Origin of the sequence: Echinicola pacifica DSM 19836 (assembly GCF_000373245.1) — a bacterium.
GTDB lineage: Bacteria > Bacteroidota > Bacteroidia > Cytophagales > Cyclobacteriaceae > Echinicola > Echinicola pacifica.
In genome coordinates, this window is sequence record NZ_KB890739.1 from 912171 (window position 1) to 969841 (window position 57671).

General features: G+C 47.1%; 33 protein-coding genes (2 of these 33 cut by a window edge). 23 read left to right on the forward strand and 10 right to left on the reverse strand.

Annotation, left to right across the window (positions count from 1 at the left end; translation table 11 throughout):
• Together B050_RS0108230 and B050_RS0108235 are read left to right on the forward strand one after the other, a co-directional pair.
• Positions 1 to 245, forward strand: the end of a protein-coding gene (locus B050_RS0108230) for a TylF/MycF/NovP-related O-methyltransferase (RefSeq protein WP_018473433.1). It extends 487 nt beyond the left edge of the window; the window shows 245 of its 732 coding nt (coding positions 488–732); its start codon lies beyond the left edge, outside the window; its stop codon occupies positions 243 to 245.
• Between the two features lie 134 nt (positions 246 to 379).
• Complete coding sequence (locus tag B050_RS0108235) at positions 380 to 1237, forward strand: SDR family oxidoreductase (protein ID WP_026235740.1); 858 nt, start codon at positions 380 to 382, stop codon at positions 1235 to 1237.
• Positions 1238 to 1367: 130 nt separating this feature from the next.
• On the opposite strand, the gene B050_RS0108240 is transcribed toward B050_RS0108235, so the two are convergent.
• Both B050_RS0108240 and B050_RS0108245 read right to left on the reverse strand, forming a co-directional pair.
• Entirely contained in the window at positions 1368 to 1775 is a 408-nt protein-coding gene (locus tag B050_RS0108240; RefSeq protein WP_018473435.1) for a DUF2541 family protein, read from the reverse strand.
• Positions 1776 to 2201: 426 nt separating this feature from the next.
• Entirely contained in the window at positions 2202 to 4361 is a 2160-nt protein-coding gene (locus B050_RS0108245; protein WP_018473436.1) for a catalase, read from the reverse strand.
• A gap of 641 nt (positions 4362 to 5002) precedes the next feature.
• Here B050_RS0108245 and gnd point away from each other — a divergent pair.
• A complete protein-coding gene (gene gnd / locus B050_RS0108250) occupies positions 5003 to 6457 on the forward strand; it encodes a decarboxylating NADP(+)-dependent phosphogluconate dehydrogenase (protein ID WP_018473437.1) in 1455 nt (484 codons plus the stop codon).
• 114 nt (positions 6458 to 6571) lie between these two features.
• Here the strand turns inward: gnd and B050_RS0108255 are convergent, their stop codons facing one another.
• The 4 genes from B050_RS0108255 to B050_RS0108270 form a co-directional block, all read right to left on the reverse strand.
• Positions 6572 to 7459, reverse strand: coding sequence for an alkaline phosphatase (locus tag B050_RS0108255; RefSeq protein ID WP_018473438.1), 888 nt, complete (start codon positions 7457 to 7459; stop codon positions 6572 to 6574).
• Between the two features lie 38 nt (positions 7460 to 7497).
• Positions 7498 to 8076 (reverse strand): helix-turn-helix domain-containing protein, encoded by a 579-nt coding sequence (locus tag B050_RS0108260; RefSeq protein WP_018473439.1) that lies wholly within the window; start codon positions 8074 to 8076, stop codon positions 7498 to 7500.
• A 208-nt stretch (positions 8077 to 8284) separates the two neighbouring features.
• Positions 8285 to 9772 (reverse strand): SusD/RagB family nutrient-binding outer membrane lipoprotein, encoded by a 1488-nt coding sequence (locus tag B050_RS0108265; protein WP_018473440.1) that lies wholly within the window; start codon positions 9770 to 9772, stop codon positions 8285 to 8287.
• 17 nt (positions 9773 to 9789) lie between these two features.
• Positions 9790 to 12930: a SusC/RagA family TonB-linked outer membrane protein gene (locus B050_RS0108270; RefSeq protein ID WP_018473441.1), complete on the reverse strand. Its 3141-nt coding sequence runs from the start codon at positions 12928 to 12930 to the stop codon at positions 9790 to 9792.
• 690 nt (positions 12931 to 13620) lie between these two features.
• Here B050_RS0108270 and B050_RS0108280 point away from each other — a divergent pair.
• The 5 genes from B050_RS0108280 to B050_RS0108300 all read left to right on the forward strand — a co-directional run bounded on the left by B050_RS0108280 (position 13621) and on the right by B050_RS0108300 (position 21532).
• A complete protein-coding gene (locus B050_RS0108280) occupies positions 13621 to 14511 on the forward strand; it encodes a metallophosphoesterase family protein (RefSeq protein ID WP_018473443.1) in 891 nt (296 codons plus the stop codon).
• Between the two features lie 12 nt (positions 14512 to 14523).
• Positions 14524 to 16143, forward strand: coding sequence for an endonuclease/exonuclease/phosphatase family protein (locus tag B050_RS22845; protein WP_083923253.1), 1620 nt, complete (start codon positions 14524 to 14526; stop codon positions 16141 to 16143).
• 121 nt (positions 16144 to 16264) lie between these two features.
• Entirely contained in the window at positions 16265 to 17233 is a 969-nt protein-coding gene (locus B050_RS0108290) for a metallophosphoesterase family protein (RefSeq protein ID WP_018473445.1), read from the forward strand.
• A gap of 140 nt (positions 17234 to 17373) precedes the next feature.
• The gene (locus tag B050_RS0108295) at positions 17374 to 19068 is read left to right on the forward strand and encodes a DUF4091 domain-containing protein (protein WP_018473446.1); all 1695 of its coding nucleotides are present in this window, start codon (positions 17374 to 17376) and stop codon (positions 19066 to 19068) included.
• A 205-nt stretch (positions 19069 to 19273) separates the two neighbouring features.
• Positions 19274 to 21532: an alpha-L-fucosidase gene (locus B050_RS0108300; RefSeq protein ID WP_018473447.1), complete on the forward strand. Its 2259-nt coding sequence runs from the start codon at positions 19274 to 19276 to the stop codon at positions 21530 to 21532.
• A 292-nt stretch (positions 21533 to 21824) separates the two neighbouring features.
• On the opposite strand, the gene B050_RS0108305 is transcribed toward B050_RS0108300, so the two are convergent.
• Positions 21825 to 23483: a beta-N-acetylhexosaminidase gene (locus B050_RS0108305; RefSeq protein ID WP_018473448.1), complete on the reverse strand. Its 1659-nt coding sequence runs from the start codon at positions 23481 to 23483 to the stop codon at positions 21825 to 21827.
• A 543-nt stretch (positions 23484 to 24026) separates the two neighbouring features.
• Between B050_RS0108305 and B050_RS0108310 the strand changes: the two genes are divergently transcribed.
• The 3 genes from B050_RS0108310 to B050_RS0108320 all read left to right on the forward strand — a co-directional run bounded on the left by B050_RS0108310 (position 24027) and on the right by B050_RS0108320 (position 29691).
• Entirely contained in the window at positions 24027 to 26885 is a 2859-nt protein-coding gene (locus B050_RS0108310) for a hypothetical protein (protein ID WP_018473449.1), read from the forward strand.
• A gap of 46 nt (positions 26886 to 26931) precedes the next feature.
• Positions 26932 to 28449: a sulfatase gene (locus B050_RS0108315; RefSeq protein WP_018473450.1), complete on the forward strand. Its 1518-nt coding sequence runs from the start codon at positions 26932 to 26934 to the stop codon at positions 28447 to 28449.
• A 174-nt stretch (positions 28450 to 28623) separates the two neighbouring features.
• Positions 28624 to 29691: an NAD-dependent epimerase/dehydratase family protein gene (locus B050_RS0108320; protein WP_018473451.1), complete on the forward strand. Its 1068-nt coding sequence runs from the start codon at positions 28624 to 28626 to the stop codon at positions 29689 to 29691.
• Between the two features lie 237 nt (positions 29692 to 29928).
• Here the strand turns inward: B050_RS0108320 and B050_RS0108325 are convergent, their stop codons facing one another.
• On the reverse strand, positions 29929 to 32394 hold the full coding sequence (locus B050_RS0108325) for a TonB-dependent receptor domain-containing protein (protein WP_018473452.1): 2466 nt from the start codon (positions 32392 to 32394) through the stop codon (positions 29929 to 29931).
• A gap of 228 nt (positions 32395 to 32622) precedes the next feature.
• Positions 32623 to 33435, reverse strand: coding sequence for a helix-turn-helix domain-containing protein (locus B050_RS0108330; RefSeq protein WP_018473453.1), 813 nt, complete (start codon positions 33433 to 33435; stop codon positions 32623 to 32625).
• Positions 33436 to 34088: 653 nt separating this feature from the next.
• Here B050_RS0108330 and B050_RS0108340 point away from each other — a divergent pair.
• On the forward strand, positions 34089 to 35048 hold the full coding sequence (locus B050_RS0108340; RefSeq protein WP_018473455.1) for a ThuA domain-containing protein: 960 nt from the start codon (positions 34089 to 34091) through the stop codon (positions 35046 to 35048).
• Here B050_RS0108340 and B050_RS0108345 read toward each other — a convergent pair.
• A complete protein-coding gene (locus tag B050_RS0108345) occupies positions 35038 to 36063 on the reverse strand; it encodes a LacI family DNA-binding transcriptional regulator (RefSeq protein ID WP_018473456.1) in 1026 nt (341 codons plus the stop codon). The two genes, B050_RS0108340 and B050_RS0108345, sit on opposite strands and share 11 nt — an antisense overlap.
• A 257-nt stretch (positions 36064 to 36320) precedes the next feature.
• Between B050_RS0108345 and B050_RS0108350 the strand changes: the two genes are divergently transcribed.
• The 11 genes from B050_RS0108350 to B050_RS0108400 form a co-directional block, all read left to right on the forward strand.
• Complete coding sequence (locus B050_RS0108350; protein ID WP_229802437.1) at positions 36321 to 37883, forward strand: sodium:solute symporter family protein; 1563 nt, start codon at positions 36321 to 36323, stop codon at positions 37881 to 37883.
• Positions 37884 to 37889: 6 nt separating this feature from the next.
• Positions 37890 to 40196: an FAD-dependent oxidoreductase gene (locus tag B050_RS0108355; RefSeq protein WP_018473458.1), complete on the forward strand. Its 2307-nt coding sequence runs from the start codon at positions 37890 to 37892 to the stop codon at positions 40194 to 40196.
• Positions 40197 to 40227: 31 nt separating this feature from the next.
• Positions 40228 to 43347 carry a SusC/RagA family TonB-linked outer membrane protein gene (locus B050_RS0108360; RefSeq protein WP_018473459.1) on the forward strand — a complete coding sequence of 1040 codons (3120 nt, stop codon included), beginning with the start codon at positions 40228 to 40230 and terminating at the stop codon, positions 43345 to 43347.
• Between the two features lie 17 nt (positions 43348 to 43364).
• Positions 43365 to 44822 carry a RagB/SusD family nutrient uptake outer membrane protein gene (locus tag B050_RS0108365; protein ID WP_018473460.1) on the forward strand — a complete coding sequence of 486 codons (1458 nt, stop codon included), beginning with the start codon at positions 43365 to 43367 and terminating at the stop codon, positions 44820 to 44822.
• Positions 44823 to 44889: 67 nt separating this feature from the next.
• Positions 44890 to 46662 carry a glycoside hydrolase family 2 protein gene (locus tag B050_RS0108370; protein ID WP_018473461.1) on the forward strand — a complete coding sequence of 591 codons (1773 nt, stop codon included), beginning with the start codon at positions 44890 to 44892 and terminating at the stop codon, positions 46660 to 46662.
• Positions 46663 to 48150 (forward strand): sulfatase family protein, encoded by a 1488-nt coding sequence (locus B050_RS0108375; protein ID WP_018473462.1) that lies wholly within the window; start codon positions 46663 to 46665, stop codon positions 48148 to 48150.
• 1 nt (position 48151) lies between these two features.
• Entirely contained in the window at positions 48152 to 49264 is a 1113-nt protein-coding gene (locus B050_RS0108380; RefSeq protein WP_044201987.1) for a glycoside hydrolase family protein, read from the forward strand.
• 71 nt (positions 49265 to 49335) lie between these two features.
• Positions 49336 to 52362: a glycoside hydrolase family 2 gene (locus tag B050_RS0108385; RefSeq protein WP_044201990.1), complete on the forward strand. Its 3027-nt coding sequence runs from the start codon at positions 49336 to 49338 to the stop codon at positions 52360 to 52362.
• A 328-nt stretch (positions 52363 to 52690) separates the two neighbouring features.
• Entirely contained in the window at positions 52691 to 53974 is a 1284-nt protein-coding gene (locus B050_RS0108390; protein WP_018473465.1) for a glycoside hydrolase family 117 protein, read from the forward strand.
• A 375-nt stretch (positions 53975 to 54349) separates the two neighbouring features.
• On the forward strand, positions 54350 to 56443 hold the full coding sequence (locus tag B050_RS0108395) for a T9SS type A sorting domain-containing protein (RefSeq protein ID WP_018473466.1): 2094 nt from the start codon (positions 54350 to 54352) through the stop codon (positions 56441 to 56443).
• A 193-nt stretch (positions 56444 to 56636) separates the two neighbouring features.
• Positions 56637 to 57671: the 5' end (the start) of a sialidase family protein gene (locus B050_RS0108400; protein WP_018473467.1), read on the forward strand. 1617 nt of this gene lie beyond the right edge of the window; 1035 of the gene's 2652 nt are visible here — the first part of the coding sequence; its start codon is at positions 56637 to 56639; the stop codon falls past the right edge of the window.

Consider the following 57671-nt stretch of genomic DNA (forward strand, 5'->3'; position numbering starts at 1 on the left):
TCCATGAGGAGCTAATCCTCTTTTGCATGAAGCATATTTATCCCCGTCTTTCCCCTGGAGCAGTGTGCGTTTTTATGGATTATTATGATCCAAAGATGAATCCCTTTGTGCCTAAATCATATCACTTGGACAAAATTAATATTGGCGTAAGGAAGGCAGTGAATGATTTCTTTAAGGATAAGATTGAAAAGCCCTTCTTACTCTACGGTGGCCAAGCCTCCCATGGATATATTATCAAACAGTAAGTGGAAGTTTATATATCGTCTGCTGGGTCTTTAATATAATTTTAACCATAATTTTATAGATTAAAATATGCTTTACCTCTGGGTTTTGGCTTTATTGTTGATGTGTCTTGGCTGAAACTAAAACCACTAAAACTATGGAAACTAAAAAAGGAAAACCAGGACAGCATCAGGAGGAACAACCCGGGAAAGAGCATGAGATGTATCCTAAGCCGGAATATATACGATCAGATTATCAGGGAAGCGGAAAGCTAAAAGGCCAGGTGGCCATTATCTCTGGCGGGGATAGTGGCATAGGGCGAGCGGTGGCTGTTCACTTTGCTGCGGAAGGCGCCAATATTGCGATCATTTATCTCAATGAAGATAAAGATGCGCAAGAAACGGTACGTTTGGTAGAAAAACATGGGCAAGAAGCTATCGCCATCAAGGCAGATCTCAGCAGGAAGCAGGAGTGTTTTGATGCGGTCGAGAAAACGATCTCTGCCTTTGGTCAGCTGGACGTTCTCGTGAATAATGCTGCTCAACAGTACGTGCAGGAGAGGCTGGAGGATATCAGCGAGGAGCAGTTGCGACACACTTTTGAGACGAATATATATTCCTATTTCTTCCTTACTCAAGCGGCCTTGCCGCATCTGAATAAAGGGGCGGCGATTGTGAATACGGCTTCTATAACCGCCTATCGTGGTAAGCCGACTTTAATAGATTATTCTTCCACCAAAGGGGCTATCGTGGCCTTTACCCGTTCTTTGGCAGGCAACTTGGCAGATCGTGGAATTAGGGTCAATGGGGTGGCACCCGGACCGATATGGACTCCACTTATTCCAGCTTCCTTCTCTGAAGAGAAAGTAGCGGAATTTGGGGTGGATACTCCACTGGGAAGACCTGGGGAGCCATCGGAGGTCGCCACCGCCTATGTGTATCTGGCCAGTAAGGATGCTAGCTATATGTCCGGCCAATTCCTCCATCCGAATGGAGGGGAAGTGGTCAATACCTAATGATTGCAAATGATTTACTGCAACCAAAAGGAGGAAGGCATCTATTGCCTTCCTCCTTTTTTAATTGACTTTCGCCAACTCCTTACTGAATATCGACATTCAGAGGGTGGATGCGGTGCTGGATTTGGCCTTATCGATCCTCCTTGCCCCAAATTTCTACTTTTGCTTTTTTGGTAAGTACGACCTTGCCCTTGGTATCATATTCCAATTCTATATAGTCGATTTTCCCTCCTTTGTCAGGAACTGCATAGGCCAGAGAGGACATTCCCTTCGTCAAAACGCCCAGACCTTTGGCGTCATAATCGGCTCGCTCTCCTCCCTTCATCACTATGCTGATTTGCTTGAGTTCGAGGGTCCCCTGGACACATTTGAGCTTGATTTTGTTCACGGTATTTTCTTTGCCCAGCAGATTTACCTTATCGGTTTCATTTTTGAAGGCCACCGTTTTTTCGGCGAGCTTGATCCAATTGTCATTCTGGCATTGACCGGAAAACGCCAGAGAGAAGAAAAAGAGTGTTAAAATTAAATACTTCATCATACAGTTTGGTTAGAAAAACATAGTGTAATTTAATAAATATTAATTGAATAGTTATATATTTTTCCCATAGATCAGTGATGGAAAGGTTTGCCCAGCCAGGTTTTATTAATAGGATATCACTCAGGGATTGGCTCCATGGGAGGAGATTCGGATCAATATATAACCTCTGTGCATTCAGTGATTTGCCTATTAAAAGCCTCGCCCAACTTTTTCTAATAACCCGGTGCTCAAGGAGAGGCTTTCTATTTTTCGGTTATGTCTGGAATGGTTAGTATTGCCAGCCATTATTCTCAAACCACCATGATAAATCAGAATATGAGAGGCCACATTGGAGGATCAGGGGGATAAAAAATAAAACCCCTTGGCCATACAGTAAGTGAATTACAGAAGACCAAGGGGTAGGAGAAACCGTGTGACACCTGCTAATTAGGCAGGGATATCACAGGAAGAAGATCGGTCCCACACTCTGTGTTTTGCAGCGGTTTTCAGGAAGCCATCTACATCTCCATTGGCTATAACCCCAATTTTCTCTAGCTCCGCACCGCTATCTGTGCTGATTTTATGTGCTTCTGTGGCTTCCCAGAGGGTCTTACCCTGACCATCCATTCCTATAGCTTTGCAATGCTTGAACATCTCATTGACGAAAAGGATGGCATCTGGATTTTTGGTGAGCATCTCTGCGCTGTCTTTGCCATCAGGGAGATAGACGGCATCGAAGATCACCGATGGGGAGGTGAGGAAAGTGGTGTCCACCTTGATATCATCTCCCTCGGCAGATTTTATCTTACCTAGCTTGGTGCTCACAATTTTCACATTCGCACCTTTTTCTGAAGCCATTTTCTTAAGAGCCTCTATGGATTTACTGCTGACTCCAGCCGCTGCCAATACCGCAAAATCCCTTCCTTGGACGGAATTGCCATTTCGGAAGCTCATACTTAGTGACTCAGATTTTTTTACTGAAGGTTTGGCAGGTCCTGATTGGTAATCCTCTGGATCCCCATCTGCAGGAATGCTCTGATTTAGGTCCATATCGAGTTCCACCGGTAAGTCCAAGCCTAGATTCTCGGCTATTTCCTCTGCCAAATCCTCATTCACCTCAGATAGCATGGCGACCACCCGCTTGTGGATGTCCTCGCGGCTTACCTTACTTAGCTCAAAGGTCAGTGCCTGCTTAATATGCTCTTTTTCTACGGCCGTCTGGCTATCGAAAAACATCTTTGCCTGGCTATAATGATCAAAGAAGCTCTTGCTTCTCTCCTTGATTTTATGTCCGGAAACCGGCTCTTGATAATGGGTAAAACCGCCATTCTTCATTGCTGATTGGAATGGGCAGCCACCTCCGGTTTGATTGGGGTGATAGCTGCTTTGACCCTCATTGATGGTCTGCCGGCCATAGCCATCTCGCTGATTATTATGTACCGGGCATACCGGACGATTTATCGGAATCTCATGGAAGTTGGGTCCGCCGAGGCGAATCAACTGCGTGTCGGTATAAGAAAATAATCTGCCTTGGAGCAGCGGGTCATTGCTGAAGTCTATTCCCGGTACCAGATGCCCAGGGTGGAAGGCCACCTGCTCCGTCTCCGCAAAGAAGTTTGCAGGGTTTCTATCCAATACCATCTTACCGATGATCTTGACAGGAACAAGCTCCTCAGGGATCAACTTCGTGGCGTCGAGGATATCAAAGTCAAATTTGTGTTCATCTTCCTCAGGGATAATCTGCACGCCAAGCTCAAATTCCGGGTAATTGCCATCTTCAATGGATTTCCACAGATCCCTTCTTAAGAAATCCGGGTCATATCCGCTGATTTTCTGCGCCTCATCCCAGGTTACACTGTGCACCCCGTTCTTAGGCTTCCAATGGAATTTTACGAAGTGTGACTTGCCTTCCTTATTTACAAAGCGGAAGGTATGTATTCCAAAGCCTTCCATCATGGAAAAACTCCTCGGGATGGCTCGATCACTCATCACCCACATGATCATATGCATGCTCTCTGGCATCAGGGAAACGAAATCCCAAAAAGTATCATGGGCAGAAGCGGCCTGTGGAATCTCATTATGCGGCTCAGGCTTTACGGAATGGATGAGGTCAGGGAATTTTACCGCATCCTGAATAAAGAATACGGGAATATTATTGCCTACCAAATCATAATTGCCTTCCTCAGTATAGAATTTCACTGCAAATCCACGCACATCACGCGCCAGATCTGTACTTCCCTTAGAGCCCGCCACAGTGCTAAACCTAGCGAATACTGGTGTTCTGGTACCTGGTTTCTGAAGAAAATTGGCCATGGTGTATTCCTCAAGGTTTTCGTAAGACTCAAAATACCCGTGCGCCCCGGCTCCACGAGCATGCACCACGCGCTCAGGAATTCTCTCATGATCAAAATGCGTCATCTTCTCTCTGAAATGGAAATCCTCCATTATAGATGGTCCACGCTGTCCCGCTTTTAGGGAATTTTGATCATCATTTATCTTCAGACCTTGGTTGGTGGTCATCGCCTGATCATCCCCGCTTACTGTGTTCTTGTTGAGATCTTTCTGTTTGGCATTTTCACCTGCCTCAGATGGTTTGTTATTAGCCATTGGTAGTGGTTTTAGTGGTTATGTATTAGTTCCAAAAAAAATGTCCTTAACTATACCTGATTTTTCCCCACATAGGAAAAGTCCTAATAGGTGAATAATACCATAAATAGTTATAAAGACACGGTAAGCACTTTATGCTAAATTCATGCCTAAATGGAGAATTTTGAGAAAAAATTGCTGAATTTCATACTTCAAGTGTAGTTGAATGATTTATTGATGAAAAATTACATTAAAACCATAGTTTTACACCAGATTATAAAGAAGAAGATTCCTCCGCTCAGCTGGTATTAATTGATCCGCAAAAGGAGGGAAGAAAATGGAGCAAAGTCATAAAGCTGGCGAATAGCAGGGGGAGGAGATCCGGAGGGGTCTGCTGATGGAGGAGCAGGGGAGGTCGGTCGGCGGGGGCATGGAAATAGCCAGGTTTAGGCTGTTGGCTGGACGGAAATAAGTTGATAATTTTTATTTTCCTCCCAAATAGTTACTTCCATCCATGGAATATTGATTAAATTGCCTGTCAAAATTAATTTTTGCAAAATTAACCATAGCGTAGAGGATAAGGGCTTACCCAAGGTTTTTGTCTGAGCGCAGATAGTGAAGCATATACAAGCAATTAATACCAAATAACAAACCATAGAATTATGACAAAGCTTGCTGATATAGGCTTGATAGGCCTGGCGGTAATGGGTGAAAACCTCGTGCTAAATATGGAAAGCAAAGGCTTTACGGTGGCCGTATATAACCGTACCACTTCCAAGGTGGACAAATTTATCGAAGGCAGAGGTGCTGGTAAAAACTTTATCGGAGCCCACTCCATCAAGGAATTGGTGGACGCCTTAGAGAAACCTCGTAAGGTGATGATGCTAGTGAAGGCTGGGGATCCAGTGGATAGCTTCATTGAGCAGATTATTCCTCATCTGGAAGAAGGAGACATTATCATTGATGGGGGCAACTCCAATTTTACTGATACCATCCGCCGTACCGAATATGTGGAAGGAAAGGGATTCAGATTCATCGGAACGGGTGTTTCTGGTGGTGAGATAGGGGCTCTTCGTGGTCCATCTATGATGCCAGGTGGAAGCAAAGAAGCCTGGCCACATGTAAAGGAAATCTTCCAGTCAATTTCTGCTAAGGTTGATGGCGGTGTGCCTTGCTGTGACTGGGTAGGTGCCGATGGCGCAGGTCACTATGTGAAAATGATCCATAATGGAATCGAATATGGCGATATGCAGATCATCAGTGAAGCCTATCAGTTTATGAAGGACGTTCTGAAAATGAACTATGATGAAATGCATGAGACCTTCAAAAAATGGAATACCGGAGAACTGGATTCTTACCTGATTGAGATCACTGCGGATATCCTCGCTTATAAGGACGAAGATGGGGAGCCAATGGTGGAGAAAATCCTCGATACCGCTGGCCAAAAAGGAACGGGTAAGTGGACCGGTATCGAAGCCATGCACCTTGGCGTACCTTTGACCCTGATTGCGGAATCAGTGTTTTCCCGTTTCCTAAGTGCTCAGTTGGACCTCAGAGATCAGGCTTCTCAGGTGTTTCCAGCACCGGAGATCTCCTTTGAAGGAGATAAAACCGAAATGCTCGAAAACCTTAAAATGGCCGTTTATGGAGCTAAGCTCATCTCTTATGCCCAAGGGTATAACTTGCTGATGGAAGCCTCTAAAGCTAATAATTGGGACCTGAAATACGGTGATATTGCTTTGGTGTGGCGTGGAGGATGTATCATTCGCTCGGCCTTCTTGAGTGATATCAAGAAAGCTTTTGATAATAATCCTGCGCTTTCGCACTTACTATTGGATGATTTCTTCAAGGATAAGGTACAAGCTGCTCAGCCAGGATGGAGAAAAGTATGCGCTACCGCTATCACAAACGGCATTCCGGTGCCTACTTTGAGTGCTGCTCTTGCTTATTTTGATGGATTCAGAACCAAAAGACTTCCTGCAAACCTGCTTCAGGCACAGCGCGATTATTTCGGTGCTCATACTTATGAAAGAGTCGATAAGCCTAGAGGAGAATTCTTCCATACCAACTGGACTGGGGAAGGTGCCGATACGGTATCTACTGCATATAATAGCTAAACAACATACCTTTATAGGGATAAAAAAAAGGCAGGTAAATTGATTTTTACCTGCCTTTATTATTTTAGTGCCTTGCGGCAATAGAGACGGTCCTACCGTCCAATAAATAGTAGCTTATTTCGCAAAAGAACTTTCTACCGCTCTTCCTCTCCAGGAGGGATGAGATTCCACACCTAGCAGCTCAGCGATGGTCACGGCTGTATCATAGGTCATTACCATGTCCGTGATCTTATGACCTTCTTTGATGCCGGCACCTTGGATGATCCATGGGATATAGACTTCCTGGGTGGTTTTGCCACCATGACCTTTCTCGATTCCTCCATGGTCAGATGACACGATGATGACGGTCTCCTCTGCAAGGCCGGAAGCCTGTACCGCATCATAGATCAGGCCTATTCTGCGGTCCACATTTTTCAGCTCTTCATAATATTCCGGTGTGTCATGACCAATATTATGTCCCACTCCATCAGGTTGGTCAAAGTGGACGAACATCAGGTTTGGCTGATCAGCTTTGAATATGCTGGCTGCTTTCTCAGCACACCAATCGTCTTTTCCCTCCCCATCGATCACCTGGTCGATTGCTTCTTTTTCTAGCAAAGGGCCGATTCCGCTCCAGCTGTATATTGCCACGGAGCTGGCTTCCGGCTGCTGCTGACGAAGCTGACCAAAAATGGAAGGAAACAATCCATACTTGTCTATCGTTGCCGAAGGGATTTCGGGAGTTTTACTTCCCCATTCGGTATAGCCATGGGCCGTAGGTCCCGCACCCATAATCATCGAAGCCCAGTTTACGGCACTTGACGAGGGAAGTACCGACCGCGCCTCCATAGTGTAGCTGCCTTCTTTCATCATCTTCTTGAGGTTAGGCATATCGCTGTCAGGAATGGCATAGGCCCCTAAGCCATCACAGCCAATTAGAATGACGTGCCTGACCTTAGACTCCTGCCCAAAGACGGTACTTAACGTGATTGCTAATACAAATAAAGTGTGTAATACTTTCATTTTAATGAGGTTATTAATTTGATAATGAGATCGTTGGGTTATTTTTGGTCTTTGAAGAAATAGATGACCAGCATTTTGGCCGTCTTCTTCGTTTCATTAATTGGATTGTGCGCTATATTACCATCAAATAATAAGGAATCGCCTTCTTTCAATACCACTGAATGGGTTTTAAAATCATACTTTACCTCCCCCGAAACCATAAACTTATACTCATACGCATCGGTGGTGACATATTCCCTCTTACTTCCCGGGGCTATCTCCAATAGCACTATATCTATGGTGGTATTGACAAATCCCTTAGTAAATATCCTATGGTATAAATAGCCTTCAGCAGGCTCTTTCTCAAAGGTTTCATATTCCTCTTTACGCTTGACAAGGATATTGAGGCCCTTATCATTCAAGGATAGGCCCGAGAAGAATTCCATTAAATCCACTTCCAGAGAGCCGATGATCTGGATCAATACAATCAGTGAAGGGATGGTCCGCCCATTTTCGATTTGTGAGATCAATCCTTTGCTGACTTTTGCTCGGTCCGCCAGCTCCTGAACTGTTAGATTTTTAGATTTTCGGATGTTTTTGATTTTATTACTTATTTGAACCAAAACGTAATCTTCCATAATGCAAAAAAGAGGTTTAAAGAATATCGCGATGTAGCGTTTTGACCAATAGATTCATATTCAAGACTTAAGCATAAAACTATTACTTCAAAACTTTTGGGGATCAATATAGTAATAAAGCGTTAATTTAATACTGGTAAAACATAGAAAACCGAAATATAACCATAAGTTTATTTCTGTTTTCTATGCTTTGTTTTTTCCTATAGATTTACTTTAATAGCCACATGATCTCATCCCTATCATCCACCTCAGAGCCAAACTGGCTGATGAGTGCATTGCGATAGTTCTCTTGATTGCGGTCATTTTCAGAGGAAGGATACATCCATCGTACCGGGATCTGGTCCACATTATTTTCACTGCTGAATTTATAGGAAGGGATTCCAGTTCTTCGGGTCATGAAGAAGGACTCCCAGCTCGAGTTTTCGGCAAAGGACAGGTACATCTGCTCATGGATTCTATCCAATCCCGCCTCTCCGCTGAGGTAAGGGGCTTGAGTGCTGATGTATGCGCTGGCCGCTTCGTCGCTGAGGCCATAGAAGTTCATGGATGCGCTGATCCCCCTAGAATAATGGAAGGCAGGGTCTGCACTTATCCAACCGCGATGGGCCGCTTCCGCCAGGTTTAGCTCTTGCTCGGCATAGCCTATCCATATGGCCGGCTGCCCAACAAAGTTCCAATATCTCTCCTCATTAGGGAAGGAATATTCACCATCCAGTTTGTTGGAGGAGTTTACTGTGCCATTGGCGGAGAAATCTGCCCCGGCATAGCTGTTGAAGTCTGCGCGAACTGCTGCTTCATTACCAGGATTGGCATCCAAGGCATTCTGGGTGGGGTCTGCCACCGCCATCAGACGTGGATCTTGGTATTTTTTGAGCATATCGATATAGGTATCCACATAGGTCACCGAGGCTCGATATACCGCTTGGTCAGGATTATAGGTTTGCTTGAAACCCTCTTCATTTCGGTAGCTCAGCTGGGCATTATCGGCTAGGCTGCTGAGTAGAGGGTACAGAGCAGGCTGGCTATAGATTCTGCTCATCCTACCCTGGATATCCAGATCCGCATCGTTTTCCTTTTTGCTAAGGCTGATCAATACCCTGATAGTATAGGCGTTGATGATCTTCTGCCAGCTCTTCAGGTTGCCGTCAAAATACACATCTCCTTCCAAGGTTTCACCTGGATTAGAGTTGATATATGCACCCAAGGCAAGATTAGCCTCATCCAGCCAATTTAGCGACTGGATATAAACTGACTTTTGGCTGTCATAGGCCGGAGTCGGGTTGTCGGCACCTTTCATAGATTCGGACAGCGGGATATCACCCATTCTGCGTGTCATCTCCACATAATAATAGGCCCTAAAGAAGTTGCCTATTATGCTATATACCGGGGCATTGACCCGGGCAGATTCCTCGTCCATTTTATCAATATTCCGGATATTGTCATAGCTGAAACTTGCCCGACCAAACTGATAGCTGGGTGCCGAGGCATTATCCGTGGCGATCCACATATGGTACTGCGCAAAGGAATAACCGTCTCCGGCGAAGGAAGACTCTGGGCCTGGCGTCAAGTCTGTAAACAACAAACTCGGTGGCACAGAAAGTGGATTATTGGGGTTCTCCCTTAATTCCTCAAAGTCCAGGCAGCTGCTGGTAAGGATTAGGGTTAATAGTAAGTATATGCTCTTAAATGATTTCATCAGTATTGCTTTTGAGATTAAAACTGTAGGTTGATATTGAAGCCATAAGTTCGCTGGGCGGGCATCTGAAGGTTGGTATCCCCCGTGCTGACGGTATAGGAATCCAGGTCGCCATAGGTCTTATCCTTGGTCCAGTAAAGTAGGTTTCTGCCCACAAAGGAGATGGAGGCGTGATTAAAGAAAGTGCCTTCCACCACCGCTGAAGGTAGGTTATAAGATACCACCACCTCACGCAGCTTCACGAAGGTCTTATCGATAAGCACCGATTGCCAGGCGGCCATATAGTTGATTGCCCAGGACTGGTAATCTACCATATAGTCATTTGGAGCATATTCTCTGGTGTCTGAGATGACGTTGCCTTCTGGATCATAAGTGACTTCTCCACCGGTAACTTTCACGCCGGAGATCAGCATGGTCTTGGCATCTTCTCCACTGATATAAGCGTCATTGGAAATCGCCCGCTCGTCATGGATGGCCTCAGGATGGGAGCCGGATCTCCATAAATCCCGCTCGTAACGGTCATAAGTCACCCCGCCAAATCTTCCGTCTAATAAGAAGCTCAGACTGATGTCCTTATACCTGAAGGTATTCTGTAAGCTCAAGGTGAAGTTGGGTTGCGTACTTCCTTGGTTGATCGCAAAATCAGTGGTCTTTGGCAGGCCGCTTGGCAGGATCACCAATTGACCGTCGGGGTTGCGCTCCCATGAGGTGTACCAATATTCGTAGAGCTCTTCTCCTACCTCCGTACGCCCTTCATTCGTCTGTGGCGTGCCATCTGGCAGAGGAGGAAGCGAGGTCAAATAATCTGTGTATTTACCGTAATTTACGATGGCCGTCCAGTCGAAATTCTGCTTTTTGATAGGCATGAAGTTGACGGAGAAATCTATTCCCTTTCGCTCGGTAGTCCTTCCATTTTCACGTATTCCATCCCAGCCAGAGGCGGTGCTAAAGGGCTGAGTGAATATCTGTGGACCATATTTATTCTTGAAAACTGAGAAATCTACGCCGATTCGGTTATTGAAGAGCTTCGTCTCAAACCCGTATTCCAGCGAGTTGGTGAAGGATGGGGACAGATTGGGGTTTTCGATCGTCCCGGGATAGCTGGCCGTAGGTTCATTTCTCCATCGTCCACCAGTGGAGTAGGAGTTGGCTGCCGAATAGATATCCATATCCCCTCCCACGCGAGCATAGGCAGAGCGCAGTTTTAGGTAATCGATGGATTTGGGAAGGTTAAACACCTCGTTCAGCACCGTACTGAAGGTCACTGATGGGTAGAAGAAAGTGTCATTAGTCTCCGGTAGGGTGGAGGATTTATCGACTCTCCCAGTGAAGCCCACAAAAAACATCTCTTCATAGGCCAAATCCACGGAGGCATAAGCACTATATACGCCTTTGTACTGCTTATAAGAGCTTGGAGTGACCTGGTCCACGGAATTGCTGAGCTTAAATACCTCAGGGACGATCAGCTGCGTGGTGAATGCACTTTCACCTTCCTGGCGGAAATACCGCTGGTTACCTCCAAAAGTAGCGTTTAAGCCAATTTTATTGGCGAAATAATCCTTATACGTCACTAAGAAATCAGTGTTGTTTTCAAAATAACGCGTGGCATTATACCTGAATCTCCCCCCTCTATCAGGAATATCATAGTTGTAAATATCCATCGAGATCTCCTCATTGTCCGTAAGGGAGAAGGTGTTTAGGGTGGAGCGAATATAAGCACTCACCTTATCACTGATCTTATAGTTTAGCTTAAGATAGGTGAGCACATCATGCTTGGTCCAGGGCTTCTTCCAGGCATAACTAAGCGCATAGGGGTTGTTATATCGCCAGTTTTCCACGAAGTTTTGCTTGATGCCTTCTTTTCCGGGAAGCCAGTAGTCCTCCATATCTCTGATATCATAGTGGGCTCCGCCCCAAATCGACATTAGGTAAATAGGAGAGCTAGGTCCATAGCTGCCACGTATTCTATTATTGGAATATTGATAGGTGTATTGCAGGGAGCCGTCAAGGTTAAACTTGTCGGATAAGATGAGGTTTCCTCTCAATCGGGTGGTGTTGATGTCCAGCTTTTGGCCGGGAGTGGAAGCCTTAGAGTATTTATAGGTATTGCTAATCACAAAACTTCCCTGATCGGTATTGGTTTGGATCGAGAGGTTATTGGATGAGACAATGCCTGTTTCCATGAAGTTCTTGAGATTATCCTCTCCTCTGGAGATCCATGGGGTGGGAATGCGCTCTCCTGTTTCGGGATCGATAGGGGAGTCATATTGCTTGATTAATCGACCATCAAATTTGGGTCCCCAGATCGAGTAATCATAATCGTTGACCCCACCGCCACCAGCAGCACCGGTTCCGAACTCATACCTGCCGGTATTTCCAGGGCCATATTCGGTTTGGGCATGGGGGATTCGCAAAAATCCCGTTTGGAAGGTGGTGGAGGAGTTGAAGGAAATCAAACTTCCCTTGGCCATATTTTTTCCTGACTTGAGAGTAATCTGTATTGCGCCATTGGCGCCTAGTGACCCATAGAGAGCGGAGGCAGAGGCGGCTTTTAGCACCGTGATATTGTCTATATCATCTGCACTGATATTCCAGAAATCGTTATTTGGCTGAGGTACCCCATCCACGACCACCAGGGGCTTGCTGCCTCGGAGGTATAGCTGAGGGTCGGAGAAGAAGTCCGAACCGTTACTGGTGACGATCAGCCCCGCCACTTTGCCGGATAGCGATTCCACCACATTGGGAGTGACAGCCTTCTGAAGGGACTCTCCCCTCACTTCCTGCACGGCATAGCCGACGCTGGACCGGTCTTTTTCGATCCCCAAGGCCGTTACCACCACTTCATCCAGTCCTAAGGAGGAAGAAAGAAGGGTGACATTGACCATCGATCGGCCGTTTAGGGGGAATTCTAGGGTCTCATACCCCACGAATGAAAAAACTAAGGTGTCTTCTGCGGCAGCCGATATGGCATAATTCCCATCTATAGTGGTGATGGTTCCTGTGGTCTGACTTTTTATCATCACACTCACCCCGGGCATGGGTAGCTGTTCCTCGGAATCGATGACTTGTCCCTTCACCTGGTGCTGGGCAAAAGTCTGCTGTTGGACTGCTAATAAGAAGATTATCAGCCCTGTAAGTTTGGTGTACAATGATTTCATGGGTTGGTGTTTGTTGAATAAGAAAGGTGATGTGCTTTTAGTTGTTTAGTATTATTAAACAAAGTTAAGAATGAAAAAGCTTAAAAGGTGTTATTTAAAAATGAACAAATCTTTATAAAAATAGGATGAGAATTGACCCCATTCCGGCTAACCCAGAGCGCCGAATGCCTCTTATCCATCCCTGTTTTCATAGCACCTCTGTACCATTTTAGCCCTAAATAATAGCCTACAGCTATATTTTCTTTTGATATCTTATGAAAATTCTTTCTAATTGTCGAGATTTGGAATATTAATTTTCGGTTAATTTCGACTCTATGACCTGATCCAATAGATCTTTCTCATAGTTTTGTCAACCTCATCCTTTTCAGAAGCACCAGCGATGAAAGGAAAATTCTCAAACCCTATTTCAATTGTATTCATCCGGATTCCCCTTCCTGCTATACGCTAGCGGTGAATGGAGAGGCTGGACCATAGATTCCAATTATGCCGTGGGGCATCTGGATTCCTGTGCACCATAACGCATAGCCCTCAGGTATTTTTGGACTTTATAGGATAGAAGACTCAGCCGCTTGGACGGTGGTCAGTTGATTGGAATAGGCGCAAACTTCCTCCTGGGGGTTCAGCGCTTATTATTGAGAGGAGCGGAAGGCTTACTATGATTTTAAGGATATTGTAACAAACAATTAGAGTATGAACAGAAGAAAATTTCTAAAAAACTCGGGCGCCACGCTCGCTATCAGTGCTGCACCGGCACTTTCCATGGCCAAGACCAAAGCCAAGGCAGTCCTGACCGTCGCCCACATCACTGATGTCCATATTACCCCGGACAATGACGTCCCGCAGCGGTCGATCGAATGCCTTCAGCAAGTGGTCAAACACCAACTCGACTTTTTCCTAAATGGAGGTGATGCCATCATGGACGCCTCTTATGACGGGACCTCCCGCGAACGGATGCTTGCTCAGTGGGACACCTGGGATGCCTTCCGCAATAGCGTAAGCGATTACGAAATGTATAGCTGTATCGGAAATCATGATCCTTGGTGGGATGTGCCCGCAAAGGAAGCTGATGAAATGTATGGTCTCCCCTATGTGGCCAAAAGGCTGGGAATGCCCAATCGTTATTATAGTTTCTCCAAAAAGGGCTGGCATTTTATCATCCTGGATGGAAACCATAAAGGCGTCACCTTGGATGATGAGCAGTTCCTATGGCTGGAAAATGAATTGGAGCGCCTGCCGGCAAATACCCCCGTATTGCTCATGTCGCATTATCCGATCTTGACGGTGACGGGAGCCTGGGAAGGTGGCCAGCATGGAGATCATATGAAGCTCAAGCAACTCTTCTATAAGCATAAAGACAAGGTGAAAGTGTGCCTTGGTGGCCACCAGCATCTGCTCGATCGGGTTTGGTATAATGAGGTGCAGTATTACTGTAATGGATCCATGAGCGGGTTTTGGTGGGGCGAAGGAGATGAGCGCTCTGCTGCTGCGTATTATTATCAGGAAACACCTCCTGGCTATGCGATCCTAAACTTATACGAGGACGGCACCTTGGACAATACCTATTATTCTTTACTTCAATAAAATAGAAATTCGATGAAGGCAATATCTCTCAAAAACCAACTTAGCTCCTCCCTCTTACTGGGTCTATGCATGCTGATAAATCTCCTGCTGAGCACTCAGGTATTCTCACAGGAAAATGGCATTAGAATAGATTTCGAGAAGGACTCTCCTTATTACCCCCAAAAGAAAAGTAAGCCCTCGCCGGGAGATGTTTACGAGGCATATACTCCTCGGTACGCGGCAGGCATAGAGGGAAGAGCACTGGATCTGAGCCAGGATGCAGCCCTGCGTATGCCCATAAAACTCCATGATTCCCTGCCTCTTCCTTATGGAGAAAAGCAAGATTTTACGGTTTCTTTTTGGGTGAAGACTAAGGAGTATGCGAAGCAGGGAACGGTCCTGGCAGGAAATAAAAAGCAGGTGGGTAAGGAGGAAATTGGCTGGATGGTGATGGCCACCGAGGCAGGGGCATGGGCACTCTATATCAGCGATGGTAAGCAGGAATATGCCTATGAGCCCAGCCTTCCCCGACAGCAAATCAATGACGGTGACTGGCACCAAATCGGCTTTTCGATTAGCAGAGAAGAGCAGGACCTTTACCTGTTCTTTGATGGCAAACAAATGGGGATCTATAATATAGGAGACCTAGGCGCCTTGCGTTCCGAATGGGCCACCACTTTTGGAGGCACTGCCAGCAACTGGGATTATCTCGGTCAGTGGGAAGCCTTCAACGGGTACCTGGATAATATTTCCATTCTTCCAGGTGCCGCATCAGAGAAAGTGCTCAGTGCAGAATACCAAACTTACTTTCCCTCCATCCATCAAAAGGAAGTATGGACAGGTAGTCTAAGGCTACTTTCCTGGAATATATGGCATGGTGGACATCGATTTGGCAAACAGGTAGGCCTGGAGCGGGTGATCGAAACCATCCAAGTGCATCAACCAGACATCGTGACGCTGATCGAAACCTACGGCTCCGTGGAGGAAATAGCCGATGCCCTGGGCTATCACTTCTATCTGATCAGCTCCAACCTTTCTATACTTTCCAAATATCCTGTAAAGAAAACAATCAAGGCTTTCCGCCCATTTAACTTTGGCGGGGCGATAATCAGCCTGCCAAACGGAAAGGACATTGCCATCATGGATACCTGGCTCCACTATCTGCCGGATTACCAGAAAAGTATCGTCCAGGAGAAAATGGCTGTGGACGACCTTATCAAAGAAGAAGGTGAAACAAGGCATCAGGAAGTCAAGGATATCCTCAGCCAGATCCAACCCTTTCTGGCTAATAGCCAGGAGGTGCCCATTATCATGTCCGGAGATTTCAACGTGGAATCACATCTGGACTGGACCGAAGCTACCAAAGATATACATCATGGCTATGTGGTGCCCTGGCCAGTAACCATGGAAATGGAGAATGCAGGCTTTACCGATAGCTTTAGGGAAGCTTACCCTAATCCACTGGAGTCTCCGGGCTTTACCTATTGGCCACAGTACCGGGGAGATGGTAGCGACTATATCAGACCACGGATCGACTATATCTTCTATAAAGGAGCCAGTCTCGGAATGGTGGACTCCCAGGTGATCAGCCAACATCCAGTGATGTTCCCCTCTGATCATGCCGCCGTGATCACAGAATTTACCTATGACTAAGCGAAGTGCCCGGGGGTGAAATGATAAATCTTAATTAATAAATGTAATTTTCGGATTATATGTTTTATAAATATTTTAATTTCGTATTATTACTTTACGTAAAAAATAACTCAAAATAATCATGAATCGTAAGGAATTTCTCAAAGTAGGGGCGCTAGGAGCTACCTCATTACTTTTTATGCCAAAGCTTAGCGCTGCTAATAAAGCAACTGGGCTCAAGTTTGGCGTGATCACTGATTTGCATCATGATATCATGCACGATGGTCTGGAGCGCCTGGAGGCTTTTATAGATAGTATGAATCAGGAAAAGCCCGATTTTATTATTCAATTGGGGGATTTTTGTGTGCCCAAGGAGGAGAATAAAGAACTGATGGAAGTGTGGGAAAAGTATGAAGGGCAGGCCTTTCACGTCCTAGGAAATCATGATACTGACGGTGGCTATTCCCGCGAGCAGGCGGTAGAATTCTGGAAGGCCAAAGGTAAATATTATTCCTTTGATCAAAACGGCTATCACTTTGTGGTTTTGGATGGCAATGAGCATAATGACAGCCCAGATAGACCTGGTGGATATGCCCGTTATATAGGTGCCGAGCAGCAAAAATGGCTTCGTGAGGACCTCAGCAATACAGCCCTACCTACCATTATCTCTTGTCATCAGGGGATGGACAATGATCTCGGCGGACTGGAAAATGGAACGGCCATCCGGTACATTCTCGAGGAGGCCAATGAAAATGCCAATTTCGATAAGGTGATATTGGTGCTCAGTGGACATCATCATCAAGATTATTATAATCAGATCAACGGCATACATTACGTTCAGATCAATAGTGCTTCCTATCAGTGGCTAGGAGATGATTATAAGACGATCCGCTACTCTAAAGAGGTGGATAAAGCATATCCCTGGATCAAATTTACCGTGCCTTATAAGGATCCCATCTGGGCCATGATCCACATCAAGGGCAAAGGTACTATCACCATAGAGGGGAAAGCTACGGAATTTGTAGGTCCTAGCCCCAAGGACCTGAAGGTGGATATGAGTAATTATGTCTATCCTATCGTGCCTAAAATCTCTGATCGGAAAATTAAATAATTTTATTTCCAGGACCCTGAGCCTATAGACAGGGGCCAATAAATCCCTCCTTCATGCAAGCCAAAAGCCTCCGGCTTAAGAAGCAATATTCTTCTTAAGTCGGGTGGTTTTGTCCCAGATGATTATAAAATAACCATATCATGAAAAGAATTAGTTTTATAGTACTATTATTTCTCAGCTTGACAGGCTATTCACGACCAGCATCGGAGATTATCTTCGAATATGTGGATCCCTTGATCAAGGTGTTTCCAGAGAGCAGCTTTTTCCGACCTAGCCCCGCCCATGCAGATGTAGCCCGCGGGGAGCATGCTAGTTTTCAGTTTGTCATTCGTGGAAATAGCGGCATAGAAGAACTGCGAGTTCAGGTGTCAGCCCCCACCAATAAGGGCTCGGAGCTATCGGATATCAAGACTGGTTTTGTGGATTTTGTGAGGGTAGGGAGGACCAATCCCGAGCCCTCCAGGGATATATTGAGCTCTGCTTCAGGGTATTTTCCTGATCCTATTATTTTTGAGGAATCGCGAGATGTACCTTTTGGGACCACGCAGCCTATTTGGATTACGATAGCGATCCCGGAGGGAGCCGCCACAGGCAATTATGAAGGGCAGGTGAAAGTATCTGGCCTGGCCAATGGCGAATCCTTCGAGAAAGTGATGCCCTTCACGGTGGAGGTTTTCAAGCCTATCATCGAGCAGAGCTCCCTATGGGTGACCAATTGGTTTTTTCTTGATCGCTTACACTATCTTACTGAGTCGGATCAGGTGGAGAAATATTCTCAGGAGTATTGGGATTTGACCCGGGTGATGGCCAAAACCTTGGCGGATTATCGGCAGAATGTGGCTATGATTTCTCCTCTGGACCATGTGGAATTTTCTTTTCAGGATGGAAAATGGGCCTTTGACTTTAGTAATTTTAACCGTATGGTGAAGCTCTTCCAGGAGGAAGGGGTTATCGGAAGGATAGAAGGAGGGCACTTTGGGTCCAGAATCGATGGGGCCTGGGATGGGGATTTTGGGCTTAAGGTACCCGAGCAGTCGGAGGACTCCTTCACGCTGGAACTACAAGGCCTTGACCAGCAAGGAACCAAGGCTTTCTATAGTCAGTTTCTGCCGGCATTATGGGAGAATATCACCAAGATGGGCTGGAAAGAACACTATGTACAGCATATAGCCGATGAACCTATCGACTCGAATGCGGATTCCTATATTGAAATAGCCAAATTTATTAAAGGCATTCTACCTGAAATTATTATTATTGAGGCCTGCCATACCTCCAGGCTAGCTGGGGTGATCGATATTTGGGTTCCCCAAATGAATTTTTTGAATGAGGATATGAACTTCTATAAAGAGCGACAAGAGCAGGGAGAAGAGGCTTGGTTTTACACCTGCTTATCTCCAAAGGGCGAATATGCCAATCGGTTTATCGAGCAGCCTCTCATCAAAACCCGGCTTTTGCATTGGGTGAATCACAAATATGAAATCCCGGGATACCTGCACTGGGGCTTCAACTTCTGGGGCTCAGGTGAGGGGATCGTGACAGCGGAGAATCCATTTGAGGATACCTCAGGGATGATCGTCTCCTCTGGCAATGTCCTGCCTGGCGGTGACTGCTGGATCAGCTATCCCGGCAAGGGTGAGATTTATCCTTCCATCCGCCTGGAAGCCATGCGGGACGGAATCGTAGATTATGAGCTCCTTCAGCGCTATGCAAAGCGCTTTCCTGAGGAAGCCAAAGAACTCGTAGGGACCACCGTCTATGGCTTTGAGCATTATGATACCAATGTGCTGGAATTTAGAAATAAAAGAAAGATAATCTTGCAGGCCCTGAGCCAATAATGCTATAATCATTGGTTCCGTCCATTGCATCCCAAGAAAAAGGGTTCATTGCCCACTTTTCCAAGTGGGGAAAAGCATGGATTAATGCCTGCAATTCCACAAGGAAATTTATTGCGATATCCTAAGAGATTAATCCCATAAATCGATTTTGGCTTTCTCTGAGGATAGCATATTATAGAATATATCAATTATAATAGTTTGAAGTATGAAGATGAAGATGACTTTCAATAGGTCCATGATGTGTGCCCTTATGATGATAGTTCCGGGGATGGTTTTTGCCCAGGGAGAGGGAAATAGTTTGCCGCCCTTATCCACCTATTCCATCGACGCGGATGATACGCATGATAGTATTCGGATCAAGGCTGCACATGTGGTACCTACAGCAAATCAATATGCAGCGCTTCAGGATGAGTTTATTGCTTTTGTACATTTTGGACCTAATACCTTCACTCGAATGGAGTGGGGTTCTGGAATGGAATCTCCAGAGGTGTTTGCCCTTCAGGATCTTGATACCGACCAGTGGTGCAAGGCCATGCGTGATGCAGGCATGACCAAGGTGATCTTGACTGTAAAGCATCATGATGGCTTTGTATTATGGCAATCCCGATACACCGAGCACGGCTTGATGTCCTCAGGTTTCCGTGAAGGCAATGGGGATGTCTTGGCAGACCTGAGCAAATCCTGCCAAAAATATGGATTGAAGCTCGGCGTTTACCTGTCTCCGGCAGACTTATATCAGATCGAACATCCGGAAGGTCTATATGGCAATTTGAGTGAAAAAACTAGCCGTGAGATTCCTCGAAAAGTAGAGGGTCGTCCTTTTGAAAATCCAAAGACCTTCACTTTTACAGTGGATGATTATAATGAGTATTTCTTAAACCAACTGTTTGAATTGCTGACCGAATATGGGCCGATCCATGAAGTTTGGTTTGACGGAGCTCATCCTAAGACCAAAGGAGGGCAGACCTATGATTATAATTCATGGAAGGAACTCATTGGTTCCTTAGCGCCGGAAGCGGTGATATTTGGCAGGCAGGACATCCGCTGGGGAGGCAATGAGTCTGGCCGCACCCGCGCGGTGGAGTGGAATACCATCCCCTATCAGGAGGATCCGAATAGGATGAATTCCTTCGCCGATATCACTGGCGAGCAGGTCGCGGCAATGGAGAATTTGTATCCCGCCAAGTTTCTGCATTATCAGCCTGCCGAGATCAATACCTCCATCCGTGAAGGCTGGTTTTATAGAAATGATGATGAGCAAGGGGTCAGAAGTGCGGATGATGTATTTGATATCTATGAAAGGTCGGTTGGGGGAAATACCATTTTCCTCCTGAATATTCCTCCCAATAGAGAGGGGCTTTTTCCACAGAGGGATGTGGAGGTCTTGAGAGAGGTCGGCAAGCGAATCAAGGAAACCTATGGTACTGATTTGATGGAAAGGGCAGAAGGCCCCAAGGAGATTCTGGATGAGGACGAGTCCAGTTATCTGCTGCAAAAAATAGGGGCAAAGCCTATAGAAATTCGCCTGGCTGCTCCCACGAAAATCAATCGACTGGTGATCCAAGAGGAGATTCTCCAACATGGCGAAAGGGTAGCGGCATTTACCGTGAAGGCGGAAGTTGGGGGCTCGCTAAAAGTAATTGCCAAAGGCAAAAATATTGGATATAAGAATATCTTACGCTTTCCTGAAATCACCACCTCCAAAATCAGCATAGAAATAGACGAGGCTCGATATGAGCCCGTGGCGATCAGTAAGGTGGCGGTTTACTATTATCATAGCCGCCCACCACAGTTGCAAATTAATCGATCCTTGAAAGGCTTGGTCAGCATTTCTCCGAAACCACAGGACTTTGGCTGGAAGACTTATGATCAGGATATCGCAGGGGAACTCAATCAGGATATGGAGATTTATTACAGCCTTGATGGTAGCAATCCCGGCCCTAAATCGGTAGTATATCAAGGTCCCTTCACTTTAGAAAATGGGGAGGTCAAGGCCATCGCCATCAATAAGGGCGCTCTGGGGCCGGTGGAAGTGCAGGAATTTGGCTTGATTAAAGAAAAGTGGCTGATCGCCCAAGCCAGTAGTGCCCTGGCAGACCAGCCTTCCAGCCTTGCCATTGATGGTGACCCATCCACTTACTGGAAATCAGCCGAAGGTGGAGAAGGTCAATATATTGCCATCAAATTGCCTCAAAAGGTGAGTATTAGTGGTTTTACTTATAGCCCTCCTGTCATGGATAAGGAAGGGATGATAGAGAAAGGCATGATTTACAGTAGTCAGGATGGTGAAAAGTGGACCCTAATCGAGAGTTTTGAGCTAGGGAATTTGATTAATGATCCAGAAAAAAGAACGATACATTTCCAGAAACCTGTAAAGACTAGGTACCTGAAAATCGAAGCAATAAGGATAGCAGGTGGACATTCCCACGCGGCCATCGCTGAGATTGGCCTGCTGGTGGATTAAGTATTTGATGCTATATAGTACTATTTCAAAAAGCCCAAATTATGCCCTTCGCATTATTTGGGCTTTTATTTTTGCTGCGCCCATAGGTTTTACGGGGTTTACCCACTGTAAAGGGTGCCTAGGTTACCGCTGTGAAAAGTGTTAGAGAGGATTTGTGTTCCTCTCTTCTATTTATTGCAGTCAAAAAATAAGCGTCTCTCCAGCCGTTTTTTGCTGAAGAGACGCTTGAATGCTGTTGGTAATCAATAGTAGGATGGCCGTTTAATGATTGCGTTTGGGGATATTAGTTTTATCAGTCCTTAGCTGATAATCCACCTACAATTATTCCTTTTTCCAGCCATCCTTCTTTAACCTTTTTCAGGGCCTTTTGGAAGCTTTCAAAGTCCTTTTGGTCAAGCTCAGTCCAGCCCACTTCGGCATAGGCGGCAATTCTTGGGTAAGTTTGTCGCTCTACATCCTTGGTGCTGGGTGTCCACTCAGTCCACATTTGGCAGCCTAGCCCATAGATGTTTTTATGGTATTTTTCATCTAAGTCCGAGGGCACAGGATCAAAACTATAGGCTTTTTCCAAGGAGATGCTTTTATATGGATAATCCAAATACGTTTGGCTATGCAGGGAATTGACGATGCCATAACCCTTTTGGGCAGCACGGGTGGCTAGCTCCACATTTCCTTTCCAGAAATGCACGATCACGTTTTTGGCGAGTTCGGTTTCAGCTTCCTCATCGTGCTTTTTCTCTTCGAAGTCATTATGAATATTGATTCCCATGATTTCATTCCAGCCCATCATCCTGCGTCCTTGTTGCTGGATATATTGGGAGATCTGATTGGTAAAGGAAACCTGCAAGTCTGCTGGGCTGGCGAGCTGATTTTTTTTCATGTATTGCTGCACGTGCTCAGAGTCTTCCCAGACCTTATACCCGACCTCGTCCCCGCCGATATGGATGACCTCTGAGGGGAAAAGAGCAAATAGCTCGTTCAATACTTCATGGATAAAGGTGATCACTTTAGGATCCGTGATATCATAATTGTCATAATGGCGACCAAATTTCACCGGCACCACAATGGCTTCTTTCGCCGTTCCTAGCCATGGATAAGCAGCAATGGCTGCAGAGCTATGTCCAGGCATTTCAAATTCTGGAACAATGGTGATATTCCTGTCCAGGGCATATTGGACGATGTCCTTGATTTGCTTCTGGGTATAAAAACCGCCATGAGCTTCCCCGGAGGTCTTGCCACTTCCCCAGACGCCAATCTCCGAATCGGTACGCTGAGCACCCACTTCGGTAAGCTTGGGGTATTTTTTGATCTCTATCCGCCAGCCGGCATCGTCAGTGAGGTGCCAATGAAAGACATTCATCTTGAGCGCAGCCATCTCATCCAGCTGCTGCTTCACGAAAGCCTCGCCTTGAAAATACCTCGCCTCATCCAGCATATAGGCTCTCCAAGCAAACCGCGGTGCATCCTCTATTTTCATGCCTGAAAGTACTATCCGTCCCGTAGTCTCTGCTGATGCGTTCCTGATCAGCTGCTTTAAGGATTGTATGGCATAAAAATACCCAGCATAGCCGGAAGCTTCCACCAAAATCTGATCCTCATCAATGCTTAGTCGGTAGGCTTCATCAGCTAAGTCATCGCTTGCCGTAAAGACCAGCTCTCCTTTGGATGAGGTCGTAGTTTTAGCTTTTGTTTTGGTGTTTCTGGCAAGCCAGGTACCTAAAAACCCCGCTGCCTTCTCCTGCTCAGGTCCACTGACCACCATTCTTAGTTTTTTCGGTAGAATAAAGGTGCTGGCGCTAAAGGAAATTTGATTGGGGCGGGGGACGATCAAGGCCTCCTCCTGAAGACCGCTTTGTGCCTCTGCCGAAATGCCCATCATAAAGGTCAATGACATGATCAAAATAGCCGATGCTATAAGTGGAAGTCCTTTGGGGGAAAGTAATTTGCTCATATACAGTGGTTTATTGTTGATAATAATAGGTTTAATTTTATTTCATCATCTGAAATCCTCAAGATAGGGAAATCTTAAGCACTCTGAATTACCCGATTATTTTATTCAATTCGCCATATCTTCCTGATAGGTTTGAGGAAGAAGGTGTGTTTTTGATTAAAAATTTTCTGGTAAATTGTAATCTTTTGCATAAATTTAAGAAAGAAAGGAAACAAAAGATATTTATTTTTGAAATATTGTCAAATGTATTTTGAAAGGATCCGCTTGATAGTGTGGTGGCTTTGAAGTGTTGGGGATAAATTGTTTCACTCTTCGCAGATAAATGAGTATTATGCCCCGCAATAAGGCTTAGTACACGATCTTACTTAAAGGATAAAGCCGAATGCGCTGCTTTCACCTTAAATAGAATATTCCATTCTGATGATAGGATCTCTCAAAATTCTTCTTTTCCCAATTCCTATGAGGTGGGAGAAATGGAGGGCAGACCTTTTACTTATGGATTTAAGATGGCGATAGCCGATCATACTATAAATACTACCTGAAATGACTAAGCTTAGAATCAATTATTTCCTGCTGATAATGATAGGCTTTGGCTTTGTAGGTGCTGACCTCTATGGACAGGGTAAAGGCACCTTTGGCTCTTATGATGCGGCCTCAGTGAAGACCAAAGGCGACTGGCTGGTGGATCCCATTAGCCAAAAATCCGCCATCTATACAAACGCTCATGGACAGCTGGTCCTGTCCAATGGGCTAATCAGCAGGGTGTTTGACATCGAAAAAGCAGGAGCCACCGTGGGAATAGAAAACCTGATGACCGGGGAGCAGCTCCTTCGGTCGATACAGCCGGAGGCGCTCCTGGAGATTGATGGCCATATCCTTCCCGTGGGTGGCTTGGAAGGCCAGCCTATTCACAATTATCTTTTGGAAGAATGGATAGAAGGCATGGAAGCCAGGCCTATTGCATTTAAGCTTCAGAAATATGAGTCGGGACCTACCCAAGCGCGGTTTGACTGGATGAAGCGCAGGGAATGGATGCCGAAGGACCTTCCCTGGCCTGCACCCGGCAAAAGGATGGTGTTTACCTATCGCGGCACCGAGGAGATGATCCAGGCCTTGGCAGCGCAAGCTATCAGCGATGATGCCCGTCATGTTTTATTTGTGGATGAGTTTAAAGGGGACCATTCTTCATGGAAGATTTTTGCCTCTGAAGGGGATGAGAGAAATTCCTTCATCAATGAGGGCAAGGCCGGAGAGATCATGGCTCTGGCCAATCAATCGGTATATGCCGAAATAGAAAGCCCCAGACAAGCAGAGGTTTGGATGGCTACATTATTTGCGGGTACTGACCAGGCAGCCAGCTGGGGCATTGGGATGGCCCTGGTGACTCAGTCAGGCCAGGTGCTGAAGGCCAACCTAAGGGCCAGTGATCGTAAGATCGGAGGATACGATGGGAATCAGGAGCAGTATCACGGAGATTTTGATCCAGGGAAAGAGCTGAGCCTAAGGGCTGAGAGGACTGCCGAAGGGTTACGGATTTCTTATGCCGAGGAAGGAAAGGACTTTCGTCTTTTAGATAGCTTTTCCCTCGATCCGGAGGAGGCTATTATTAGCTTTAGAGTGGGGAAGATGGATGCTAAAGGAGGGTTTTCGGACTATTCGGAGCCGGGTCCTCAGGGGAGAAGCAGGGTGAGTAAGGTAAGTGTGCTGGGACCGGTAAACTCTTCGCAAGAGGGACAACAGTCTTTAGCCTACCTGAAGGCCCTGGAGGTGAAGGTGTATTATGAGATTTATGACGGGATTCCTTTGATGTCTAAGTGGATAGAGCTGGTAAATCAGTCGGGACATCCCATCACAGTAAATAGCTTCAAGAGTGAGATATTGGCCTTGGTGGAGGAGGAGAGTGCCGTGGATGCTAAGGTGGAATGGATTAAGCCCAATATCACCGTGGAGACGGATTACCGATTTGGAGGAATGTCCGATGATAATTTGTATTCGAGCAGCATCAGTTGGAATACCGATCCTTCCTATGAGACGCAGGTGAATTATGGTCTGCAAACCCCGGCATTGCTAGAGGCCTACCCTAAAATCGGGCCCAACAAAACCCTGCAAACTGGGGATACCCTGAGGAGTTTTAGGACCTGGGAGCTTATGCATGACAGCTGGGACAGGGAGCGAAAGGCCCTAGCCACGAAGCGGATGTACCGCAGTCAGGCTCCATGGGTGACCGAAAATCCCATCATGATGCATGTGCGCCAGGCCGATGATGTATCCGTGAAGAAGGCTATTGATCAATGCGCCGAAGTGGGATTTGAGATGGTGATAATGACTTTTGGAAGTGGCTTTGAAATCGAAAATGACAGCCCGGAGAATATAGAAAGAATGAAGGCCCTGGCAGATTATGCCCATACCAAAGGCATTGCCCTAGGGGGCTATTCCCTGCTGGCGAGCCGCAGCATAAGCCCCAAAGAGGATGTGATCATGCCAGAGGGACAGGAACCCCGATTTGGTCATTCCCCTTGCCTAGAGAGTGAGTGGGGCATCAATTATTTTGAGAAATTATACCAGTTTTACCAAAAAACAGGTCAGGATATCCTGGAGCATGATGGTAGCTATCCCGGGGATGTATGTGCCAGCCATGATCATCCGGGACACTCAGGGCTGGAGGATTCTCAGTGGAATCAATATCAGCGCATTCAGGAGTTTTATGAATGGAGCAGGTCCAAGGGGATCTTCCTGAACGTCCCTGATCATTACTTTATGGCAGGAAGCAATAAGACAGGCATGGGCTATCGGGAGACCAACTGGTCGCTTCCGCGTGCCCAGCAGGAGATCATCGAGCGCCAGAATATCTATGATGGCACCTGGAGCAAAACCCCGAGTATGGGCTGGATGTTTGTGCCCTTGGTGGAATACCATGGAGGAGGAAAAGAGGCGACCATTGAACCTCTAAAAGACCACCTGAGCCATTATGAACAGCGGCTTGCCAATCTTTTTGGCGCGGGGGTGCAGGCTTGCTTTAGAGGACCTCAGTTATATGATGGCCCCCAAACCAAGTCGGTGGTGAAAAAATGGGTGGATTTCTATAAGCAACATCGAGAGGTGCTGGATGCCGATATCGTACATATCCGCAGGCCAGATGGTAGAGATTATGATGGGCTGCTTCACGTAAATCCCCATGGCAAGGAAAAAGGAATGGTATTTCTATACAATCCCCTTGATCGGCCTATAGAAAAGGAAATCACCATAGACCTGTATTATACCGGAATTAAGGATAATGTCCGCCTAAAGGACAATAGAAATGCGGAGGTCGAGCTGGCCCTCGATCGGGACTATCAGATCAGCTTGCCGATCAATATTCCCGCTCATAGTCAGCAGTGGTTTGTACTGGAAAGCTTGGATTAATCCTTGACCCAAAAAATAAAAGAAGGAATAGCACTAAATAAGTATCATGAGTAGTAAAGCGATTTTGAGCAAGTTTAAGATTCATTATTTTCTATTGATTTTCGTCAGTAATATGGCCATGGGGCAATCTAGCCCACCGAATATCGTCTTTTTCTTTGTGGATGATATGGGCTGGCAGGATACCTCTGTTCCATTTTATGAGCGGATCACCGAGCTGAATAAGCGATACCACACGCCCAATATGGAGCGCCTCGCCAGCGAAGGGATGAAGTTTACCCAAGCCTATGCCAGCGCGGTATGCTCTCCCTCCCGGGTGAGCTGGATCACCGGTGCCAATGCTGCCCGCCATCAGGTGACCAACTGGACGCTGAAAAGAGATCAGTCGCCGGATGGTCCCGATGATATCATCCAGCCGCCCCTGTGGAATGTCAATGGAATGACAGCGGGGGAGGATGTACCGCAAACCTATCCCGCCACCCCTCTGCCGGCCATCCTGAGAGACCATGGCTATACCACCATCCATGTGGGCAAGGCACACTGGGGCGCTGAAGGTACTCCAGGAGCAGAGCCGTTAAACCTGGGCTTTGATGTGAATATTGGAGGGCATGCTGCCGGTGGACCGGGGAGCTATCTGGGAGAACATAACTACAGTGCCGTATGGCGGAATCCCGGAAATCACACCTGGGATGTGCCCGGCTTAGAGGAGTTTTATGGCAGGGACGTGTACCTGAATGAGGCGCTGACCATCAAGGCTAAGGCCGAAATGGACCGAGCCCAGGACTCTGGCCAGGCCTTCTTCTTATACCTGTCGCACTATGCCATACATGCCCCTTGGGAGGCAGATCCGCGCTTTTATGATAAGTACCTGGCTGCGGGATTGACTCAGGAGGAAGCCATATACGCCTCCATGATCGAGAGTATGGATAAGTCATTGGGAGATATTATGAGCCATCTGACCGAGCGTGGGCTGGAGGACAATACCATTGTGGTCTTTATGTCGGACAATGGTGTACATCCAAATATGCCAAGGAATATTCCCCTGAGAGGACATAAGCTAAGCCCCTACGAGGGAGGCATAAGGGTACCTTTGCTGGTCAAATGGCCAGGGATAAGCCAGCCGGGGTCGGTGAATAGCGCTCAGGTGATCATCGAAGATGTCTTCCCCACCGTCCTCGAAATGGCCGGGATTCAGGATTCGCAGGGACTACCTTCCTTTGATGGGGAGAGTTTTGTGAGCCAGTTGAGGATGCCGGAGAAGGAAAACACCGATAGGGCCTTATTATGGCACTATCCCCATACTTATTATAATCCTCCCTACACCGTGCTTAGGGAAGGGGATTGGAAGTTGATTTTCCATTATAAGGAGCAGGGATTTGAGTTGTTTAATATCGCAAATGACCTAAGTGAGCAGTTTAACCTTGCGGAGCAAAACTCCGACAAATGCCGACAAATGGCGGCGGATATGACGGCGCTGATGAAGGAAAGAGGTGCTCAGCTGCCGATGCTGAAACCTACCATGGCACCGAGCCCCTATCCGATTGAGGCCTTTGAGGCTAGGCAATAAAGTACGATAAGGACTAAGTCTGAGACTAAGGATTCCTACAAATAGTTTTTTGCCGGAATATTACCTGGCCTTGGCTGCTGTTTATCTGGGATTTGTGTGGTATTTTCCAATTGGATTATCCATTTAGGTCTGTTTTTTGCGCCAAATAGATAATTCGAACCTAAAGAATAGAAGATGATACAGATAAATAAAGAAAAACCAGTGCTGGTCACTGGCGCCAATGGGTATGTTGCGAGTTGGCTGGTGAAGCGGCTATTGGAGGAGGGAATCCACGTCCATGCTGCCGTGAGGAATCCACAAAACGAAGCTAAAATCCTCCATCTCAAAGCAATGGCCGTCACGGCTCCGGGGAAGATCAGCTTCTTCAAGGCGGACCTCCTCGAGCCTGATAGCTATACCGAGGCCATGCAAGGCTGTGAAGTGGTCTTCCATACCGCCTCACCCTTTACCTCAAATTTCAAGGATCCCCAAAAAGAACTGATCGATCCGGCAGTGCTGGGAACAGAAAATGTCCTCAACTCCGTCAATAAGGTATCCTCTGTCAAAAGAGTGGTGCTGACCAGTAGCTGTGCGGCCATCTATACCGATGCGATCGATACCATCAATGCCTACGGGGGACGGCTGACTGAGGAGGTGTGGAATACTACCGCCTCATTGGATTACCAGCCTTATTCTTACTCCAAAACTTTGGCAGAAAAGAAAGCTTGGGATATGGCAGGACTTCAGTCACGCTGGAATCTGGTGACCATCAATCCCAGCTTGGTCCTCGGTCCAGCCCTAAATACCCAGCACACCACCTCCGAAAGTATCAATATCCTTAAAATGCTCGGTGGGGGAGAAATGAAAATGGGGGCTCCAAAAATAGGAATTGGAATCGTCGATGTGAGGGATGTGGCTCATGCACATTTTAACGCCGCTTTTTTGCCCTCCGCCAAAGGTAGGTACATTACCTCTGCTTATGAAACGAACTTCCTGGATATGGCCAAAGCGCTCCTGCCCAAATACGGCCGGCACTACCCACTTCCTACTCGCCCTCTTCCGAAGTGGGTTTTACTTATCGTAGGGCCTCTGGCAAATAAATTGTTCAGCAGAAAATTTATACAAAACAATGTCAATATACCGTGGAAAGCTGATAATTCTAAAATTCAGCGAGAACTGGGAATTGATTTTCTGCCCTTCACCAAGACCATGGAAGACGCCTTCCAAAATCTGATTGACGAAGGAATCATCAAGGCAAAATAAGTAAAAGGCTGTCCCTTAACTTCTTCCCAACACGAGCTTCCATTTTTTGTATCACTGGAAGCTCCGCTTAGGTCGCTGCTCATCGCAATCGACCCTCTGGCGGAAGGAGAGAATAAAGGGACAGCCTTTTTTTATGCTTTCACCTGATCCATTTAGATCAGGATAAGACCAGCCTGCTGCTGTCTTAAATTTTTATTTTAGGATGATCCTATAGGATTATCGAAAGTGATTTATTCCTTAAAATTCACTTTCTCCAAACTCAGACTTTATAAACTTAGACTTATTTTTCAGTTGGTTGAAGGAGAAGCTGACGTTCAGCATGATCATATCCACCTCATAGACGTAGTTGGTAGTGGTATAGAAAGAGCCTTCATTCCAGGTGGTGATCCGCTGCTCATTGGTGTTTAGCAGACCCATATCCATATTGAGCCATTGCAGGGTGGTGGTCAGTCGGCCATCCAGGAAGGTTTTGCGTACCGTCAGGTTGGGGGAGTAAAACTGACTGTCCTCTCCTTGGGCCGTGTTTCTGGCCGAAAGGTAGTTGAGCGTCCACTGCACACTTAGGCTGGAACTGATATCAAAGCTTGTATTGGCATTGATGGAATATACCCAGCTGTCGTTGTCGATAGGATTGTCATTGAAGGATCCTTTGATATGGTAATTATAGATATTGCCTCCGGCAAATATCTTCCACCAGCTGGTAGGATAGACTTCTGCCCCAGCTTCCAGACCTATGGAGGTTCCTGTGCCCACATTAGAGTAGATTCGGTTTAGGATGGTATCATTATATACCGTATTTACCCGATTTACGAGGTTATTGATATGGCTATAATAGGCCGTAGCATATACGGAATGATCCCCAAAATCCTTATTGATCCCCAATTCTGTAAGGTCTATAAACTCAGGCAATAGCGTGGGATCTCCCTGCTCCAGAGTTTCAGAGTGTTCTCTTTCTGGGAATGGGTTCATCTTGAAAGTCGTGGTCCTTTGGATTCTCTTACTATAAGCGGCTCTCATGGTCAGGTCATCCGAGAAGGCATATTGCAAACTTGCAGAAGGGAAGGGCTTCACGAAGTCATAGAGATAGGTGGTATCCACGAGGGCAGCCTTGTCTCTAAGGTCCAGCTCCCGATTCATATATTCTATCCTCAGGCCGGCAGAGTAAGTCCAGGGCCCCTTATCTCCGCTGAGCAATCCATAAGCGGAATGAATCTGACGGCTCAGGTCCACATTACTCGAAAACTCCGGAATCAGCTCCCACTCACCGGTATCATTGTTCTTTCGCTCATACACAAAGTCCCCGGTATGGTTGAGGTTTCTGAATTGGTAGCCCGCTTCAAAAGTCCCCAAAGCACCTGGTGCCGCGGTATAGTCGGTCTGGAACCTCACGCCGTGGAGTGGATTGTCATTGGTATTGTATTCATCCTGATACACATAGTCGGTATCCGGATAGCCTAAGTTGCGGTTGGTCGTGGGCCCACCGAGCATGGTATGCTCATATAAGAAGGAGCTGCTTAGCTTAGCCTTGTTCTCAAACTGGTGGGTATAGTCCAGACTACCGAGGATGAAGTCGCCACGACGGATTCGCAGGTTTTCATTATAATATTGCATGGAGTAGATTTCTTCTCCATTCACATCGGCATGATTGTCATAATATAAGATGTCGGCGGTACGGTCTTTGGTTCGCTTGCCGGCATAGAAACCCATGCTGAAATTATTATTTACATTCGGAGTATAGCCCACTGTAAAGCGTCCCGAATAGGCTTTTTCTACAAAGCTTCTTTCTCCATCCGAAGGGAAATAAGTCGTCGTATCACCGATGATGGTATATACATTGCCTTCTCTTCGTCCCGCAAGGTCATTTCTGGAATAGCTGGCACCTAAAGAGATATCCCATTTGTCCTGTCGGTGGTTGAGGGTGAAGTCACCGCCATACCGCTGAGGGTTTTCTTTATTGTCATAGTTCTGAATACTTGGCGCACCCAGCTTACCATTTACCTGGAGGAAGGTGCCGTCAATGGATCCGGATTTGGTCAGGATATTGATGATGCCGGCCTTGCCTTCTGGGTCATATTTGGCGGATGGAGCTGTCACCACTTCGATATTTTCTATACTATTTGCGGGGATCTGTCCCAGGATCATTTTGGGATCGGATTGCACAGGCTTGCCATTCAGCATTACCACAAATCCGGAGGTCCCCCGCACAGCGATATCGCCTTCAGCATTGATGCTTACCGAGGGTAGATTCCTCAATACATCCGTGGCGTTGCCTCCCTGGGCAGACTGGAAAGAACCCGCGTCAAACACCTGGCGGTCGATCTTATGCATGGTCGTGAAGCCCTTGCCATTTACCTCTACCTCATCGAGCAACTCCTGATGGGGTTGGAGGTAGAGCGTCCCGATATTAATCTGGTCACCTTTGTTGATCTCCAGCGCCTTGGTGCGACTCAGCTCGTAACCCATAAATTGTGCTTCGATATAATAGCTGCCTTTGGGAAGTTTCTCTATCGAAAAAGTGCCGTCAGCACCAGTTATGGTACCGGTCTGCATGCTGCTATCTCTAGCGCTATATACCCCCACATTGGCGTACTCCAATGGGTTTTGGTCATTGGCATCCAGCAGCCTGCCTTGGATGCTGTTTTGGGCCTGGACGCTAAGGGCCAGGAAAAATAAAATCAAAAATGCGGGTATTTTAGTGTTCATACTAATGTAATGGGTTAATGATGCTGCAAATCTACTAAGGGAATAATTAATAGTTACGGTAATTTTAGGATGAAAATGGTAGCAATCTCCAAATTATCCATTTTCAAATACCTATGCTGGATTTAAAATCCTTAAGGAGCTACTTTTTCTCTCTCTCACTTCATCTTATGACTTTTATCGTGTTTTGTAGTTTTATGGTATTGCGCCGGGGCGCAAATGACATGATTCTCATACCAGTTTCTTTCCTCTAAACTCCAAAGGAGTGAGGTTGCTATGTGTTTTGAAGAACTTAATGAAATTCGACGCATCAGAGAAGTTTAGCTCCAGGGCGATTTCGCTGACGTTCTTATTGCTATATAATAATAGGTTTTTGGCCTCTATGATCATCCGTTCCTTTAGCACCTCTGTGGGGCTGGCATTGACGGCGGTCTTGCATATTTTCTGCAATTGCTTGATCGAGATATTTAGTTGCCTGGCGTAAGCCTCAGTATTTTTTGTTTCCTTAAATTGCTCATTGACCAAGGCCTTATAATTCAGAAACTGCTCCGAAAAGCTGCTGGCGGCGTGGTCTGGCTGCTCGCCGAACTCCTGGGTCTGGACCAGGATGAGGTTCAGAAAGGCATATAATATTCCATCAGAGGCTCCCTGCTTATAAGCTTCATAAAACTGCTCTAGCAGCGCCAGGAGAATCTCCTGATCCTTGATTTTAAATTGGTTAGGAAGGTTAAAGAGAACCTGTTGGCTCTGCATATAGCTGGCCAGGGCGCTTTCTTTGAACATCAGCACAAAGCCACTGGGGATCCTGGAGAAGTCCCAGCAATGGATCTGGTCTGGCCCAAGGTAAAAGCCACTTGGCGGTACCACCTCAAATCGCTGGTCACCGATGGTATGGCTGCCGGCACCATCAAATAAAAAGATGAGCTCATGGTATCCCGCATGCTTGTGAGGACGGCTGGGCTTGATCACCGGCTTCATCCGCGACACCTTCAGGCTGGCATGAGTTTCAAGTTTTTTCTTAGATGGAAGGGTATCGACGAGCATGATTTGAACAGTTTTTAGCGATGGTTATTTGGATGATAGTTGTTCCCTCAATTATCAGCAAATCTAAAGTAACTGGCGGGAACATATGTGCTTAATAATACTGGATATGTGCCTGGTAGTATATTTTTGATTGCGATAGGTGACAGGAATGCCCTGAAGGGTGATGTCCTTGCTACCAGATCACCATTAGAGGGTTTATTATCAGCGGGGTTTACTGATTCCTAAGAGGTTAATGCACAAAGGTAATTATCCGTCAGGAATGTTCATGCCTTAAACGGATCAAAGGAGATTTTGAGCAGTGAATGGTCATATCATTACAGTATTAGCGCAGGGTGTTCAATAGTACAAATGTCCATAAATCTGCTAATTCTGTCCATAAGCCTTCGGTGAAGGAGCGTTTTTAATATATCTTTTGTAGGTTTAGGTGGATTATACCGACTATTGGTGAGGTCTGCCTGGGACGGGGCTTTTGACAAGGTTTTACCTGATGGGATGGAAATCGTGTGGATATTCATTTTGTCAGGTCAAATATTAATCATTTTTGGGCGAAACGCCCGCGGTCCTGCGGACGAGAAAGCTGTCTATTCCTGGCGGAAGGCAGCGCCAAGGTCTGGGTCGGAGTATTATTTTCAATTATAACAATTAACCTAGCCATGAAATTATTACTAACAAGCTTACTTTCATTTTTCGTGCTCAGCCTATATGCGCAAAGCAGATCAGACAAGATCGCGGTGCTCATCGTGGATGGCCAAAACAATCATCAAGCCTGGCCAAAAACCACTCTGATGATGAAGGATTATTTGGAGAATACCGGGAAATTCACAGTGGAGGTGGCGCGTACCCAGTATTTGTGGAATGCTGGCCCCCAGGCGGAGTACCTCGATAAGGTGGCTACCACCAAAGGGGAGGACCTAAAAGAGCCAAAGGCAGATCCTGATTTTTCCCCGAAGTTTTCGGATTATGATGTGATCCTATCCAATTTCGGTTGGAAGGCCGCAGACTGGCCCGAGAAGACGCAACAGGCTTTCGAAAAGTTCATCAAAAAGGGTGGAGGATTTGTCAGTGTGCATGCGGCAGATAATAGTTTTCCAGAATGGGAGGCCTATAATGAGATGATCGGTATTGGCGGCTGGGGCGGCAGAAATGAAAATTGGGGCCCCTATGTCTATTATAATAAAGAGGGTGAGCGAGTGGAGGACAATACGCCAGGTGCTGCGGGGCGTCATGGCAAGCGAGAATCCTTCGAAATCACCCTTAGGGAAGCCCATCCTGTCACCGAGGGAATGCCGGAGCAGTGGCAGGGAGCAGTGGATGAGTGCTATGCGTATATGCGTGGGCCAGCAAAACACATGACCATCCTGGCCACAGGTGAGGATCTCAGCCGTGAAGGGGGGAAGGATTATCATGCTCCTGTGCTGATGGCCATCGACTATGGCAAAGGCCGTATCTTCCATACCACCCTAGGCCATGATGTAAGATCCATGGAGGGAGTAGGTTTCATCACCGCTCTGCTGAGAGGCACAGAGTGGGCTGCCACAGGCAAAGTAACGATCCCCGTTCCTGAGGATTTCCCTCAGAAAAACGAGCCCTCAGCACGAGAATTTACTGAATAGGAAGACCGGTGGAGGACTCACGAATATTGAGCTTCCCATCGATAAGGTGAACTGATTTTTCCATAGGCTTTCCGGCGATTTGGTCGAGGAGGATTTGGGAGATCAGTTTGCCTATTTTTGAGGTGGGTTGAGAGATGCTGGATAGCTCAGGCTCCACCACCTTGGCGAGGGCAGACTCGGTGAAGCCGATGACCTTGACCTGGCTAGGGATATGGATATCATGTCTCTTTAGTATTTTCATCGCCCCTATCGCCAGCGGGTCGCCTGCCGCCATTATGCCATCTGGTATAATACCCCGATCCAGCAGACGGGTCATGGCCGCTTCCCCATCTGCAATGGTGATCCCCGCTTCCACGATCTGATCTTCAGAATAAGGCAGCTGATGCTTGTCCATGGCTTTGCGGAATCCCAGGATACGCTGCTTGCCAAGCGGAATATGCTTTGATAAGCCCAGATGCACCAGGTTCCTGCAGCCCTGCTCGATCAAGTGCTCCGTCGCAAATACCGCCCACTTATAGTCATTGAAAATCACCTTAGGAGCATCTACCAGATCTGAAACGCGGTTAAACTGCACCACGGGAAGGCCGGATTGGATGATATTATTGAGGAATTCATGATTTTTACTCGTCTTGGTGACAGAGATGATCAGCCCATCCACCATATGGTTCATCAGCGTTTTGATATTCTCCATTTCCAGATCACTGTCCTCATTGGAAGACATGATCAGCGTCTGGTATCCCTGCTGCAGGAAGGCTTCCTGAGCACTGAATATCACCTCAGAAAAATAACTATGCAGAAACTCTGGAACGATGATCCCTATATTAAGGGTCTGCTTTTTTAGCAATTTTCGGGCAAATGGATTGGGAACATAGCCCAGCTCGCGGGCGGTTTTTAATATGCGATTGCGCGTGCTGACGCTGATATCAGAATAATTAGGATTAAAAGCCTTAGAGACTGTTCCTATGGATAGGCCCAGTTTCCCAGCCAAATCCTTTATGGTAATGTATTCTTTCATGCGCTTAATCTAATGGCCGAAGCTTATAATTACTAAAACAGGAATATACGAAAACCTTTTCGTAAAAATAAAGCCTTACGAAAAGGTTTTCGTTAATCAATTCTCCTCAAAGGATTTTATTCCTAGGGGCTTCTTATCATTTTTATCAAAGCAAAACCAAAATAACCTCAATGCAAACCCAGGATTACATACTTATAGGAGTTTTCACCTTGATTGTTCTTAGCGCGGGACTGGCATTTTCCAGAACGGGAAAGTCTATGAATAACTTTTTTGCCGGAGGCGGCAATGTCCCCTGGTGGATCAGTGGATTGTCTTTATTTATGAGTTTCTTTTCTGCGGGCACCTTTGTAGTATGGGGATCGATCGCCTATGAGCAGGGATTTGTGGCAGTAGGTATCCAGTGTATGATGGCCCTGGCGGGAATATTAATTTACCTGACAGTAGCCAAAAAATGGAAGCAGACAGGGGTGCTCACGGCGGCAGAATATGTCACAAGGAGATTTGATCTAAAAACTCAGAAATTATATTCTTATTTATTTATAGCAGTTTCTTTCTTCACTGCAGGTTCTTTTTTATATCCTGTTGCCAAGATAGTGTCTGTCTCTTCCGACTTACCGATACAACTGATCATCCTATTCCTGGGAATCACGATCATTCTCTACACGGCCGTGGGGGGATTTTGGGCGGTGCTAGCCACGGATGTATTGCAGTTTATCGTGCTTACAGCGGCTGTATTTATAGTTATTCCTTTAGCCTTTGATGAGGTAGGGGGACTGGGGAAGTTCCTAGACGGTGCGCCAGAGGATTTCTTCCAGGTGTTCAGTGGGGAGTTTAGCCCGGGATTTATGCTGGCATTTATGATCTATAATTTCTTCTTTATAGGGGGCAATTGGGCCTATGTACAGCGATATACGAGTGTGGGAAGTCCCAAGGCAGCCAGCAAGGTGGCCCTGCTATTTACGATCCTCTATATCGTGTTTCCCCTTATCTGGATGCTTCCTCCTATGATCTTCAGGGTGATCAACCCGGACTTAGCGATGAGCAGCGAGATGGAAGGCGCATATCTGATGATGTGTAAGCAGGCACTTCCCGCGGGGATGCTTGGTCTGATGATAGCTGCAATGGTTTTTGCCACTGCCAGCTCGGTGAATACCACTTTGAATATGATGGCTGCAGTTACCACCAATGACCTCTATAGAGCCATGAAGCCCAATTCTAGCGAAAAGCAATTGATCTATATCGCACGGTGGGTGACGGTACTATTTGGGATCGGTATCATGTTGATCGCCATGATGGTGCCTTATTTTGGGGGAATTGTCAATGTGGTGCTGAAGGTCGCCGCCATTACCGGGGTGCCTCTTTTTGCACCGATATTATGGAGCCTTTATTCCTCCAGACAAAACAGCAGGTCGGTATTGACCACTTCCATCGTCAGTATTATTTTATTGGCCCTGGCCATCCTTATCCTTCCTTCCGTGCTGAACTATGAAGTCGGCAGGAGCATGGAGATGATCCTAGGCGTGGTGGTGCCCATCCTGATCCTATCTTATTTCGAATGGGGTCACAACTCACAATATACTAGTCACTATAGTCTTCCCAAATCAGATGATTCAGCACCTCCAATCGAGGGAGCTCTAGCCATGGGTGAGGATACTGCTTATGGTATAAAGGTGATTTCTATAGCCACCTCGGTGATCGGCGCGATCATGTGCCTACTGAGTTTTACTGCCACCAAGGGCAATATGATGCTGCTTGGGGCTGGGCTGATCATGATCTTACTCGCAGGTTTTGGCCTTAGTTATATAAAACGAAAAAAGTAATTTATAATGATACAAGCAGATTTTAATGGTTCCCGATCGCTAAAGGAGATGCACCTCAGCCGGGATATTGTGGTGATCGGTGGAGGATTGTCAGGGGTATGTGCAGCCATTACCGCGGCCCGTCAGGGCTGCAAGGTGGCCTTGGTGCAGGACCGACCGGTATTGGGCGGTAATGCCTCCAGTGAAGTTAGGCTGTGGGCCCTCGGCGCCACCTCTCATATGGGAAACAACAACCGTTGGGCTAGGGAAGGAGGCATTGTCGATGAGATAATGGTCGAAAATACCTATAGAAATAAGGAGGGAAACCCAGTGATCTTTGATACAGTACTGATCGATAAGGTGCTGGCAGAACCCAATATCACCTTATTTTTGAATACCTCGGTCTTCCATGTACAAAAGGATGGGGATCGTATCATTCAGGAAATTATTGGCTTCAACGCTCAAAATTCCACCTTATACCATTTATCTGCGACAGAATTTATCGATGCTTCTGGAGATGGAATAATATCCTATCTGGCTGGCGTTCCCTATCGCATTGGAGCGGAGGGACCGGAGGAATTTGATGAGCCTCTAGCACCAGATATTGAAGATTATGGAGAGCTGCTGGGACATACCCTGTTCTTTTACTCCAAAAAAGTGGAAGAGCCTGTCCGCTATATTCCTCCTTCTTACGCCATCAAGGATGCCTCTATCATCCCCGGATTGAGAAATGTGGAGGTGGGAGATCATGGCTGCAAGCTGTGGTGGTTTGAGTATGGAGGACGAAAAGACACCATCCATGATACCGAAGAGATCAAAATGGAGCTATGGAAGGTGGCCTATGGCATTTGGGATTATATAAAGAATTCGGGCAAGCTAAAGGGCACCGAAAACTATACCTTAGAATGGGTAGGACTGATTCCGGGCAAAAGGGAAAGCAGAAGATTCGAAGGAGAATATATGCTGAACCAAAGTGACCTGGTCCAACAAAAGCCTCATGAAGATGCCATCTCCTTTGGGGGTTGGGCGATGGACCTGCACCCGGCAGATGGGGTATATAGTGATAAGCCTAGCTGCACTCAGTGGCATACCAAAGGCGTTTATGCAATTCCTTACCGATGCTATGTGCCATTGGGCGTGGATAATCTGCTCTTGACGGGCAGGATAATCAGTGCTTCTCATGTGGCTTTTGGGTCCACTCGCGTGATGGCCACCTGCGCTCATGGCGGGCAAGCAGTAGGGATGGCGGCAGCCCATGCAATCCGTAAGGACATTAGTCCGAGAGAATTATTAGAAAAACGGCATTTGCAGGCCTTGCAAGCAGACCTCGTTCAGATGGGCCATTATATCCCTCAACTGGAGCAGGAGCAGCGTCCAGGTTTGCTTCAGCAGGCGTGCATTAGCCCTTCTTCCACCCTGCAGTTGACAGAGCTGCCAACCAGTGGGAAATGGGAGACACTTACTTTTTCTATGGCTCAAATGGTTCCCGTTCAGCAGCAGCTTCCTGACTTTCAGCTGTGGCTGAAGGCTTCTGAAGCCACGACCATAAGTATAGAGCTTCGTAAAAGTAGCAAAAGAGGCAATCATAGCCCCGATATTACCCTGCATTCGGAGACTTTTGAGCTTCAGGCAGGGGAGCAAATGATTTCCTTTCAGGTTCCCACACTGGACCTAGCCGGTCAATATGCTTTCATTACGGTGATGAAAAATGAGCAGGTGGCCATTGCGCTATCGGATCATATGATCACTGGCATCATCGCCGTGTATAATCAGGTGAATAAGGCGGTGTCTAATTTTGGGAAACAAGAACCTCCTCAAGGTTTGGGGGTGGACGAATTTGAATTTTGGTGCCCAAAAAGAAGACCCAAAGGAGGAAATATGGCCATCAGCTTCGCAGCGCCTGTTTATACCTTCGATAGTGGGCATCTTTGCCGGTCCATCTATAGACCTGTGGCTGAGCCAAATGCCTGGGCGGCAGCGCTGGAAGACCCGCAGCCGCAGTTGACCCTGCGCTGGGAGCAGCCACAAGCGATCAGCAGCCTGCAGCTATTCCTGGATCCGGATTATGATCATCCCATGGAAACCGTCCAAATGGATCATCATGAGCACGTTATGCCCTTTACTATCAGGGATTTCAGCGTCCTTGACGAAGAGGGACAGCCACTCGCAGTGGTCCGTGACAATTATCAGGCAATAGTAAAAATTGATTTTCCAACCACGCTTCAAACCAAAGTGCTTCACTTAAAATTGGAAGCCCCTTCAGATACAGTTCCCGCATCGGTATTTGGCATTTATATCAATGGCCAAAGTCAATCCCTACTCAATGACAATTAACGATAAACATTAAAACAAAACACCCGGAATAATGATAAAAATTTATGGAATAATGATAGGTATGGCCTTGGGCTTTACCTACCAGGACAGCTATGCGCTGAATTTCAGTAAAGCGCCGCTAGAATCATCCGAATCAAGGCTTGCCAAGAAAGGTGAAACCATGGCTTATACGATCAAAGGACGTGTACTGGATGACCAGGGATTGCCGCTGCCTGGAGCGACGGTGATCGAAAAAAACACTACCAATGGCACCGTGACCGATATCGACGGGTATTTTTCGCTGACCATCAAGGATGAGCAGCAGACCCTTATAGTATCTTTTGTGGGTTTTGAGCCCAAGGAGGAGCAGGTAGCGGGAAGGCAGAATATAGAGCTGAGGCTGAATGCAGATACTGAATCACTGGAAGAAGTGGTGGTGGTAGGCTATGGCACCGTAAAAAAATCAGATCTGACGGGTTCGGTAGCCTCTGTCTCCTCGGAAGACCTAAACCGCACGCCCATATCTTCCCTGGACCAGGGCTTGCAAGGTCGGGTGGCAGGCGTAGAAATCACCCAAAACTCAGGTGCTCCAGGAGGGGCAACGAGTGTGAAGATCCGAGGTGGCAACTCCCTTAGTACCTCCAATGAGCCTTTATATGTGATCGATGGCTTCCCTATCGTCTCTGGAGGATCGGCTCCGGGATCCACTAGTTCACAAAACTCGGCCGGAGGTCAGCTCAATCCTTTAGCCACCATTAACCCAAATGATATCGCTTCTATTGAGGTACTCAAGGATGCTTCTGCCACCTCCATCTATGGAGCCAGAGGTGCCAATGGGGTCATCCTCATCACCACCAAAAGAGGCGAGGAAGGCAATACAAAGATCTCTTATTCGGCCTATTATGGTATTCAGGAGGTAAGCAAAACGCTGGACTTGATGAATGCGGAGCAATTTATGGCCCTCAATAATGAGATCAACCCCGGAGCCTTGGACGGTATCACCCTTCATGATACCGATTGGCAGGATGTGATCTTTCAGGCTGCTCCTATCCAAAACCACCAACTTTCCTTTTCTGGTGGAAGTAAGAAAACCGTTTATAACCTGAGCTTTAATTATTTCGATCAGGATGGAGTGGTGAAAAACTCTGATTTCGAAAGAATCTCCTCTCGACTGAATCTGGAAAACGAGCTTCATGAGCGGGTAAAGATCGGGCTGAACCTCAACTATAACTATGTGGTGAGCAATGGAGCGATATCAGGTACCACGCTGGAAAGTGAGAATACGGGTACTGTATCGGGAGCGTTATTTGCCCCGCCTATATTTGCCCCTTATGATTCGGAGGGCAATCTGACCTATTTCGGGGACTTACATCCCAACTTCGAGCTGCAGCCAAACCCTCTTGCCAGTACTCAGATATTAAATAAAAGCACCAACACCCGAATGCTTAGCAATTTTTATGTAAATGTAAAAATTGCGGAAGGCCTTTCTTATCGAGGTAATATAGGCGTGGATATCTTCCATGATCGCAAGGATACCTATACGGGAAGGGATGTGCCCATGGGCCGTATCAATGGCGGTGTAGCAGGAATCGGGAATTTGGATCAAAATTCCTTTATCCACGAAAGTGTCCTTAATTACTCCAAAAAACTAGGCTCAAGCCATGATTTCAATATCACAGGAGTGTTTTCTACCCAACGCTACACAGGGGTGAGTTCCCTAGCCGGAGGAAGTGAGCTTTCCACGGATATTCTGCTAAACAATAACCTGGGATTGGTGGCCAATAGGGATGTGTCCTCCAATAAGTCCACCTGGAGACTGGATTCCTGGACGGGGCGAATTAACTATATTTTCCTAGAGAAATATCTCTTTACCCTGACCGGAAGAGCGGATGGCTCCAGCCGATTTGGGGAGAATAACAAATGGGGATTCTTCCCCTCAGCAGCTTTTGCCTGGAGATTGAAGGATGAAGCCTTCCTGGTAAATAGCGAGCTCATCAGTGACCTGAAGCTGCGACTCAGCTATGGGGTCACCGGCAATGCGAATATCCCGCTCTATCAGTCCTTCCCTAGGCTGACCAGTGGTAGCAATTATAATTTTGGCAATAGCCTTAATATTGGGATCAGCCCTACGGGGGTGGCCAACCCGGATATCAAATGGGAGCGCACCAATCAGTCCGATTTCGGCTTGGACTTAGGATTATGGGACAATAGAATCTCCTTTACCTTTGATTATTACCATAAGCGCACCAATGATCTGTTGATCTCTAGGAGAATCCCTGCTTCATCTGGCTTCAATACCGTCTTTGGGAATTTTGGGGAGATAGAAAATAAAGGGATTGAGCTGGGCCTTAGTGCCGTGGTGATGGACAAGAGTTTGGCTTGGGAGGTCTCTGGTAACTTCTCTCGCAATCGCAACACCATCCTGAAAATCACTGGAGAGGTGGATGAAGTGATCCCTTCTGGTGATGGTGGAGTAGGCGCTTTTGCCAATGCTAGTTTGCTTAAAGTCGGCTACCCTGTGGGTACATTCTACGGCTATGTATGGGACGGAATATGGCAGAACGATGATGATATCGCTGGCAGCCATATGCCTAATGCTCAGCCTGGAGATGCTAGATACGCCGATGTGAATGGTGATGGAGCCTTTAGCGCAGCAGATAGAACCATCATTGGTGACCCAAATCCAGATTATATCTTCGGCTTAAACAATACCTTCAGATATAAAGGATTTGACCTGTCTGTTTTCATTCAGGGAAATATGGGCAATGATGTTTTCTATAACCGCCGGATGGTACTCGAGTCCGTTACCTTCGGGACCAATCAGTGGTCGGCTGTCGAAAACCACTGGACTCCCGAAAATCCTTCCCAGGAATACGTCCGCGCCTCTCAAAGTGGTAGATTATTGCAATCCAGCAATTTTATTGAAGACGGGTCTTTTGTAAGGCTTAAAAACATCCAGCTGGGATATAATTTTGATGTCTCCACTGTGAATTGGCTGACGCAATTAAGGTTGTACACCTCCCTTACCAACTTGGTGACCTGGACTGATTACTCTGGATATGATCCTGAGCTGAACAGCACTGGAGTCAATAATGTGACCAATTTTGGAATCGACCGTGATCCCTATCCACGTGCCAAATCCTACCTGCTAGGCTTACAAGTTTCCTTTTAATACTAACCCAAGAAACCATGAATTATAAAAATATAAAGCTCCTATTTGTCGGAAGTCTTGCTGGCCTTATGGCTTCCTGCAGTGATCTGGTGGAGCAGCCGTATAGCTTTCTTACGATCAACGAATTCTATAGCACCGCCAATGATGCCGAATCCGCCATCACTGCCACCTACGGGTCTCTCACCCAAACGGGGATGTATGGCCAGGCCATCTGGATGCTGAGCGATTATTCTGGCGATCAGATGTTCCCAAAACCCGTGGTGGGAAGGGATCTCTTGACCTCCTTTGGCTATGATGCCACGCATGATCAGGTGGAAAGCTTCTGGAATGAAAGCTATAATGGGATAAATAATGCCAATCTGGTCATTCAGAATGTCCCGGAGATATCCATGGACGAGCAGCGCAGAAGCCATATTGTGGCTGAGGCGAAATTTCTAAGGGCATTATACTATTTTAATTTGGTGCGCAGCTATGGGGATATCCCATTGAAGGTGCTTCCGACCTCTAGTTTGGCGGATATAGAAACGGGTAAGTCTCCCCAAGCGGAAGTATATTCCCAGATAATCATCGACCTCGAAGAAGCCTTGACAGTACTGAATGCGGGAATTCCAGAGGTCAAAGGAAGGGTCAGCAGAGGAGCCGCTCAGGCCCTGCTGGCAAAAGTGTACCTGTATTCGGAAGACTATGCTTCCGCCGTGGAGATGGCTAAGCAGCTCATCAGCGAGGGCAATTATGCCTTGGTGGCTGACCCAGTTTCTCTCTGGGATGTCAATAAAGAAAATGCCAACGTCATCGAAAATATCCTTTCGGTGGAGTTTTCCAGAGCTCCGAATTTGCAATCTCAAACTTTTACCTCCTTTTTTGCACCTTCAGGTTCCAATGGGGTCTATTCGGCAACCGCATGGGGATCGAGCTTTGCTTTTAAAAGTTTTTATGATTCCTATGAGGCTATGGACTTGCGTAAGCAACTGATGGATACCGAGTTTACCGATAGCCAGGGAAAGCTGCATACCATGGATAATGATCCCAACTTAAAAGAGCGGGTGATTATAAAAAAATATGCCGATCCCATGTCAAATGGAGCGAGAAACGAAAGTAATTACCCACTGTTTCGCTATGCAGAGGTGCTGCTGATCTATGCTGAAGCAAGTGCACGGGCCTCTGGCCAAGTGGATGCTGAAGGGCTAGCCGCAATCAACCAAGTGCGACAAAGAGCAGGTGTAGAAGCTATTCCAGCCACTATTGCCTATGAAGATTACCTCGATAGGATCTTGCAGGAGCGGTCCTGGGAACTGGCTTTTGAAGCCGACCGCTGGTTTGATCTTACGCGTACCGGTGAATTTATGGATATGGCCCAGGTGACAAATTACTGGTTTCCGGTGCGTCCTGTTCAGCTCAAGCACCGTTATTTCCCCATTCCGGAAACTGAGGTGCAGACGAATTCCAACCTAGATCAAAGTGCTGATTGGAAGTAAATCACTATTGGCTCCCAAAAAAGAGTATAATTATTCGCAAATACCTAAGACCTAAAATAATCCAAGTATGTCCACCAAAGTTTCCAGCTTCCAGCTTCCAGCCCCCAGATTATTTGCGGGGCTGATGCTGTTCCTTCTTATTCTTCAGCAGGGACTAGCCTTCGGCCAAAATCAATCACCGCTTACCAAAACCAAATCCCTCAATGGGCCTTGGCGTTTTGCGGGGAATAATGACTGGTCTGCAGCCCAGGCCTTGAAAGAGTCTAAGGCAGATTGGGCAGAAATAGCCGTGCCAGGAAACTGGGAGCAGCTGGAGGAATATGAGTCCTTTAGAGGGCGTGGATTTTATTTCAGGGAATTTTCGGTTGAGCAGGATTGGCAGCATACACTCGTCAGACTGCAGTTTGAGGCCGTATATGAGAAGGCAGAAGTATATCTAAACGGTTATCTTCTAGGAAGTCATACAGGCGGCTACCTGCCTTTTGAGTTTGAAGTAAGCGCCCTCCTGAACTATGGCGCGGCCAATGAGGTGATGGTGGTGGCAGATAACCGCTACCATCGGGGAGCCTGGTGGCCTTGGGGTGGGATAAGCCGCGAGGTCTCCTTGCTGAGTAGCAGCCCTGCCCGCATCAAGCAGCAGCACATCTCTGCAATTCCTGACTTAACTACCGGAGAAGTAAAAGTCGAATTGGACTTTTGGCTGGAGAATAATTTTGAGGAGCAGAAAGAATTTACCCTGCAGCCCAGCATAAAGGATTCTCATAAAAAGAACCTATGGAATACAGAGCTGAAAGTCCAGGTGGCACCAGGCGAGATCCGTCAGTTTTCTCATCAATTCACCCTTCCCCTAGCGGTGTACCAGCTGTGGGACCAAGACAGTCCTGTGCTTTATCGTTTGCAGACGGTGCTGGCAGAGCAGGCAGGCGCTAGCCTTGACCTCAAGGAAGATAAATTTGGCATTAGGAAAGTGGAGGTGATAGGAACGCAAATAATGCTGAATGGCAAGCCCGTATATGCCAATGGCTTCAACAGAGTCCATGATCATCCCAGCTATGGCAATACCGAGCTGGATGCTTTAGTAGAGAAAGATATGGTCGATATTATGGCGCTTGGTGGGAAAATGTCCCGTCTGATGCATGCCCCATTGTCCAGAAATATCCTGGATCTATGCGATAGCCTTGGCTATCTGCTGATAGAAGAGGTGCCGATTTGGGGGGATGATGAGCCTTTGGCTTACCCCAATTCCCCCTTGCCTAAGCAGTGGATGGAGGAGATGATAGCGAGAGATTATAATCATCCCTCAGTCATAGGCTGGTCGGTGGGGAATGAGCTGCGGGATCCACAGGGAGACTGGCAAAGTAAAACCCTCACCACCCAGCAATATGGCTATATCCAGCATATGTTGGAGCTGGTGGAGCAGCTGGATCCCCATCGTCTAAAGACTTATGTCACCCTTACCAGCTATCTGCCAAAGGCGGACCAAAGCAATGAACCCTATGAAATGGTGGATTTTATATCGATCAACAGCTATGGTAATGCAGTAAATGCAGCGAAAGAAACCCATAGGAAATTTCCCGACAAGCCTATTTTTGTTTCAGAAATTGGGATTGCTCAAATAGGTCCGGCGCCCGCAGGGGCTTTATCGGAAAAACTGATTCTTCAGCTTAGGGAGCTCGCCGACTTAGACTTCGTCGTCGGTTCATCCCTATGGTCTTATAATGATTACCGAAGTGATTATAAGGGTACGCCTGACTCGGGATTTAGAGAATGGGGAGTGGTGGATGAAAATAGACAGCCCAAAGCGGCCTATTCTCAGATTAAGAAACTGTGGAATCCATAAATGGCAAAAAATAAACATAGCGGCAAAATAGTCCAAAACAGTAGGCTTTTGGTGGGTTTAGTACTGCTGGTGCTGAGCATTCCCTATTCTGCAGAAGCCCGGCAGAAACCAAATATCCTGTGGATCAACTGTGATGACCTGGGTAAGGAGCTGAGTAGCTATGGCAATCAGCAGGTACATACCCCTGTCATCGATCGGCTAGCCAGGGAAGGTCAAGTATTTACGAATGCCTATGCCAATGCACCTGTATGCTCTTCCAGCCGGTCGAGCCAGATACTGGGATTATATCCTACTCGCTTACCCATCTTAAATCACCGCAATATGAGCCCTGTGGCCTTGCCGGATTCCGTGCCCACGATAATGCAGCTGTTTAGAGAAGCGGGATATTTCTGCTCTAATGGGGCCGCTGGGGATTTGGCAAAGCCTGGAAAAGAGGATTATAATTTTGTGGCTGAGGACTTATTTGATGGGACAGACTGGCGTCAGCGTCAGGAAGGGCAGCCGTTTTTTGCGCAGGTACAGATTCATGAACCTCACCGGACTTTTGTCCACGACGAACTCCACCCCATAGATCCAGCAGAGATAAGTCTGCCAGCCCTCTATCCGGATCATCCACTGATCAGAGCCGATTGGGCGAGGTACCTGGAAAGTGTGCAGCGGGCAGACCGGTGGGTGGGAGAGATTCTCGATCGTCTGGAGGAGGATGGAGAGCTGGAGTCCACCATTGTGATATTGTATGGAGATCATGGAAGACCTCACCTTAGGGATAAGCAGTGGCTGTATGAAGGAGGCTTAGCGGTTCCGCTGATCATTCGCTATCCCAATTCTCTCAATGCAGGAAAGGTGGACCATCGGCTGATCAGTTTGGTGGATATCAGTGCGAGTACCTTGGGGCTGGCGGGACTCCCGATTCCGATTGACTGGGATGGCAAGGACATAATTGGCGGAGCCAAAAACTCCTATATATATGGCTTTAGGCAACGGTGCGGAGATGCGGTGGATGATATTCGGTCGATATCCGACGGGGAATATAAGCTGATCTGGAATAGAATGCCCGAGCAGCCTTATATGCAGCTATCATCTTATAAGAAATTACAATATCCTGCTTATACCTTATACCGTGACTTGGACCAAAAGGGAGAATTATCAGCGCCTTTTTCTGCCTTCATGGCGACGACCAAGCCGGATTATGAACTGTATCACTTGAAGGTGGACCCTTATGAAATAGAGAACCTGGCAGACAATCCAGCTTATCAGGGGGAGTTGCTACGCTTAAAAGAGCAGCTGGAGCGCCAGCTGCAGGCCGTGGAGACCTACCCACAGGAGGAATCCGAGGCGCTAATCCAGCAGGCCAAATCCAGTTCTAGGAAGTATTATCAGGAGGCTATGCAAAGGCGAAACCTCGGCCCTGATCCTACAGATGCTGAGATATTAGATTATTGGAACCATGAATTATTACTTAACCAAAAACCCAAAACCAAGAAATAAGATGAAGGTCACTATATACCTATCGCTATTCCTATCCTTAATTTTCCTGACTTGCTGCAGTGCCAATAAGCAAGAAGAGGATGAAAATCATGTGCCTGACTATACCATAAGCTTTGGCAAAGTCTCGCGGCAGTCGGTGTTTGTCAGTGATACTATGAGCATCTGGGGAGGATCATTGATCCATGGGGAGGATGGGAAATATCACCTACTGTATTCCCAATGGCCTAAGAGGCTGGGATGGGTATGGGTTTCCCATTCTGAGATCGCCCATGCCATTTCGGATAGCCCCTTTGGCCCCTTTGAATTTAAGGACCTGGCCTTACCGGCGAGAGGAGCCGAATATTGGGATGGCCTGACCAGCCACAATCCCAGCATTTATAAGTTTGGTGATAAGTATTATCTGTATTATATGGGCAATACTGGTGATGGCAAGGTGATGGGGAGTCCCGGCAATCATCAGCTCAACTGGTCTCATAGAAATAACCAACGCATAGGCGTGGCGGTGGCAGCCAGCCCCAATGGACCCTGGGAGCGGAGTGATCGGCCAGTCTTGGATATTAGCCCTGAAGAGAATGCCCATGATGCCCTGATGGTTTCTAATCCTTCCGTCTGTCAGATGCCTGACGGCAAAATCCTTATGGTGTATAAGGCCGTTGCGAAGCAGGAAAAATTGCCCGGAGGCGGTCCCGTGGTCCATATGGTGGCCATTGCTGATTCGCCCACTGGCCCATTTAAGAAATACCCTGATCCGATATTTACTTTTGAGGGGGAGCGGTTTCCTGCTGAGGATCCCTTCATCTGGTATCAGGATGGGAAATATAGGGCCATCGTGAAGCGGATGAAATCGGAAAATGGTAAAAATGAGTCTTCACTCGTGCATTATGACTCCTTCGATGGGATTCATTGGGACAAGGCTAAGAATTTCCTGATCTCAGACCGTACGATAACCTGGGAAGATGGGACCAGCCAGCAGTTTACCCATCTCGAAAGACCTCAGGTATTTATGGAGAATGGCCAGCCTATAGCCCTATTATGTGCTGCCGATACGCTGGATTCAAATAATGTCCTTCATTCTTTCAATATCCAAATCCCATTGAATATCAAAAAGGAATAAAGACCAACAATCACTAAAATTAGTCAACCAAGCGACTCTTAATAATTCCCAAAACTAAGCCAAAAGAAATAATGAAATTACCTTCAATTTTTCTACTACTCTGCCTTTACTCATGGACCTTGCCATCGGCAATAGGACAGACAAGTTCAAATGATAGCCTGTCGCTTAATGGCAGCTGGAAGTTCCATACCATCTATGGCCAAGGCTCTGATTACCTTCGCATCGATGAGCAGGAAGGGGATATCATCCTTGATAATTCCTCAGAGAAGGTCGAGGTGAAGGGAAACTGGACGGTGTCTAGTGTCGGAGACCGGGAGAGTGGATTTTATGGAAAGGACTACCTCAAGACCTATATCACCAGCTCCGATGAAAGCCAGAGGGTGGTTTTTTCTCCGGACTTACCGCAGTCGGGTGATTATGAGGTGTTTGTGCGTTTTCCTTTTGGGATTCATCTCAGCGCCAAGGTAAGCCTGCATCATGATGGAGGGATTGATGATCAGTATTTTAGCCAGCGCGCTTTATGTGACGAATGGTTGAGTATGGGGATTTTTCAGCTTTCCCCGGAGGGGGTCAGCCTTACGGTATCGGCAGATTCGCCAGGACAGGTGACGGCAGATGCGGTGATGTTTCGTCCAGTGGATTCGGCCAAACTGCAGGAGGCGAAAAAGGAATTGCAAATGGCTTATTCACCCTCTCTGGATGATCAGTCATGGAATGATCTTAAGGTGCCGGGGCACTGGGGCATGCTCAATGAGTACAGTAACTATACTGGCAAAGGCTGGTACCGTAAAAGCTTCAGGCTGCCTTCTTCCTGGAAATCACTAAAAGGGCATAAGGCCCTGCTAAAGTTCGAAGGCGTCTATCATGTGGCCAAGGTCTATCTCAACGGAGAATATATAGGCCAGCATAGAGGAGGTTTTACGCCTTTTGAATTTGAGGTTTCCGATGAATTGCTAGCGAAAGGCGAGAACCTTTTGGCGGTGGAGGCAGATAATAATCCGCTGGTGGGAGCCACCTGGAACTGGGGTGGAATCATCCGTGAGGTGTATTTGGTGCGTAGTCCCGAAGTTCGGATTCTGCGACATCAGGTGCAGGCCAGCCCTGATCTGGATCAGCATACGGCAAGTATTCGCTGGATGGTGGAGCTAGAGAATGCCAGCTCAGTCCCTAAGGACCTGAAGCTGGTCAGCAGCATATGGAATGAGCAGTCCAGGGTTCAGGGGCATGCAGAGCTCACCTTGGCCCCTTCAGATTCCCAGCAGGTGTTTCTTGAGCTGACGCTCAATGCCGATCAACTTAAATTATGGCATTTTGACGAGCCTAATTTATATACTATAGAATCCAAACTGATGGCTGCGGGTAAGGAGATAAGTACCATTACCGAGCGGTTTGGCATCAGGAAGATCAGCCTTACCGACAGCAGTCTGCTGTTGAATGGGGAGCCTGTGCGCCTCGCTGGTCTCAATCGCGTAAGTGATCATCGCTACTATGGTTCCTCCGAGCCAGCGGATTTTCTAAGGGAAGACTTGCTGAAAATGAAGGAGCTGGGGGTGAATTTCACCAGAATAATGCATGGCACCCAAAACCGGAAACTCCTGGAGCTATGTGATGAGCTAGGCATCATGGTCATCGAGGAGGTAAACGTTCGGGACCTGGAGAATTATGAATTTACAGCCCCGGAATATCCGCTGGTAAGGCAGTGGCTGAAGGAAATGATACAGCGAGATATCAACCACCCCAGCATCGTGGGATGGTCTGTGGGCAATGAGCTCGCCGATCACTACGACTATGCTAGGGATATGATGGCCTATGTGAAGTCCTCCCTGGACTCCAGCCGTCTGGTAAGCTGTGTAAGTAATACCGGCTGGCGCGAGGATGCCACCCGGGAGACAGACCCCAATACCTTCGTGGATATCATCTTGCACAATCACTACCCTTTCCAGGGGGAATTGGACGGAGTATTGAAGAGAATACGATCAGTATGGCCAGAGAAGCCTGTATTTATATCCGAATTTGGACTGGACCGCCTGGCCACCGCCTCCCGTGATGAGGATATCCCTGAGCTGGATGCCTATATCCAGCAGATTCGTAAGCAGAATACCTTCGTGATCGGCGCCTCTCAGTGGACCTATAATGACTATAGGAGTACCTATATTGGCACAGACCAGGAGGAAAATAGAACGTGGGGTGCGGTAAATGCCTGGCGTCAAAAGAGACCCCTTTATCAGCGAATACAAAGGCTGAATAGCCCGGTTAACGATATCCGGATAAAAGGTCAACCGGGAGAGGCCTCCCCGCTCAAGCTAGAGATTCCAATAAAATCTCCGGATGATTATCCCGCTTATGCGATGAGAAATTATTCCTTGGAGCTGAATTATTATGGGCCATCCGGCAATATTATTCATCAAGAGATTCAGGAACTTCCTGATCTGCATCCCGGAGATGCCGATTGGCAGGGCAGCGCTGAGGCTGTGGAGGGTGGCCAGACCCCCATCAGGCTGGTAGCAAACCTCCGCTCTCCTATGGGAATCATTCGCTATCAGAAAATCCTCGACTATTCCGCGCCTTCTGCTCCAGTCATTTCTTCCATTATCCCTGGAAATGGCCAGCTGCGCGTTTTATTTGAAAAGCAATTTGGCGCCAGCCAACACTATATACACTATAAGGTAAACGGAAAATCCATGAAATCTGCGCCCAGCTATGATACCTATATAGACCTGAAGGATCTGGAGAATGGACAATCTTACGACCTGAAGCTGATCGCAGTGAACGGCCAGGGTGAATCGCCAGCATCCGCGCTCATGGCAGCTAGCCCTGATGGAAAACCCCTTCCACCGGTTCTTTGGAAGGGGATGATCGCTGATGGTAAGCTCATTATTGGGTATTCGGGCGAGGTAAATGACGAAAGCTATACGCTTCGCTATGGGAATTCTCCGGACCAGCTGGATCAGGAGATCACCGAAATCACCCGAGGGATGATGGTGGTGGACCTGCCCAATCAGCGGGGACTCTACTATCAGCTCCGCAGGAAAGTGGCGGGTCAGGAGAGCCATTGGTCTGCCTTGCAGCAGATAGATCCACGTGGGGAAGGAAAGTAGTTCCACCCGCATTATATCCTAGGAATCGTAATGAGAACTGAAACTTCAATATAATCAGACTGTTTGGAGAGGGAAGCATGGTACTGTCCTGGTGAAATCTAAAACAGCCGCCAGGTTGCAATGCCTGGCGGCGGAGGGTTTTTTCGCAAGATATCAGTGACGTTCAATCCTTGCTTTGCTGTAAAATCAATGCGGCAGCGGGGAATGAAGGATACCGATTTATAGGACACCTTTACTTATTAGGATTATTTTATTTGCGCGGAGCGCAAAAGCAATAAGTATCAAGAAATAAGAAAACCGAAAAATATAACGATAAACCAAAACGAATATGAAAACCAACCCAATCGGAATTAGGGTGATGACGGTGCTGGGGCTGACTGTCCTCAGCTGCTGCAACAGCCCTGAGAAGGAGACCATCACGGAAGTAAAGGAGAAGCCCAGCGGAATATTTCCTCATAAGATGCCTAGCGAGAAGCCTGACTTTGAGATGAGTGATGCCATGGATCGTATGTTTGATTATCCTGCTCCAAGGGTGCAGGATAATGAGCTTTTTAGCCAATTTAAATATACCCGCTTGCAGGGATTCGACTATAATAATGGAGATGGGACGGTGTCCCGTCGTGATCCTTCACGGCCCATCAAGGTGGATGGAACCTATTATATCTACTATACCAAGCGAGATACCAAGGTGCCGCCGATAGGGGCGAATAGAGCTGCGGAGGCGACGGATGAGATTCCTTCCACCGACTGGGATCTATGTGATATCTGGTATGCCACCAGCGAGGATGGCCTGACCTGGGAGGAGCAGGGAGTGGCAGTGGCGAGACCCGAAAAGCCCAATTCTGGATGGAGGTCTGTCGCCACGCCGGATATATTGGTTTGGAAAGGCAAGTATTATTTATACTATCAGGCTTTTGATGAGCCAAGTGGACTGCGAGGCGACTGGTGTCCGGTATCGGTTTCCTATGCTGACTCGCCTCAGGGGCCATGGAAGCATGGCGCAGATAAGGTAATTCCTTTTGGGAAGAAAGGGGAGTGGGATCAGGATGCGACACATGACCCTATGCCCATCGTCTATAATGGCAAAATCCATATCTACTATAAAGCGGCCTATAACAAATGGCCTGATATCCGCGATAAATATGCGGTGGCTCATGGCTTGGCCATTGCGGAAGACCCCTTGGGGCCATTCGAAAAGCACCCGCTAAACCCAGTCCTAAACTCAGGACATGAGACGACTTATTTTCCCTTCAAGGAGGGCATTGCAGCGTTAGCCATTAAGGATGGTAATGAGCGGGAGACCATGCAGTATTCTGAGGATGGGGTGAATTTCCATATCGCCTCCAGTGTTTCTTTGACTCCTACTGCCGCCGCCCCATACACTCCGGATGCCTTTACTAATACGGATTATGGCAAGGGCATTACCTGGGGACTATGCCACTTTACCAATGCCGGCAAGCATCCCGAGCAGTATTCTATCATGGCGCGATTTGACTGCGACCTGAGTTTGGATTATGATGAACCCGCCTTCAAAAACTCCGGCGTATATCATAAGCCTGATGTTTATTTTAGACAAGGCATCGGCGGGATCAAGCGTAAGGTGGACGAATAAAAATACAATTGGAGAATATCATTTCTCCAGAATCTATGGTATAGGTTTTAGTTTATGAAAAATCAAAACCCAATTCCCAGCCCCATTAGTAGTGGGGCTGGTTTTTTTTTTTTAGGCATAGACATTCGCAGGTGTGATCTTTTTTAGTTATGCTATTTGAATGGGCGGGTAGGACAATAGGGTTTTTGTGATGGTTTTTTTTTGAATATAAGCTGGCTAGGGGTAAGCCAGGTGCGGGAGGATTGGGGTTTAGAACATATGTGGCAGAAGTCAAAACATGTTGACAAGGCTGGAATGGATACTCTCGATACCTTTAGCCTGTCCCCTAACCATGAGTGGTGAATGGACCTATAATAACCAAAACCAAAATAACCTATGATTACCAAGTTTATCTATAGAACCGGTCTGGTGATGATTTCCGGTTTCCCTTTTTTCGGGCAGGCGCAGACCTTAGTGGAATTTGATCCGAGCTGTGTCCGCTATATCAATCAAACCACCGAGCTGGACCGCAGCAAATATTTCAATATCCATTCTTCAGGCAATGACGCCGAGCATACGGCCTTATACCAGGACTATAATGTGGGCCAGGGGAGAGGGTTTTGGGGAGCTTTCTCTGCGGCAAAGCAGCAAACCGGTGAGGTAGGCGAATACCCCAGCCTCAAAACTGGGGACCAATCGCTGAGGCCTGTAAATCGCAAGATCGGGACAGAGCATCCTTCCAGCGCCTTCAAAGACGGGATGGACATCGAAAAGGCTGGCGACTGGGCAGTAAATTACTTCAACTATTGGGTGAGTGATGAGGAGCGGCCGGAATACTTTGAAGTCATGAATGAGCCATTTGTCCATGCCAAGGACTTCTACCAAGGCGGCTGGAACAATGATGAAAACCAAAGGATAAAGCGTCAGATGGCCGAATTATATGCTAGTGTAGGGAGGAAAATGAACCAGGCGCCTTCGCTAGCCAATATGAAAGTCATTGGCTATTCCAGTGCCTGGCCCTCTATGGAGCTGCAGGATTTTGGACATTGGAATGATAATATGCAGCTCTTTATGGATATCGCCGGCGAAGAGATGCATGCCTTTGCCACGCACCTATATGATGGAGTGAATGTGGAAGGCCAGGATAATAAACGCAGCGGCAGCAATGCTGAGGCCATCCTCGACCTCATCGAAAACTATAGCTATATCAAATGGGATGAGGTCAAGCCTCACGCCATCTCTGAATATGGAGCCATCGAAAAAGGCTATGGAGATGATTATAGCGATCTGGCTAGCATCCAGACCGTCCGCTCGATCAACCATATCCTGTTTAGCCTGCTGGAGCGGGAGGATCGAATGGAAATTTCTATCCCCTTCATCACCGGAAAAGCACAGTGGCATATCAATGAAGCCAATAACTATCAGCCCTACCAGGCGGTACTCTGGAAGCCCACCAATATCGGGGAGCCAAATCCCGCAGGATGGGAATATACCCCGCGGATCCACTTCTATGAATTATGGAAAGAGGTAAGAGGAAATCGCGTATGGGTAAAGTCTAATAATCCAGATATCCAGGTTCAGGCTTTTCTGGAGGGTAAGAAAGTATTCCTGGCCCTAAACAATTTGGATGATCAGGAACAGCAAATTCAATTGTCAAACTTCGCTAAGGTGGAGACTTCCGCCGTCACTACCAAACGTCTGAAAATATACGCCGACCAGCTACCAGAGATGAGCGAGGAGGAGGCAACTACTATCCCCGCAGCGTTGACCATGGTCGCTGGGGAGACCCTTGTGATGGAAATCACCCTCGCCGAAGCTCCTTCTGCTTCCAATACGGTGCATACCAAACATTATTATTCCAAGCAATACCTCCAAACCATTGTGCAGGGAGAGGCCATTGCCTATTCCTTTGGTGGGGTGGAGAAGTCAGCGGATGGCTATGCCTACCTGCGCATGAGCATCGGCAGGAAGCATGACCGGAGCAAGCAGCCTGTGGTCATGGTAAATGGTCATGAGGTGGCAGTTCCGGACAACTGGAAAGGCTACGATCAGGCGAATAGAGAAGATTTCTTTGGGATGATAGAAATCCCCGTGCCTTATGCTTTCCTCCAGGAGGAAAACGAAGTGTCTGTCACCTTCCCTGATTCCAATGGCCGGATCAGCTCACTGATCTTGCAGGTACATAGCTTTGATGAGCCTCAGCAACAGCTGGTGGTGGGGCTGAAGGATAAGAGTAAAAATCAAAATGGATTTAAATTTTATCCTAATCCCACCGAAAGGATGCTTTCGATCTCCTGGGATAAGGAGCTGGGGGATGATGATCCGCAGGTAAATCTATATTCCCAAGAGGGGTTTGAAATCAGGGCCATGCAGACCAAATTCCTCCCTCAAAAGGCCCTGCTGGACCTTGGTGACCTGAGACCCGGGCTATATACTGCCTATATTCATATGGGTGGTCAGTCTGCCTATGGCAAGGTGATCAAGAAATAAAAACAGAGGGTATTTAGAGAACAGAAGGTGATTCGTAAGGCTGAGGCCCGCTTCGGACCTCCTTTATTGGCCTTAGGAAAATACCTCATTGATTGGCCGACTTACCTGTGCTGCTTATCATGGCTAAGGCCGGCTCTCATCGATTAGAATAAGTGATTTGGAACAAGCCACTACTATTTAATATAAATTATAGATGATCAGGAAAGTTATTTTCATAGCCAGCCTTATTCCTACCCTGGCTTTTGGACAGAGTGCTGAGGAATATTTTGAAAGGATCAAAACCCAAAAGGTGATTTCTGATCCTGAGGTACAGTGGCAGAATTTTGGTCCGGGAATGTCGGGGTATTGCGAGGAGTTTTGGTGTCATCCCACAGATCCTTCGGTGATGTTTATGGGGCCAGATATGCACGTGAGTTATGGCAGCTGGGATGGAGGGGAATCCTGGCAATCGCTTAAGGATCCGGATGGCTTAGGCCAGGATATGAAGCGGGTGTTGGACCTTGACTTTTCTCTGCAACAGCCAGATTTTGGGATGGCGATCGATTGGAATGGATGGATCTATCAGACCAGCAACAGAGGACGGTCCTGGCAGCGAATAGGGGAGTTTGGACAGAACTATAAGGATATCGGCATTGACCCCAATGATCCTGAGGCCTTCTCCAAAGGCTGGTACGCTGAGCAGCGTGGCACCCGGCACAGTGAGCTAGCGGTGGACCCCACCAATGACCAAGTGTGGTATGTGGGTGCGGGGGATTTTTGGAATGTGAAAAGTAATCATCGCTCGCAGGCGAAGCCCCATGGGGAGCCACTGAAATATGCCGCCTATGGGTATATCTGGAAAACGGTGGACCAGGGAAAAACTTGGCAAAAGATCACCAAGGGAATTCCGGAAACCACCGAAGTTGGCAAAATAATCGTCAACCCCAGGCATGCTGATAGCCTGGTGATGGCCACCAATATGGGCTTGATGCTCAGTGCAGACGGAGGCATGAGCTGGACTGATGGGGGAGAGGGCTTGCCACATAACCTTCCCCGGGACCTTACTTCCTATTATGATGAGGCCTCAGGGGAATTTATCCTGTACCTGCTGGAGCAGACGGTCTATACCCCTGCGGGAGAGACGGTATATTCCGAAGGCGGAGTATATCGAAGTGCCGATGGTGGCAAGACCTGGGCGTCCATAAGCGGAAATTTATCCTTTGACCTCTCCGCAATGGATTACCCTGCT

Excerpts from the sequence above, each read along its gene's own strand:
- B050_RS0108260 (WP_018473439.1), bottom strand. The coding sequence starts at position 8,076 with ATGGAAGATTACGTTTTGGTTCAAATAAGTAATAAAATCAAAAACATC.
- B050_RS0108350 (WP_229802437.1), top strand. The coding sequence starts at position 36,321 with ATGAATAACTTTTTTGCCGGAGGCGGCAATGTCCCCTGGTGGATCAGT.
- B050_RS0108380 (WP_044201987.1), top strand. The coding sequence starts at position 48,152 with ATGAAGGTCACTATATACCTATCGCTATTCCTATCCTTAATTTTCCTG.
- B050_RS0108330 (WP_018473453.1), bottom strand. The coding sequence starts at position 33,435 with ATGCTCGTCGATACCCTTCCATCTAAGAAAAAACTTGAAACTCATGCC.
- B050_RS0108320 (WP_018473451.1), top strand. The coding sequence starts at position 28,624 with ATGATACAGATAAATAAAGAAAAACCAGTGCTGGTCACTGGCGCCAAT.
- B050_RS0108390 (WP_018473465.1), top strand. The coding sequence starts at position 52,691 with ATGAAAACCAACCCAATCGGAATTAGGGTGATGACGGTGCTGGGGCTG.
- B050_RS0108345 (WP_018473456.1), bottom strand. The coding sequence starts at position 36,063 with ATGAAAGAATACATTACCATAAAGGATTTGGCTGGGAAACTGGGCCTA.
- B050_RS0108295 (WP_018473446.1), top strand. The coding sequence starts at position 17,374 with ATGAAAAGAATTAGTTTTATAGTACTATTATTTCTCAGCTTGACAGGC.
- B050_RS0108315 (WP_018473450.1), top strand. The coding sequence starts at position 26,932 with ATGAGTAGTAAAGCGATTTTGAGCAAGTTTAAGATTCATTATTTTCTA.
- B050_RS22845 (WP_083923253.1), top strand. The coding sequence starts at position 14,524 with ATGAAGGCAATATCTCTCAAAAACCAACTTAGCTCCTCCCTCTTACTG.
- B050_RS0108265 (WP_018473440.1), bottom strand. The coding sequence starts at position 9,772 with ATGAAATCATTTAAGAGCATATACTTACTATTAACCCTAATCCTTACC.
- B050_RS0108395 (WP_018473466.1), top strand. The coding sequence starts at position 54,350 with ATGATTACCAAGTTTATCTATAGAACCGGTCTGGTGATGATTTCCGGT.
- B050_RS0108340 (WP_018473455.1), top strand. The coding sequence starts at position 34,089 with ATGAAATTATTACTAACAAGCTTACTTTCATTTTTCGTGCTCAGCCTA.
- B050_RS0108280 (WP_018473443.1), top strand. The coding sequence starts at position 13,621 with ATGAACAGAAGAAAATTTCTAAAAAACTCGGGCGCCACGCTCGCTATC.
- gnd (WP_018473437.1), top strand. The coding sequence starts at position 5,003 with ATGACAAAGCTTGCTGATATAGGCTTGATAGGCCTGGCGGTAATGGGT.
- B050_RS0108370 (WP_018473461.1), top strand. The coding sequence starts at position 44,890 with ATGTCCACCAAAGTTTCCAGCTTCCAGCTTCCAGCCCCCAGATTATTT.
- B050_RS0108365 (WP_018473460.1), top strand. The coding sequence starts at position 43,365 with ATGAATTATAAAAATATAAAGCTCCTATTTGTCGGAAGTCTTGCTGGC.
- B050_RS0108325 (WP_018473452.1), bottom strand. The coding sequence starts at position 32,394 with ATGAACACTAAAATACCCGCATTTTTGATTTTATTTTTCCTGGCCCTT.
- B050_RS0108385 (WP_044201990.1), top strand. The coding sequence starts at position 49,336 with ATGAAATTACCTTCAATTTTTCTACTACTCTGCCTTTACTCATGGACC.
- B050_RS0108245 (WP_018473436.1), bottom strand. The coding sequence starts at position 4,361 with ATGGCTAATAACAAACCATCTGAGGCAGGTGAAAATGCCAAACAGAAA.
- B050_RS0108305 (WP_018473448.1), bottom strand. The coding sequence starts at position 23,483 with ATGAGCAAATTACTTTCCCCCAAAGGACTTCCACTTATAGCATCGGCT.
- B050_RS0108270 (WP_018473441.1), bottom strand. The coding sequence starts at position 12,930 with ATGAAATCATTGTACACCAAACTTACAGGGCTGATAATCTTCTTATTA.
- B050_RS0108360 (WP_018473459.1), top strand. The coding sequence starts at position 40,228 with ATGATAAAAATTTATGGAATAATGATAGGTATGGCCTTGGGCTTTACC.
- B050_RS0108290 (WP_018473445.1), top strand. The coding sequence starts at position 16,265 with ATGAATCGTAAGGAATTTCTCAAAGTAGGGGCGCTAGGAGCTACCTCA.
- B050_RS0108240 (WP_018473435.1), bottom strand. The coding sequence starts at position 1,775 with ATGATGAAGTATTTAATTTTAACACTCTTTTTCTTCTCTCTGGCGTTT.
- B050_RS0108300 (WP_018473447.1), top strand. The coding sequence starts at position 19,274 with ATGAAGATGAAGATGACTTTCAATAGGTCCATGATGTGTGCCCTTATG.
- B050_RS0108235 (WP_026235740.1), top strand. The coding sequence starts at position 380 with ATGGAAACTAAAAAAGGAAAACCAGGACAGCATCAGGAGGAACAACCC.
- B050_RS0108375 (WP_018473462.1), top strand. The coding sequence starts at position 46,663 with ATGGCAAAAAATAAACATAGCGGCAAAATAGTCCAAAACAGTAGGCTT.
- B050_RS0108255 (WP_018473438.1), bottom strand. The coding sequence starts at position 7,459 with ATGAAAGTATTACACACTTTATTTGTATTAGCAATCACGTTAAGTACC.
- B050_RS0108355 (WP_018473458.1), top strand. The coding sequence starts at position 37,890 with ATGATACAAGCAGATTTTAATGGTTCCCGATCGCTAAAGGAGATGCAC.
- B050_RS0108310 (WP_018473449.1), top strand. The coding sequence starts at position 24,027 with ATGACTAAGCTTAGAATCAATTATTTCCTGCTGATAATGATAGGCTTT.